The organism is Mesorhizobium sp. M0923 (assembly GCF_040319365.1).
GTDB lineage: Bacteria > Pseudomonadota > Alphaproteobacteria > Rhizobiales > Rhizobiaceae > Mesorhizobium.
Window position 1 is genome coordinate 1 of the sequence record NZ_JAMYNW010000011.1, and the last position, 57,671, is coordinate 57,671.

Sequence of the window (57,671 nt, forward strand, 5' to 3'; positions counted from 1 at the left end):
TCGACGGCCTCAGGATTTCCGAAACCGGCCTCGCCGCACTCGATCTGAAGAGCCATCATTCAATCCGCGTCCGTATCGGCGTCAAGGACGACGCCAAGCGCCCCGGCGGGATCAACATTTTCGGCAAGGGCTTTGGAAATTACGATCAGGACATCCTGCTCCGGATCAAAACTGGTTGATATCATGAAACCGGGTTCTGAAGATAACGCAGCAATTTCAATGAACTGGCTTTCTGCTGAGCCAAAACCTTCGTCTAATTGTCCTACTTGTGGCTATTTTGGCTTGACGAAGAGCTGCCAATTCCTCTTTGATATCGGGCAAGATGATTTAAATCATCGTTTGTGATATCGATGGGAGGAATGCATGAAGGCAGCCGTTACGGCACATCCGCATTATGTTGTCTCGGAAATCGATCCGAGGCTCTACGGATCCTTCATCGAGCATCTCGGGCGGGCAGTTTATACCGGCATCTACGAGCCAGGCCATCCGACGGCGGATGCCAATGGCATGCGTCAGGACGTCATCGATCTCGTCAGAGAACTTAATGTTCCGATCGTCCGCTATCCCGGCGGCAATTTCGTCTCCGCCTACAATTGGGAAGACGGCATCGGCCCCAAGGAAGAGCGCCCGGTGCGGCTCGACCTCGCCTGGCATACGTCGGAAAGCAACGAAGTCGGCCTGCACGAATTTGCCGATTGGTGCACCTCCGCCAACACCGAGATGATGCTTGCCGTCAATCTCGGCTCGCGCGGCCTTGACGAAGCCCGCAACCTTCTGGAGTACGCCAACCATCCCGGCGGCAGTAAATGGAGCGACAAGCGCATCGCCAATGGCCGCAAGGAGCCCTTCGACGTCAAGCTCTGGTGCCTCGGCAATGAAATGGACGGCCCCTGGCAGATCGGCCACAAGACCGCGGACGAGTATGGCCGCTTAGCGCATGAGACGGCCAAGGCAATGCGCGCCTTCTCCAAGTCGCTCGAGTTGGTGGTCTGCGGCTCTTCGAATGCCAAGATGCCGACCTACCCTGAATGGGAAGCGACGGTTCTCGACCATACCTACAACGAGGTCGACTACATCTCGCTGCACATGTATTTCGACAACGAAGCCAACGACGCTTCGAACTATCTCGCCATGAGCGAAAAGCTCGACGACTACATTGTCTCGGTCGCCGGCGTCATCGACTATATCAAGGCCAAGAAGCGCTCCAACAAGCAGGTCTACATCTCGTTCGACGAATGGAACGTCTGGTACCATTCCAAGGAGCAGGACAAGAAAATCCTCGGCGGCAGCGACGGCTGGCCATTCGCCCCGCCGTTGCTCGAAGACATCTATAATTTCGAGGATGTGCTGCAGGTCGGCCTGATCCTCAACACCTTCATCCGCCGTTCCGATGTCGTCAAGATCGCCTGCCTGGCACAACTGGTCAACGTCATCGCGCCGATCATGACCGTTCCGAATGGCCCGGCATGGCGGCAGACGATTTTTTATCCCTATCTGTTTGCTTCTAACTACGGCCGCGGCAATGCGCTGGATCTCAAGGTGGAAAGCCCGACCTATAAATCCACCGTTGCGGGCGACGTCGCCTACGTCGACATTGCCGGCGTGCACGACACGAAGACCGGCCACGTCACCTTCTTCGCCGTCAACCGCCATTCGAGCGAGGCAATCGAAACAGTGGTCGACCTCACCGGCTTCGGCGAAGCGGAAATCGTCGATCACCGGGTCGTGGCGCACGCCGATCTGAAAGCCGTCAATTCGGCCGAGAACCCAGGCAATGTCGGCCCAAGGAAGGGTGAGGGCGCCTCACTCGCCGGCGGCAAGCTGAGCCTGTCGCTGCCGGCCTATTCCTACCAGGTCATTCGCCTGAGGCTCTGAGTTCAGGCGGATCATCGAGACAAGCGCAAGCGCTGAGGAGGAGCGTCGACGTGACGGCCGATATCGAGATCAGAAACGTGAGCAAGCAGTTCGGTGCCATGACGGTGCTGGATCATCTGTCGCTCTCCATAAGGGCACGCGAATTCATCGTGTTCCTGGGGCCGTCCGGTTGCGGAAAATCGACGCTTCTTCGAATGATTGCCGGTCTCGAAGCTGTCGATAGCGGCGAGATTGCCATCAACAATGAGCGCATCGATCATCTGCCGCCGGGCAAGCGCGGCATTGCCATGGTGTTCCAGTCCTATGCGCTTTATCCGCATATGACGGTGCGCGCCAACATGGCCTTCGGGCTTGCGAATATCGGCGTTCCAGGCAAGGTCATCGAGGCGCGCATCAACGAAGCCGCCCGCATCCTCGAAATGCCGCATTTGCTCGATCGCAAGCCGGGCCAGCTCTCCGGCGGTCAGCGCCAGCGCGTCGCCATCGGCCGTGCGATCGTCAAGGAGCCGAAGGCGTTCCTGTTCGACGAGCCGCTCTCCAATCTCGATGCGGCGTTGCGCACCCGCACCCGCATCGAACTTGCCCAGCTTCATCAGCGCCTGCAGTCGACGATGATCTTCGTCACCCACGACCAGGTCGAGGCAATGACGCTCGCCGACCGCATCGTCGTCATGAACAATCGCAAGATCGATCAGATCGGCACTCCGATGGAGATCTACGAGCGTCCGGCGACCAAATTCGTCGCAGGGTTCGTCGGTGCGCCGGCGATGAACTTCGTTCATGCGACGCTCAACAAATCCGGCGAGAACGCCACGGCCAGGTTTGCGGACGGCATCTCGGTGCAGACCGAGATCGCCTCCAGCCAATTGACCGATGGCAAGTACACTTTCGGCATCCGTTCGGAAGACGTCCGTATCGTTGCCGCCGGACAGGGCAATGCCGATGGCGTGGTCGATGTGCTCGAGCGGCTCGGCGAACGCACCCTGATCTACGCGCGGCTGGGCGATGGCCAGCAGATAGTCGGTTCCGATGCCGGCAACAGTCGCGTCGCCGTCGGCGACAGGATCGGGCTCGCCTTCGACGGCCAGAAATCGCATCTGTTCAATGAGACCGGCCGCGCCTGGCATGCGAGGGAGGCCTGAGATGGTTGACCGGCTGGCGATGTCCCCGACCGCGACGCTTGCTGTCGGCGCCAGAACGCCGACCGCCGACATCTATGCGCCGCAATGGCGAAACTTCATTTTCGTTGCGCCATTCTTGTTCTTCTTCACGACGCTGCTGCTCTTCCCGCTGCTCTGGGGGATGTGGCTGAGTTTCCACAAGGCCGACACGTTCTCGTCCGGAAATTTTGTCGGTTTCGGCAATTACGTCAGGCTGTATCACGACAAGGTCTTCCTGCAATCGATCTGGAACACCTTCTACTTCGTGCTGCTGACGGTGCCGACGCTGGCGCTGATCGGTCTTTTCCTGGCGCTTTGCCTCAATCGCCGGACGCGCACTGCTGCGGTTTTGCGCACGCTGTTCTTTTCCTCGTCGGTGCTGTCGGTCACCATCGTCACGCTGATCTGGCGCATCGTCTTCATTCCGAATGTCGGCCTGTTGTCGACGATCTACGGATGGTTCGGCGCGACCGCGCCGGCTTTCATTTCCGATCCCAACCTGGCGATGGTCGGCATCGCCATTGCCACCATCTGGTGGTGCATCGGCCTGCCGATGATGCTCTTTCTCTCGGCGCTCCAGCAGATTCCGCAGGATATCTACGAGGCGGCGGCGCTGGACAATGCCAATCGCTGGCAGACGCTACGCTCGATCACGCTGCCGTCGATCAAGCGGACCTTCATCCTGGTGATCATTATCCAGATCGTGCTGCAATTCCAGCTGTTCGGCCAGGCTTGGCTGATGACGCGGGGCGGTCCGAACAACCTGACCAAGCCGATCGTGCTCTACATCTACGACACCGCATTCCGCCGCTGGGATCTCGGCCTGGGCGCCGCTGCATCGGAAATCCTGTTCATCCTCATCCTGATCGCGGCCATGGCCCAGTACCTGGTGACACGCAGCAGGGGAGACCAGGCATGAGCGCTGCAGCCGCTTCCATCAAGGGACGGGCATTTGGCGACCATTTGTTATTGGCCCTGGTCCTCCTGCTTTCGATCGTCATGATCGCGCCGGTTCTGTGGGTCATCGGCCTGTCACTCAAGGACAATGCGGAGCTGATGGCAGATCCGAATTCGGTGTTTCACGCGCCCTATACGCTGAAGAACTACATCAACACCGTCGGCACCTCGTCGGTGTTCATCTGGGTGCGCAACAGCATCATCGTCTCGGGCGGATTGACGCTCGGCACCTTGATCCTGTCGTCGCTCGCCGGCTACGGCTTTGCACGGCTGAATTTCCCCGGCCGAGACGTGCTGTTCGTGATCGTGCTGTTCGGCCTGGCGGTCCCGGAGCAGGCCGTGCTCGTCGCCCGTCACCAGATCTTCAGCATGCTGAAGTTCCACAACACCTATCAAGGGCTCATTCTGCCGGGCCTTTCGGCTCCGTTCGGCGTCTTCCTGATGACCCAGTATTTCAAAGCCATCCCGAAGGAGTTGGACGAAGCCGCCATGCTCGATAACGCCAGCCGGCTCAGGATTTTCTGGAAGGTGCTTCTGCCGCTCACGCTGCCTGCGCAGGCAACGCTCGGCATCTTTACCTTTCTCGGCGCGTGGAACGATTATTTCTGGCCGCTGATTTCGGCAACGAGGAAGGACATGTTCACGCTGACGGTCGGCATGGCCTCGACGCAGACCAACTTCGCCCAGTCCGAAGGCATCGGCTTCCTGATGGCGCAGGCGGTGTTTGCCGGTGCACCGATCCTGATCGTCTACCTGTTTTTCCAGAAATACATCGTCACGGCGGTCTCCGGCGCTGCGGTGAGATAACGAAGATTGCCTGACGGCCGGGGGGAATGCGCAGCGATTGAAGCACGAAGGCCAATCCAGGGTGGAGCGGCGGAAACTCAGTAGGAGGAACTGATATGAAACTGAAGAAAATGCTGTTTGCCGCAGTCTCTGCGGGCGCAATGATGCTCGCAAATCCAAGCTTCGCGGCCACGGAACTGAGCGTGCAGCGCTTTTTCGGCGCCTGCGATGCCGATTTCGGCACCAACACCGATCCCACCAAAGCCGTTGGCGAATGCGGAATCATCACCTCGCTGATCAACAAGTTCAACGCCGACAATCCCGATGTCCACGTCAACGTCACCACCGTGGAATGGCCCGGCTACGATCAGCTGACCGCGCAGTTCGCTTCAGGCGACGCTCCGGACATCGTCACGATCCATGAATCCGTACTGTCGGATTATCAGTCGAAGGGCCTGTTGATGCCGCTCGACGATCTCTTGAAGTCAGTCGGCGTGACACCCGACGCCTTCACCGACGCGGCGCGCAATGGCGCCACCAAAGACAGCAAGATCTATGGCCTGCCGATCGACAGCTGGACGATGCTCTATCATGTCAACATGGATCTTTTCAAACAAGCCGGCCTCGTCAGTGCCGACGGCACGCCGATTTTTCCAAAGTCGCCCGAGGAACTGCTCGCCCAGTCCGAACAGTTCAAGCAGAAGACGGGCAAGCCTTATTTCGTCCAGAACCTGACCAATGAGACTGCGCTCTACACACGCAATCTCTACACTTATCTTTTCCAGCAGGATTCCGATTTCTTTGCCGATCCGAAGCATGTGAAGTTGAATACGCCGGAAGCCAAGAAGGTCGTCGAGATGTACAAGGCGATCTTCGAGAAGGGCTACACCACCAAGGACCTCGATTATGGCGGCTCGATCAATGCCTTCCTTGCCGGCGAGGGTGGCGTCCACCTCAACGGCACCTGGGTGGTCGGCGATTACAACGCCCAGTCCGAAACCAAGGGTACGGCGCTCAACAAGGGCGGCTATGCGGTTTATCCGTATCCGCAGCTGTTTGGCGGCACCCACGCGCAATATGCCGACGGCCACACCTGGGCCGTGTCGCAGAAAGACCGCACGCCCGAACAGATCGCGGCCATCGGCAAATTCCTGAAGTTCTTCGCCGACAACGACTTTGAGTGGTCGCGCACCGGTCACCTGCCCGCCTACAAGGCCGTCATCACCTCGGACGCCTTCAAGGTCCTGCCGCATCGCAACACGATCTCTGCGGTCGCCGACCTCGGCAAGCCGCTGCCGTCGGCCGTACAGCGCCAGTTTGCGATCCAGGACATTATCGGCGAAGAGATGAGTGCAGCAATCAGTGGCCAGAAGGACGTCGACACCGCCCTTGCCGACATGGAAAGCCGCGTCAACGAATTGCTCGCCAACATTTGACCACGGGTTTCGAAAGGCCCTCCCAAGGCGCCCCCGCGGCTGGAAACGGCCGCGGGGTTTTGGTGAGGCGGTGGTTGCAGTGGTTATTGCGTGACTTGCCCGTGGCGACCGGGTCGAACACGCCAATCACGGCGCCGCAACCTCGGCAGCAGCCGACGCGAGCCCTGACTGGAGGATTCCGCTAGAACGCCGCGGCCATGGGCATTGCGATCTTGTTGGGGATCTGGATGTCGATCTCCAATCTCGACGTCGTTTCGCCGTGATCCATGCTCACCTGCAGGAAATCCTGGTCGACCTGAACATGCCGGGCGATCACCGCCATGATCTCCTCGCGCAACACGGAGACGAGATCGGGCTGGTTGCGGCTTCGACGCTCGTAAGCCAACAGCAGTTGCAAGCGCTCGCGCGCCACGGGCGCGCTGCCGCGGCGCTTGAAGATATCGAGCAGGTTCATGCTGCCCTCCTTCCCAACAGCCGGTCGAGGAGGCCCCTCCGCTCGAAAGGCAGAACGACCGGCAGGTCCTCGCCCTCGAGTCTTCTTGCCGCGTCGATATAGGCGCGTGCGGCGGGGTTGGTGTTTTCGCTGAGCGTAACCGGCGCGCCCACATTGGATGCGCGCAGCACGTCCTGGCTCTCGGGAATTATTCCCAGCAGAGGCGTGGACAGGATCTCGAGAACGTCATCAATGCTGAGCATCTCGCCGCGGGCAGCGCGGGCAGCGTCATAGCGCGTGACGAGGACGTGTTTGGCAATCGATTCACCTTGCTCGGCTTTCATCGTCCTGGAGTCGAGCAGGCCGATAATGCGATCGGAATCGCGGACCGAGCTCACTTCCGGGTTGGTCACGATTACCGCCTCGTCGGCAAAGCGCATGGCAAGTTGCGCGCCGCGCTCTATGCCGGCGGGGCTGTCGCAGAAGACGTAGTCGAAAACCGATCGCAGCTTGTCGATGACATCGGCGACGCCTTCCTCGGTGAGGGCATCCTTGTCGCGCGTTTGCGAGGCCGGCAGCAGGAACAGCGTGTCGAGCCGCTTGTCACGGATCAGCGCCTGCGAAAGCTTGGCAGTTCCCTGAATGACGTTGACGATATCGAAAACCACGCGCCGCTCGGCGCCCATGATCAGATCGAGATTGCGCAGGCCGACATCGAAGTCGACGAGGGCCACCCGCTTGCCGGTTTTCGCGACCGCCGCGCCGAGAGCGGCCGTCGAGGTCGTCTTGCCGACACCCCCTTTGCCGGATGTGACAACCACTACCTTGCCCATATTTGTGCCTCCAATGTTGTTAGTTGAGCGGTGCGACGCAAAGTGCGCCGTCCTCGAGAAAGGCCTGTACCGGCCTTCCTCGCGAGGAGGCGTCCATCTCCTCGGCGGTGCGGTACCAGCCGTCTACCGCCAGAAGTTCGGCTTCATTTTTCCGGCAAAAGATACGAGCCGCAGAATTTCCCGTGGCGCCGGCGAACGCACGCCCACGCAGCGTGCCGTAGACGTGGATCGACCCCCCGGCGATGATTTCGGAACCGGAACTGACGGAGCCGACAATGACCACATCGCCATCGGGGTGAAAGATCGACTGGCCGGAGCGGATCGGTGCCTTGATCATCAATGAGTTCGGCGCCTCCGGCTCTTCCGTCTTGGCCTCAGCGGCGGCTTTTGGGTCCGGCTGCACGTAAAGCGCGTCAGCGGTGGCCTCCTTGGCGCCAACGAGGAGCGGCGGCAGATCAGCATCGAGACCAACATTGCCGTCCGCCTCGATCGCGTAGATGCGAATCCCGCGCTCCGCGAGCTGTGAGACCAGATCTTCGATCTCGCCCGCCTCGGGCTTGAGCATATTCAGGTCGAGCACGACCGGGCGACCGGCAAAGAAGCCGGGAGAGTTTTCGGTCCAGTGATCCAGGCTTTGCAGCCATTCCCCCAACGGGGCCTCAGGGGTGAGGGTGAAGGCTACAAACGAGCGCGCTCGAAAGCGTATGGACTTGTTTTGGATGGGAGCGACGCAGGTCACAGAGGCGACTCCTTACTGATTGGTTAAGGCTAGCCCGGCATGGTTAACGAACAGTTAATGGCGGCCTTCCGAGGCTTCCATTCTTGCTGTTTCGGAGCGCACCGACGGTCGATCTGATTGGACCCTGGAGACCCTCGCCGTTGCCGAAGACCGGCCGATGGGCGGAAATGAGGCGTTGCGACGGTGCGGAGGTGCCATTCGACCTCCGCACCGCAATCGCCATGGCACTTTTGTCAGTTACCCATCATCTGCTTGGCGTTTTCCGGCGTGATCGCCGTCGTTGCAACTGTGACCGTCGGCTCGACGGATGTGGCGCAATCGAGAAGAACCGACTTTGCCATATCGATCGCCTCCTTGGCGCCCGTCGGATAAGTGAAGGTTGCAGCCCATTCGCCTTCGGCAACGGCCCGGATGCCGCCGGCAGGACCTGGCAATCCGTCGGTGCCGATGATCTTGATCTGCCCTTCCTTGCCGGCGCCCTTGGCGGCAAGGCGCGCTCCGGCGGCCATCATGTCGTTGCTGGCGTAGACCATCTTGATATCGGGATTGGCCTGCAGCATGGCTGCGAACGCCGTCTGTGCCTTGTCCGGCAGCCAGTCCGCCGCCTGCTCAGCGACGACCTTGATCTTGTCGTTCTCCTTGACGCCGTCCTTGAAGCCGTTGAGCCGTTCCACGGCAGGGGTCGAACTGGGCAGCCCTTCCAGAACGGCAACTTCACCGCCGTCAGGAAGCAGTTTCGTGGCGGTGTATTTGCCGGCTTCGAAGGCGATCTTGTAATTGTCGCCGCCAATAAAAGCCGTGTAGTCCTTGCCCGGATCGCCAACCGTCTTGCGGTCGAGCTCGATGACGGGGATGCCGGCCTCCATGGCCCGCTTCACCGCCGGCGTCAGCGGCGATGCTTCGAAGGGCGATATCAGCAGCAGGTCGACCTTCTGGGTGATGAAATTGTCGACCTGTGAGGTCTGGGTGTTCACGCTGCCGGCGCCATCGGCGATCTGCAAGGTGAACTGGGACACTGCCTTGGCGGCGGCGGTGAGTTCGTCATTGACGTGCTGGCGATACGGCTCGGCATTGTTGGCCTGAGAAAAGCCGATTACGAATTCGCCGGTCTTGGAGCAAGCCTTGACCAATGGTTCCGCAGCTTGAGCCCCTCCGGCGGCTGCGAGAAAGGTCCCGGCAAGCAGACACGTTTGCCAGGCCCTTTGTCTGCTATTGCGTGTGCTCCTGATAACCATGGTTGTTTCCTTCCTGTCGATGCCCTTGGCTCGACTGTTGGTTTGCTGAGCTTCACTCTCCCGACGCCGGGTAAGCTGGCGTTCAGGGGTCTTCCAATGTCGCCCACTTAACGGACCAGACCTTCGCGGCGACGGACGAGGGACTGAAGAACCGCCGCCAGGATGATGATCGCGGCTGTCGCGAGCAATTGCAGGGCGGGTGTGATGTTGTTGAGTTGCAGGACGTTGGCGAGCGCGCCGAGCATGATCGTGCCGGCGACCGTGCCGACCATCGATCCGGCTCCACCGAACAGGCTGGTACCGCCGATGACGACCGCGGCGATGGCGGTAAGTTCGTACCCGGCGCCGTCATTGGCACTGCCGAAGTTGAACTGCCCTGCATGGACGATGCCGGCGAGAGCGGCCGCGAAGCCGGTGATCGCATAGACGGTGATCTTGACGGCGGACACCGGAACGCCCGAGAGGCGCGCCGCCCGCTCATTGCCGCCGACGGCAAAGACATAGCGGCCAAAGCGGGTCGTGTTGAGAACCACTGTGGCGATCGCCGCAAAAGCGATGAAGACGATGGTTGCCACCGGCACCACATTGTTGAACAAGCGCTCGCCCAGAATGGCAAATACCGGAGGGGCAAGCCCGGGTCCGTCGCCATAGGAGATGTTGATGTACTCGTTGCCCGAGACGACCAGGGCCAGACCGCGCGCGGCCTGAAGGCCCGCGAGGGTGACGATGAAGGGCTCAAGGCGGAAGCGCGTCGAGATCGAGCCCTGAACGGCACCGAAGACCACGCCGGCAAGAAGCACGGCAAGAATCGTCGGCACGAGGCCAACACCGCCATTGATCATCATCGTAGCCGTGACGACACTGGCCAGGCCAAGCAAAGCGCCAACCGAGAGGTCGATCCCCGCAGTGATGATGACGAAAGTCATGCCGATCGCGATGATGCCGGTCTCGGACACGGCGCGTACGATGTTGGCGATGTTGTCCGGGGCGATGAACAGTATCTGTCCGTGCCGGCGCGGCGAGAAGATGATGCCGCCGATCACGACGACCACCAAGCCGATCAGGCTCTGGAAGCGGACGATGAGTGCAAGCGGATCGCGCCGCTTCTGAGCTGTCTTGCCGCTCGGCAGTTCGGTATCCGCCGTGCTGGTGTCGGACATCAGGAGGCCTTTCCGGTTGCGGCGGCAAGCACCGTGTGTTCATCGACGCCGCGCTCGAATTCCGCCACGTTGCGGCCCTCCCGAAGAACCACGATGCGATCGCATAGGCCAATCAGCTCAGGCATTTCGCTCGAGGCGACGAGTATGCCGAGGCCTTGCGATGCCAGATCGCGAAGCCTGGCATAGATTTCCGCCTTGGCGCCGACGTCGACGCCACGCGTCGGTTCATCCAGCAACAGCAGCCGCGGATTGCCGAGGATCTCCTTGGCGAGCACCACCTTCTGCTGGTTGCCGCCCGACAGCGCGCCGACCGGGATGGCCGCATTGCGCGGTCGTATGTCGAATTGGCCGAACGAGCGCGCCACAGCGGCTGCTTCGCGTGCAATCGACATGAAGCCGCGCGGTGAGATTCGTCGCAGCACCGACATGACCAGGTTGCGGCCGACCGTCGTACGCAGCATCAGTCCGCTTCCTCGCCTGTCGTCGGTGACGAAGGCGACGCCGGCCCTGCGCGCAGCTCTGATGGACTCGAGGCGCACCGGGCGATCGTCGACCTCGACGGTGCCGGCCCAACGGCCTGCCAGGCCGGTGCCATAGAGCGCGCTGAGCAACTCGGTACGGCCGGCACCCATGACGCCCGCCAGCCCGACAATTTCGCCCTCATGCACGTCGAGCGAAACGTTTTGGGGAACCTGCCAGCCGGCGCTGGCTCGAGCGGGATGGAAACGGGCGTCCTTGAGATGAAGGAGCCGGCGACCTGCGGTGCGTGTGCGTTTCGGGTAAAGGTCCTCCAGAGGCCGGCCGACGAGAAGGCTGACCAGTTCGGCCTGTGGTGCGTCCGGGGCTGTCGTCCCGGCCACGCGGCCATCGCGCATCACCGTTACCCGGTCCGCAACTTGGGGAACCTCCTCAAGCCGATGCGAGATGTAGATGATGCCCACGCCGGTGGCACTGAGCTTGCGCATGATGGTGAAGAGCCTGTCCACCTCGCTGACCGTCAGGGCCGCCGTCGGCTCGTCCATGATCAGGACACGCGATGCATAGGACAGTGCCTTGACGATCGCCACGACCTGACGATGCCCGATCGACAGTTCGCCGACGGGCCGTTCGACATCGATGTCCAACTCGATGGCGGTCAGCCGGGTGCGGGCTTCTTCGCGCATCCTTGCGACATCGAGAAAACCGCCGGGCTTCACCAACTCGCGACCGAGGAAAAGATTGGCCGCGACATCGAGGCCAGGCACGAGATCGAGTTCCTGGAAGATCGTGGCGATGCCGGCGGCCTGCGCTTCGCGCGGATTGGCAAAATGCACCGGTGCGCCATCGATCGTGATCGTTCCTTCGTCAGGGGCGTGCACACCGGACAGGATGTTCATCAATGTCGACTTGCCAGCGCCGTTCTCGCCCAGCAGGGCATGGATCTCGCCCACGCGCAGTTCGAAATCGACGCCGCGCAAAGCGTGAACGCCACCGAAACGTTTAACGACGCCATTCATGGTCAGAAGCGGCGAAGTCATGCCGGTCTTCCGCAGGATGCGCGCAGGCGCAGCGTTGGCTCAAGGCGAACCGTGCGTCGTTGGCCATCTGGAAGTCCAATCCGCTCAATCAGCAACGCGGCTGCCTGCCGGCCCAAATCCTCGCAGGGCTGTTCGACCAGCGTCAGTCGCGGCTCGAAGTAATCGGCCCATTCGAAATCGTCGAAGCCGACCACCGATATGTCCCTGGGGACAGCGAGCCCTCGCTCACGGACCGCGCGCATCACGCCTATCGTCGACAGATTGTTGCCGGTCACCAGGGCAGTCGGAGGCACCAGCAGCGACAACAGCGCATGGGCGGCGGTGCTCGCACTGGCGGTGGTCGCGTTTCCCGTCACGACGTAGTCCGGCACAAACTCCAGGCCGTTGGCCTCCAGTGCCGCGCGAAATCCGTTCATGCGCTCCAGCGTGGTGGCAAATCCCCGCTGTCCGGCAACAAAACCGATGCGGCGATGTCCGAAGGACACGACGTGGTCGATCAGCGCGCGGATGGCCTCGAAATTCTCGACACCGACCTGATCAAAGCGATCGTCAGGTAGTCGGTCGATCAAGACGCAGGGCAGGGACCGTTCCGAGAGATATCGCAATGCAGCTTGCGGCGCGGCAGAGGGCGCCAGGATGATCCCGTCGACGCGTCGCTGGTGCAGTGCCTGGACGACAGCCAGTTCCTTGTCGGGATCGTCCTGCGTATCCGACAGGAACACCATGAGGCCAAGGCGCGCGCACTCGGTCTCGACGGCGCAGATGATGTCGCTGAAATAGGGGTTTGAGATCGCCGAAATCGCCAGGCCGACACTGCTCGTCGAGGCCAGCTTTAGCGAGCGTGCGACACTGTTGGGCATATAGCCGAGAGCAGCGATCGCCTCGCTCACCGATCTGGCAGTGGCCGGGGAGACATAGCGGGTTTGATTGACGACGTGTGAAACGGTCGACACCGACACGCCTGCCCTGCGAGCGACCTCGACGATCGTCGTCATCGCGGAGCTGTCGCGCTCGACGTGGTGACGGGCAAGCGCACGCACGCTCCTCCTCGAATCTTGCGTTTCCCAGTCTCACAATCTGTGAATCCGCCTGGGCGGCCGTTGTGACTTTCCGAAAGCTAGCGCCATCGAAACGTTTGCGCAACCGGTTTTCTGGCTTGATGTGACTTGCTTGCGCCGAAATCAGCCAGGACTTCCGTGCCGGCCATCAGCTGCGGCTGGATGCCACCGCGATCTGTTGGCCGGGCGCGACAACTAGAGCAAGGCTTCGTACCGATCGCCAATCTTGTCGACTGCGAAATCCGCCGCCCGGCTTTTCAGGACGGCAGCAGGGGTGGGGTGGTCCAGCATCTCGGCCATCGCCTTCGCCAGGGCTGCGGCGTCACCGACCGGCACCAAGGTGCCGAAACGGCCGTCACCGAGTATCTCGCGCGGGCCATGCGGAGCATCGGTGGAGATTACCGGGACACCGGCAGCCATGGCCTCGACCAACACGTTGCCAAAGCCTTCGCTGGTGGATGTAAGGACGAACAGATCGGCTGCGGCATAACAGGCTGCCGGATCGTTGACGTAGCCGGCAAAGAGCACTTCCCCGCCTATGCCGGTCTCTTCGGCATAGGCGTGCAATTCGGCAGCCAGCGGACCTTCGCCGAAGATGACAAGCCGGGCAGGGCGGCCGGCGCGCAGGGCAGCGAAGGCCCGCAGCAAAGTCCGGTGGTCCTTGACCGGCACCAGGCGCCCGGCGGTGGCGATGACCGGGCCATATCCCATCGCTGCCAATTTTGCCTGCCAGGCATAGGAAGTCCCCTGCGGTGCTTCAGCCGGCGGCAGCGGGTTGCTGATGACCACGACCTTGGATTCGGGGAAGCCGCGGGCGATGATGTCACGGCCGACACCCGCCGAAACGGCGATGGCTTTGGTCGCGCGCGCTGCAACCAGCGCGGAAAGCCAGATCGCCAGCCTCGCGCCGAGGCCGCTCGCAGGCAGCGAGGCGGCGGCGTGGAAGCTTGGAAAGAATTTTGCGCGGCTTCTGGCCAACATGAGTGACAGCGCCATGACCAGATTGGCGAATTCCGGGGCACTATAGACCGCATCAGGATCAAGGCGGCGGAACAAATTTGCGCTTCGCACGATGCCTTTTAGCGTCGCCGACTTGGCGTAACCCTCGCCGCGCAAGAGAAGGCCGAAGTCGACCAGATGCACGGCGGCGGAGCGCAGCGCCGCGTTAGGCCCTTGCGCGTTCCAGGTAAAAAGCGTGACCTCGTGGCCACGCGACGCCATTTCATTTGCCATCAGGACGAAGACACGCTCGGCGCCGCCGCCTCGCAGGCTGGCGATGTGGAAAACGATGCGCTTCGCCATGCCTTGCTTCAGGCTCGGCTGGCAGCAAGGTCTGATCTGTTCGGCGGCCGGCGCATGTCGCGGATAATGCCCATGCCAATGGCCAGCAGCATGCCCAGGGCAAAGCCTGCGAACGCTCCTGCGCCTGCCACCAGGGCAGTGCGCGGGGGCCATGAGCGCCCTGGCGGGGGCACCGCGGTCGAAATCACCTGTACGTTTGTGGTGTCGATCTGCTCGCGCTCACTGATTTGGCGCGCACGTGACAGAAAGCTCTCATAGACCGCTCTCTTCGAGGCCGCATCGCGTTCAAGCTCACGCAGGGCGACTTCGGACTCGCTGTCGGTGAAAACGTTGCTCTTCAGATCGTTCATCCTGGCGTTGAGAGAGGCCAACGAGGCCCTGGCCTTGTCCAGGCTGGACTTTGCCGTTCCGACGGTGCGGGAGAACTCGGCTCGGAGTTGCGAGTTGACGGTCTCGAGCTCCGTCCTCAGCCTGACAATCGTCGGGTGGCGCGGACCGAAGGTCATCGACTGTGAGTCGATCTGCTGTCGCAGGCTGTTTGACCTGTCGCGCAGCGCCGCGAGCGCTTCCGAAACCGTGGGGTCGGGATTGGCCCCATTTATACCGGAGGCAACCAGGGCGTCGTAGCTTGCCTGCGCGGCGATCACGCGCGATTGCGCATCGACGATTTCGCCGTTGAGCTGCGTCATCGTCTGCGAACTGACGAGCTGGCCATTGCTGGAGGACAGGTTGTGGCTGCGCCTGTAGCTCTCGACCTTCTCTTCGGCTGCCTGGACGTCGCTCTTGAGTTGGCCAAGCCGGCTGTCGAGGGCAGCCGCGGCACGGCCGGCACCGGCAGCTTCGGCCTTGGCCAGTTCTTCCTGGAAGTTTTTGACTATGGCCTGCGAGATCAGGATCGCTTTGGCAGTGGTTTCCGCGGATACCGAGAGGGTTGTGACAAACGAGGTTGGGTCCGCAGCGGCGTTTACCCGGTCCGCCAGGTTCTTCAAGGCGATAAGCTTCGGGTCGGGCTTCGCCACCGCGCCAGACGTAGACGTGCTCCGGTCTGGATCGAAAAACTCTGGATCGTGAGTCAGATTCAGTTCGTCCACCACACGGGAAAGCACGTTGCCCGAGGTCAAGATGCGCTGCTTGCTGCGTGTGTTGAGCAGCTGGCTATCGACCTGGCCCGGTTGTGAGTAGAGGTCGTTTTCCACAACCTGCAAATTGGAGGGGTTGATGAGTACCTCTGTCGTGACGGTGTAACGCTGCTTGCTCAGCAATGCATAGGCGCCGCCGACAATGCCGCCGATTACCGCCAGCATGAACGCCAGGGCGAGACCGGCCCGCAGCCAGACGAACAGGCGTCGAAAATCGAGCTCGAGGAAATCGCCGATCTTGTCCAGGGTCACCGTCGCGACAGGCTCGGATGGTTGCGGCGTCACCGGTGCGGAGCTGCGCGCCGCGACTGGGTCATGCTGTTGCAGCATCGCCCTGCGCCGCGCATTGGCGATACGCTCGAACGCACTGTTATTGGAAGCCGTCGCGGAGATCGGGGGTGTGCCGGAACCGGCAGACATGGTGACAACCCTTGTTAAATCGTTACGCTTGGCCTGCTCTACAGAAACATCGTTAATATCTTATTTTCCAAGCTGGCCCATTTTGCCGTTCATCCCCCCTTCCGTCCGGCGGACGTTGAAGGGATTCGTTGCCCAGAATTTGGCGCGCATTCTTGCCGTCGCCCGATTTGCGTCCGCAACCGGTGAGTGATTTTCATGAAATCGGTAACGCGCACTTAACGGCGCGGTTGTATTGAAAAGATGGCAATGCCTTTTGAATGACATCTGAAGCACTGACCGCGACCTGCAGGATGGCGTCAGTCGCCTGCAATTGCAGGAGAGGAACGTGACGAAATTCTATTCGGTCCAGTATCTTCGCGCCTGCGCCGCTTTGTTGGTTCTGTTCGCGCACGCTTTTTCCTACCAAATCGGCATAGATAATCCGATTATCGTGACTGCGGGCCGCCTTGGTGTCATTCTGTTCTTCGTCATTAGCGGATTCATAATGGTCTATATTACGGGGAGCGGTCCCTTCTCTGCTCCAACCTTCCTGAAACGCCGAGCGATCCGGATCATCCCCCTCTACTGGCTTTTCACAAGCGTCGCCGCACTTCTGGCAGCTCTTGCACCAAGTCTCTTCCAGAAGACCGTCTTTACGTGGCCCCATTATCTCCAGTCGCTGTTCTTCGTTGTCCACCAAGCGCCCGAACGAGATGGCGTCAGCCCAATTTTGTCACTCGGCTGGACGCTCAATTATGAGGCCTATTTCTATATCGCATTCGCGGTGCTCGCATTCCTATCGGTGACCGCGCGCGCATTTGTGTTGACGGTCTTTTTCATTGCGATGTGGCTGGCCGGGCTGTTGATAGCTCCCACCAACCCTGTTCTCCAGTTCTATCTGAACGCTTCGCCGGTGGCCTTCGTCGTCGGCATGTGGATAGGCCGGCGCTATCTGGACGGCGGCTTTGCTTCCGACACACGCCATGTCTGGCTACTCGGCCCTATGGCCGCTGCAGGCGTGTTGCTTGCATTCGTCGATGACGGCACGCCGCTGATGAGCCAGATCAGCTTCGCGGGGCAGGTAATGTGGGCCGCCAGCCTGCTTCACCTTGGCCTCATTCTGGAACCGAAACTGAAGCACTGGAGCCTGCTCGAAGAGCTCGGCAACGCCTCCTACGCGCTTTACCTGTCGCATATCTTCGTGATCGGCGCCGTAGCCTACCTGGCCAGGCGCACCATCGGCTACGACCATCCGGCAACAGTGTTGCTGGTCTCGGTGGTCAGCATCGTGACTGCCTGCATAGCCAGCCTGGTGATCCACCAGATGATCGAGAAGCCGATTCTTCTCATTCTGAACGGCAGAAGGAAGGTTAGAGCCACATCGCTTCCTTACGCTGCCACGGAGAACAAATAAGGAGACCGTGCAAACGTCCGGGCATCGAACTTAACGGTTGTGGCAAACGCATGGCCCGGCATATTTTGACAACACACACGCCGCATCCGTTCGGCAGTCTCTTGAATGGATCTCGTGGCCGGAATGCCGTTTGAATACCTTCACTTGGAGGGGCCATGAGCTATCCTGCTGCCGCATCGGAACGATTGTTGTCCAGCCAGGCGCGCCGTCAAAACGCGTTGTCGCTGCTGTTTTTCCTATGCGCCGCATTCGCGTTCCTGCTGCGCTTTACGGTGTCGCCGCAGGTGATGAACATGGTCGTCGACTATACGGCCCAGGGAGGCTCGTTCTACGAGAAGCTGCATTTCGGCACTTACGCGATCTTCCTGCTGCTTGCTGTCGTTCTTTTCAGCCGACCGTTTCTGCTGCAGGGCGACGAAATTGGAATATTCAAGGCGTTGATGCGCTATTCGGTGCTGATGTTCGCGCTGGTGCCTTATCTGTTCATTACCGGCCGTGCGGGCTCCTCCGGGTTCATCATCGATACCTATCTGGTGGCCGGCGCCACAGGCCTGTTGATGCTGGCATTAAACGCGGAGTCGCGGCGGGCGCTGGGCGACGTAGTGCTTGGAATGGCCATCCTGAGCGCCGTGATCGGCACTATCGAAGCGGTGACTCAACATCGATTCCTGCCTTACGGCATCAACGAACTGCAGTTCAGGCCGATCGGCCTAGCGGCCCATCCGCTGTCACTAGGCGCGCTCTGCGCCACAGTCATCGGATTCGTACCGCTGACGCGCTGGCGCATATGGGTGCGGGTGGTGGCGATTTTCGTATTGGTCGTCGGTTGTGCTGCATCGGGCGCTCGCGCCGCGCTTCTGCTCGCTGCCGGAGAAATCCTCATTCTGCTGCTGTTCGTGCCTTGGCCGGGCATGTCGCTCAAGTATGAGCGGCAGGCCAAATTTGTCGTGCTGATGTTCACTATGACAGGCGGCGCGGTGCTTGTTGCGATGCTGTTTGCTGGCGGTCTGCTGAACCGGTTCAGCAACACCATTTTCGACCAAAATTTTATGGCGCGGGTGACGATCTACCAGGTGTTCGGACTTGTCAGCTGGAAAGACATCCTGTTTGGCATGAACGGCGACGAACTCCTGGCGATCGTCAACGAGAAGCTGCATCTGCCGTTCATCGAGAGCGCGCCGGTGGTCATCGTCATGCTCTTCGGCCTGCCCATAGCCGTGCTCTTTACGGTGCTGATATTCTGGTTCGTTTTTCGGCTGCTGCGCGGGGCGCCGCTGCCCGCATGGATAGGCATCATCACCTTCCTGCTTGCTGCGCTGTCGAACAACGCGCTCTCATCAAAATCGCCTGAAATCGCGATTATTGTGGTGTTGCTGCTTGCCTATAGGAAGCAGCCCGATAGAGGCCAGCTCGAGAGCATGCCTTCGGCCGCTGCATCCCACCCAAACCCGGCCGGGTCTCGTTAAGCACGGACCTCGGATCCGGTCAGCCGGCGCTATCCACGACCTCGACATCGCCGGCGCGATTGAGCGTGTGGATACCCGCCCGCGCCCATGCCGGCCCCGGATCGATTGGGCGGGGCAGTTCAAAACGGACGTCGAAATCATTAAGCCGATCCAGCCGCATCAACCCCAGGCCACCGCCATAGGCTCTCGAGCCGTTTTGCACCGGCAGCAGCAAGGCGTCGCCCTGACGGATGAAAGCGCCGCCCGGCCGAGTGGCCGAGTGATCGACGGCGACGGGATTGAGCGCATGCGCTACCCAAGGCCCACGCAGCGCCGTGGCGGAATAGACGGTCATCGTGTCCGACGCGCTGCCGTGACCGAACCGCTCCGTCCCCAGCAACCAGAAGCGGCCGTCGGATTCTAGCAGCGTGGCGTCGTTGAAATCCCTGTCCGCGATCAGCACCGTATCGCGTACCCAGCGATCCGGAAACTGCACGGCACGGTAGAGCACCAGTTCGCGTGCCGTAGCGCTTTCAGGAATCATGAAAATTTCGCCGGAGTGGGCGAACACCTGCGGATATGACAGGTGATGCGCTTCCTCCAGCACCAACCTCGGCACGCCGAAAACGCCGTCGTCGCCAAGTTCAGCGACGGAAATCACGCCGCGGCCGGTGGCGTAGGGGAACTCCTCGACAAAAAGATAGTGGCGGCCGTCGCGTTTGAGAACGAACGGATCGGCGTAGAATCGCTGCCCGTCATCGGCAAGCACGGTGAACGGCTTGCCACCCAGCTGTCCGGTTTCGGCGACGCCTGGACCGTCGATCAGCCGGTAAGCAACCTGCCAATAGAAGGGGCGCCGGCCACGTCGCAGTTTTTGCACGGCACGGTCGACCAATCCCCTGCCGAAAAAGGGCAGATAGTGCCGGATAAATCCGCCTTTCTGCAGGGGTGGCGCCGGGCTCTCGGCAATCGGCGCAAGTTTGCCCGTGGAAAAGCGGGCGACACATTGGGCAATCAGGGAGATGGCGCCGGCGAGTAGCTCGTTGCTGCTGCGGGACAGCCAGAGCCGATCGCTGATCATCGGCCGCGCCCTGGCGATGGCAACGCCGTCGAGGCGGGCGGTGAGTTCGGGTAGCCGCCCGCTCGCCAGTATCTCGGTCATGCCTGCGGCAAAGCTGCTGCGGCCACAAAATTCGAGCGTCAGGACAGGCGTGCCCCGTCGTGCGGCGGTAGCGGTGAGATCGACTATAAGGTCGGCGGGGCCGGTATCGCCGGACGGCAACGGCTCGGAACGGCTTGCCAGTGAGGGGCCGAAGCGCCGGCCCTCGAGCGCCAGCACATTATCCATCCCGCGCGCGTTGGCTTCAGGCGTCGGCGCGCGGCAACTCGAGACAACGTGTCCAGCCGCGCTCAACCGCACCAGAAGCTCATTTTCCCAGCGCCGGGATGCGTCGGCGTGGCCGATGATTAAAATATTAGTCAATCCAATATATTCTTTTTCAAGACTACTACCATAGACTATTTGTCAGCCCGACCTTTCACAAGAGTTAACCCGGGAGAACGCGGCCTTGGTTGTTAATCATATATTAAGAATTGAGATCACGAAGGCGTTTTCCGGCGCTATTATGGCTGTTGCGGACAATAGTCGGCATGTTTCGAGTGCTGCAGGCGGCCAGGATCAGCAATGAACGTCCTTTCACGTCCAAAACTGCCGTCCAGGCGGAAACTGCTGATCGTGTTCGGCACGAGGCCGGAGGCGCTCAAATGCTTTCCGGTGGCGCGCGCCGCCCTTGCTCATCCAGGCTTCATCACCGAAATATGCATCACCGCCCAGCATCGCGAGATGGTCGACCAGGTTGTCGAACTGACCGGCCTGCCGGTGCATCACGATCTCAACATCATGCAACCCGGCCAGTCGCTGTTCGACGTGACCTCGCGCGTGCTCTTGGGCATGGCCGAGGTGCTGGACAAGGCGAAGCCCGATATCGTCATGGTACAGGGCGACACCACCACGGCGATGGCCGCGGCTCTGGCTGCCTTCTACAAGCGCATCCCGGTCGCTCATGTCGAAGCAGGATTGCGCAGCCACAACATCAACTCGCCGTTTCCTGAAGAACTGAATCGCAAGATTGCCGGCGACATCGCCACCTGGCATTTTGCGCCGACCGTTCAGGCGCGCGACAACCTCATCGCCGAAGGAAAAGCCGAAAGCACTATCTTCGTGACCGGTAACACCGTGATCGACACGCTGTTGCATTTTTCAAGCGCGATCGATGCCGACAGGTTGATGAACGCGAAGCTCGCCGCCCGTTTCCCCTTCCTCGACCCTACGAAGAAAATGATCCTCGTCACCGGCCATCGCCGCGAGAATTTCGACGGCGGCATCCAGCGCATCTGTACGGCGTTGAAAGGATTGGCGGCGCGCGGAGACGTGCAGATCGTCTACCCTGTCCATCCAAACCCCAATGTGCGCTCGGTGGTCAACGCAGAGCTGGAAGGCGTGCCGAACATCCATCTGGTCGAGCCGCAGGACTATCTGCCGTTCCTGTATCTGCAGAAGCAGAGCTATCTGGTGCTTACCGATAGCGGCGGCGTGCAGGAAGAAGCGCCTTCGCTCGGCAAGCCGGTGCTGGTGATGCGCGAGAATACCGAGCGACCCGAGGGGATCGTGGCCGGCACCGCCCGCCTCGTCGGCACCGATGTCGAGAAAATCCTGTTCAACGCCAATCGCCTGCTCGACGATCAGGCTGCCTATCGCGGCATGGCGGAACGACACAACCCATATGGCGATGGCCGGGCCAGTAACCGGATTGTTGAGGAACTGCTGCATCATGGCTGAAATCAAAACCGTTTCCGTAATCGGCATGGGCTATATCGGCCTGCCGACCTGCGCCATTTTCGCCAGCCGAGGGCTCGACGTCATTGGCGTCGATGTGAACGGAGCGGTCGTCGAGAAAGTCAATCGCGGCGAAATCCACATCGTCGAGCCGGACCTTGACGGCCTGATCCAGAAGGTTGTGGCGAACGGCAAGCTCAAGGCCTACAGCACGCCGCAGCCGGCGGATGCGTATATCATCGCCGTGCCGACCCCGATGACCCACGACCATAGGCCGGACGTGACCTACGTACTGGCGGCGGCACGAAGCATCGCCCCGGTGCTGAAGCGGGGAGACCTTGTGGTGTTGGAATCGACATCGCCGGTCGGCACGACACGCATCATGAACGGGCTGCTTGCCGAGTTGCGGCCTGACCTCAAATTTCCTGTCCTGCATGACGAAGACGCCGATGTGCTGGTCGCCTATTCGCCCGAGCGCGTGCTGCCGGGAAAGGTGCTGACCGAGCTGATCAATAACGATCGCTCGATCGGCGGATTGTCCCGCAAATCGTCGGAACGGACCGCGGCACTCTATTCAACCTTCGTCACCGGCGACCTGTTCATGACGACGGCCGAAAGCGCTGAGCTGGTGAAACTTACCGAGAACGCGTTCCGCGACGTCAACATCGCCTTCGCCAATGAGCTTGCCGCAGTGTGTCAGGACCTGTCGCTCAATGTCTGGGAAGTGATCGATCTCGCCAATCGGCACCCTCGCGTGAACATCCTCCAGCCGAGCCCGGGCGTTGGCGGTCACTGCATTGCGGTCGATCCATATTTTATCATCGACGCCGCACCCAACAGCACGCGGCTGATGGCTTCCGCACGCCGGATCAATTCCGAGCGGCCCATGTCGGTGGTCAGGGATATCGAGGCTTTGCTCGACCCCTCCCGCAAGCAAACGATCGCCTGTCTTGGCCTCAGCTTCAAAGCCAATATCGACGATTTGCGCGAGAGCCCGGCCGTCGAGGTGGTGAAGCTTCTGTCCGATAACCCCAATGTGAAGATCATTGCGGCTGAACCCAACACAAATGCGCTGCCGCAGGAACTCGAGGGCAGGGGCATCGTGTTCACCGACGCACTTTCGGCCATCGACAAGTCCGATATCGTCGTCCTCCTGGTCGACCATCGGCAGTTCAATCTGGTCGACCCCGAAGCGCTCAAGGACAAGAAGCTCGTCGATACAAGGGGCCTATGGACCTGGCGCAAGGCACGCAAGCCCGACGCCCGTATCGAAGGCAAGAAACCAGAAGTCGCACAAGTGACGCTCGCAAGGGAGCAGGCTGCATGAACGCGCACGACCCGGCTTGGGCGCAGCATTCCCTGTTGGCATCACGGCGCCGGGAGTTCCTTGGCGCACCGATCCATGCGCTGACCATGGCCGAGACGCTGGCCATCGCCGACGAGGCGATGACCGTGCGGCGGCCGCTGCATCATGTGGTCGTGAATGTCGCCAAGCTGGTGACCATGCGCCAGAATGCCGAACTGCGCGAGGATGTTGCAGGGGCGGACGTGGTCAATGTCGACGGGATCGGCGTGCTTTGGGGCGCACGTCTGTGTGGCGTCGCGCTGCCCGAGCGGGTGGCGGGCGTCGACATCATGATCAATCTGCTGAGCCTCTGCGCGAAGCGTGGGTTCAGGCCCTATCTGCTGGGGGCCGAACAGCACGTTCTCGACGCGGTTGTAGCGAGACTTGCCAAGGACCATCCGAGCCTGGTCATAGCGGGGATGCGCAACGGCTATTTCAAGCCGGAGGATGAGGCCGGGATCGTCGCGGCGATCAACGCGTCGGGCGCCGACTGCCTGCTGGTGGCCATGCCGACACCGCGTAAGGAGCGATTTCTCAAGCGCTACCGCGACGAACTCGCCGCAAGCTTCGTGATGGGCGTGGGCGGCAGTTTCGATGTCTATGGCGGCAAGGTTGCCCGTGCGCCGAGGCTGATACAAGCAGCCGGCCTGGAGTGGCTGTTCCGCGTGGTCCAGGAGCCGCGACGCTTGTGGCGCCGCTACTACGACACCAACACTGCCTATGCCGGGCTGCTGTGCCGGGAGTTCTGGGAGCGTCGCTGGCGCCGAAACGCCGGTTTATAGGTTCGCGTTCACCCATAAAACAGGCGTTGGCCGTGGGAGCGACGTTCGAACTCCCGAGACTAAGGCCGTGACTTGGAAAACGGCGCTTAACATTGGGTTATCTGAGTGTCACGATCGTAGATGCCGGTCTCCGAATCATGGCCTCTCAAATATCAAGGTAAGCGCCCGCCTTGCGGCATGTTGCAGCCGGGGGCGCGTCACCCTTTCGGACTTAGATTACGGGTTTAGGATCGCGAAGGCTGTTCCAGGCCGGAGCGCTTTCCAACGCCGCATAGTTCCCCATTGCGATCTCCTGGACTATTTTCATTAGTGCTCCGCCAGCCGCGCGCGCAAGTGACCCGCCCACGCTTATCCGCCGTACGCCCGCCCCGGCAATCTGCTCAAACGTGAGACCGGAAACACCTTGGCCGAGGACATGATTGACCGGCACGCTGACAGAGCTGCAAATCTGCTCGAGAGACGCCAGATCCGGGACACCCGGCGCATACAGCACCTCAGCGCCAAGAGCTTCGAAGGCCTTTAGGCGGCGAATCGCCTCGTCGAGACCATACACGCCTTTACCCACCCCATCGGCGCGGGCGGTGAGCACGATGTCGTATTTTCGAGCAGCTGCAACCGCCGCCGCTACACGTGCCACCGCAGCATCAAAATCGCGTATTGGCTGGCCAGGCTTTGGTTGTCGATCTTCGATCGAAAGTCCAGCCAATCCCGCTTCGGCGGCAAGCCGGACGGTTTCAGCCACGCCTTCTGGTGTGTCTTCATAACAATCTTCCAAATCGGCAGTGACCCGCACGGTCGTCGAGGCGGCGATCTCGGCGGCATATGCCAAGCTTTCGTCGCGGCCGACTTCCTTTGCTCCGTCCTTCTTTCCCTTCAAGAAGGCGTAACCCGAAGATGTTGTCGCAAGCGCCCTAAAACCCAGACCAGCCATCATTCGCGCGCCGGCTACGTCCCATGGGTTTGGGATCAGGAAGCAGCCGGATTTATGAAGAACGCGAAATTGTTCAACCTTCTTGGATCGGGAAATCACGCTGCCCCCTCAGACTTGGAAAAAAAGCCGGGTTCGACTAAATGCCATGATTGCAGCTTTTCAATCGTCCGTTTTTCCGCCGAGCGCGACGTGCGGACCACTATGGCGCCTCCTCTCATGACCCGAACACCCGGAGATTGAATGTCCGGTATGCAAGAGCCCGTCTCCGGCAAGGTACACCATGTGTTGTAAGCCTCGGAAATACCCGCTTACAGATCGCTTGCGAAATTACGCGATCCGTAGCCGCGCCCGCAGCTGGGCGAGGAATTGCGTCGCTGCCACAGGGTGGAATAGCGAGGTCAGCCCGAAGAAAACCGCAGCTCCGGCGGTGCCGCCGGCGATAAGCGAGAAGATTGCCGGCACATCGCCGGCCACCATGCTGGCAAGCTTGGCGGCCACCCCTGTGCTGAGCGAGATGATTGCCGAAACGCCAATGTCGCGCCACGGCACCGGCACCGGCGTGAGCCGTTCGCTGATGATGATGCAGGTTATGGAGCCCACCACCGAGCCGCCCGCCAGCGCCAAAGCGGCGCCGATCTCCGCCATCGAAGGGATCAATAGCAGAGACAATGCGATTGTTGCCGCCGAGCCGAAGAGATTGGCGATGATCAGCAGCCACGGCCGTTTGTGCGCGTGCACCACGACGCCATAGACGAAGCTGGTGAGGTTGGCACACAGCACGCTGAAGGCGATGATCGGAAACAGCAGGCCGAAGCGGCCGTGATATTGCGAGGGCAGCATGAGCTCAGTGATATCGCTGCTGAGCGCGACCAGCATAGCTGCAATCGGCAGGCAAAGCCGCATCATCAAGGCCATCAACTGCGATAGCAACCGACCCGATGCGGCGGGCCCGTCCTCGTCGAACCGGCTGACCACCTCGGGAAAGGCGCCCATGTTGATGGCGTTAGCGACCATGTCGATCGGTTGGCGGGCCAGCGCATAGGCTGCGGCGAAGATCGCCACAGCGCTGGCATCGTAATAGAACTTGAGGAACAGACGCTCCGCGCTGTTGAGCCCGAAGCCAACCAGCGCCATGATGATCAGCGGCACACCGAGCGCAAAGAAGTCTCTGTGGGTGAAGCGCGGCGGACCGGTAACGACGCGTCGGGATGCCATGATGCCCGCCACGATGCCGGCAATCAAGGCGCCGAGGCTCGAGCCGAGCGATACCGTCAGAAAGCTATCCTGGAAGATAAGGATGGCGCCGATCGGCAGCGCGAGTTGCAGCAGGGCACGCAGGGCTTCGAGCATCGAATAGACCGAGTGGCGCTGCTGCATCTGCAGCACCGTCAACGCGAAGCGGCTGATGGATCCGGCGACGAGATAGCCGCAGACCGCGATCGCGAACTCGACCCAGCGTTCCGGCACGACCACCGCCGACGCGCCTACCGATATGACCAGCGCCAGTGCCGTGGTGGCAAGCAACACCTGCCCGGCCAGCATCAGGCTGCCGCGGCTGACTTCGCCCTTGCCGCCAAGCCTGAGCAACGCGATGCGCAGCCAGTTGGTGACGGCAATGTCGGTCATTTCGCCGACGGTCACCACCAGAGTGAGCAGGCCATACTCGGTCTGGTCGATCAAACGCGTCACGACGACCAGCAGGAGCAACGCCGAGATTCGCGTCAGCAGGATCGCCGGAGCATAAATGAGCGTGGAACGGAGCAGCAAAGGCGTGTCCCTGGAAAATTCACCTTCGACTAGCCGCCGATTGGCGGAAAATCCAGCGCGATGACGGCGAAGGGTGAACAGATTCAGTTTGAACTAAAAGATTTGCCGTAAACCTTATCGGGAACGTTTGCTTTGCAGTTACCCGGTCTGTGTTATTTAGAGTACCATCATGTTGCAGCGCCTCATATCCGATCGAAAAATACATGTCCTGGTCGCGACGCCGTCGGGCGTTTCGGGCCAGGGCGGCATCGACCGCATCATGGGGGCGCTGAAGCAGGAGTTCGAACGGCAAGAAGTCACCGACATCGATGTGCGCTTCCTTGCCAGTCGTGGCTCGGGGCATGTCGGACTTTCGATCTTCTATATGCTCGGCTTTTGCTTGCGGATGCTTAAAGCGCGTCTGGCTGGACGCGCCGATGTCGTTCATATCAACATCTCAGTCTCCGGCAGCACCTATCGCAAGATGGTGATCGCCGCCTGCGCACGGCTGCTGTCGATACCCTATGTCCTGCATTTGCACGGGGCGCAGTATCAGACATTCTGGAAAGACGATCACGGGTTCATAAGCCGCCGTATCAAAGCTCTGTTCGAGCATGCCGATCGGGTGATCGTTTTGGGCAGGCTTTGGCGCGATTTCGTCGCCAGCCGGGCGCCAGGCGCTGCCGGCAATATCGTGATCGTGCCCAATGCGACCGAAGTCCCGTCGCTGGCGCACGTCGGTGGCGGCGGCCACGTGCATATCCTGTTCCTGGGTCGTATCGGCGACCGCAAGGGCGTACCGCAATTGTTGGACGCGCTGCATCGCATGAACCCCGTCAAGAACTGGCGCGCCACGATTGCCGGCGATGGCGAAATCGATGCGGCACGGGCAAAATCGGCCGGGCTGGGGATCGCAGACCGGATCGCCTTTCCGGGTTGGGTGGGACCCGACGATGTCGCGTCGCTGATCTCTTTCGCGGATATTCTGGTTCTTCCCTCCTTCGCCGAAAACCTGCCTATGTCGGTGATCGAAGGCATGGCAGCCGGTTTGGCGGTGGTGGCAACCCCGGTTGGCGCGGTCGAAGACATAATTACCGACGGGCAATCCGGGCTGCTGGTGCCGCCAGGCGATGTTACTGCGTTGACCGACGCGCTGGGCCGCCTCGTGGAGAGCCCAGCACTGAGGGCGAGGCTTGGTGCCGGTGCCATGGCCGTGCATCGGGAACGGCTTGAACTCGCCCCGTTTGTCGGCGCAATCTGCGATGTCTGGCGGTCGGCGGCGTCAAGCCGTCAACCGGTCAAGCGCTGAGGCTGATGATCGCGGCGGCGCCTCAAGCCCGAATTCGCGGTGGAATATCTCCAAATTCAACAGCGCCCATATCAGCTTTTCGTGGTCTGCGGCACCCGTGGTGTGTTCCGAGACGATTTGATCAAGCTGTTTCGGGCTCAAATAGCTGCGAATGACGGAGTTAGGCGAGCAAAGGTGGTCGTGCACGTAGTTCCTCATCGACCCCCGAAACCAATCGGCGACGGGCACCTTGAATCCGATCTTGCGGCGGTTGAGAATTTCCTCCGGAAGTATGTTGGCCATGCTGCTGCGCAAGATCAGCTTACCCTTCCGCCAACCCACCTTGTAGCGATCGGGCAATTTGCTGACGAACGCAACCAGATCGCGATCGAGGAACGGCATTCTTCCTTCGATTGAACCGGCCATCATCATCCGGTCGCCTCGTTCCAGGAGATTGTCGGGCAACCACGATGTCTGATCGAAAAATAGCGCGCGGCGAAGATGGGATGCTGTCGCGCTTGAGGAAAACGGTAAGTTGTTGCGTCCATTGCGGCAATTGGCCGGCGCACCGATGAGGCGACTGTGTTCCTGCTCTGTCATGGCTCCAAACCAGGAGATCATCCGGGTGGCAAAGTCCCTTTCACCCGCGCTTCGGGCAAATGTATCGAACTTGGCCGATGCGCCAGGCATGGCACGTATCAAAGGGGCGAGGAGGTTGTTGTGGAGCAAGGCTGGAACGAGCGACCGGTAGATTCCAGCCAGTGACTCTGCGCGATGTTTGGGATACCCGCCGAGAACCTCGTCTGCCCCTTCACCTGTGAGCACCATCTTGACGTCCTGTGAGGCTCGCTCCGACATCAGGTAAATCGGAATGTCCGAACTTTGTGAAACGGGCGCCCCCAGATGGCGAATCAACTTCGGCAGGTGGTCAATCAGGTCGTCCGCTTCTATGACCAGTTCGCAATGATCGGTCTTGAAATGATCGGCGACGCGTCGGGCGAATGGAAGTTCACTATAGGCCGGTTCGCTGAAACCGACCGAAAATGTGCGAATGGGCTTGTCGCTGTGCTTGGTCATCAGGGCGACGATTGCTGACGAGTCGAGGCCTCCGGAGAGAAAGGCGCCGAAAGGTGCATCGCTGCGCATTCTGATCTCGACGGAATGGTCGAGCAGTTCCAGAAATCGTCGCTTGGCGGTTTCGTGGTCGATGTCCTCGGTCAGGTCCGTTTGATCTGGAGGCGTATAATAGCGCGTTTCCGTCACAGTCCCTTGCGACCAAACGGCATAGCTTCCGGGGTTGAGCTTGCGGATTTGTTTAAAAAGCGTGCGCGGTCCAGGCACGTAACGCCAGCGCAGGTACTCGTGCACAGCGTCCAAATCGAGTTGCTGCGCATTTGGCTGCGATGACAACAACGCGTTGATCTCTGAGGCAAAGGACAGCAGTTTTTCGCTCTGCATGAGGTAAAGGGGCTTTTTGCCGAACGGATCACGGGCGAGGATCAATTCGTGCCTCTGAGCATCCCAGAGCGCAAAAGCGAACATGCCGCTCAACCGTTCGAACATGGACAAGTGCCACTGATCATAAGCTCTGAGCAGCACCTCGGTATCGGAGCGCGTTCGAAAATGATGACCGAGGCCGATCAGTTCCTGGCGCAGCTCGATATAGTTGTATATTTCGCCGTTGAAAATTATTCTGAGATAGCCGTCCTCGATATGCATCGGCTGATTTGACTCTGGCGCTAAGTCAATAATCGCCAGGCGGCGATGGACCAATGCCAATTGTTCCTCGCCAGTATTCAAGTCCAAGAACTCGATGCCTTCGGCATCGGGACCGCGATGCCGCAATGCATTTGACATTCTGGCGGCCCGCTCTTGTGGGTTCTCGGCCCTTCGGCCGATCCACCCGGCAATTCCACACATTGTTTCCCCCTAGGCGCGCGTATTCCTCACTCCAGTACAACAAATGTATTAAACACTTCGTGGCTAACAGATCGAGCCGCGAGGGAAAAACTGCCACAGGCCGTTCTCGATCCAACCTGGCGTTGAGAGGATCGAAGTTGACGGCTGCTCATCCGCGACGAGAACTGACGGCAATTAGGGCAGGCCCAGTGCCTGCAGCATCTCCGGGTCGGGCACCGGGGGGCCATCGGGCCGGATGAGGCTCATCCCATAGCGATTGGAGAACTCCCAGACAGACCATGGGATCGCGAAGCGTTCGGCCTCTCGGCGCACCGCCTTGAGATAGCGCGAACGGTCGGCCTCGAAGGCGCCCATGCGGCCGTCCGCTGACATGAGAATAGCGCCGAATTCGCCCATGAAGAGCCGCCGGCTTGGAATGCCATGGCCTTCAGCCCAGTCGACGGCCTGACGAAAGCTCGTCTCGAGTTGGCTCTGCCCCCAGTTCTGCTCGAAATATTTCGCTACTGCTTCGCGCGCGGTGGCCATGTTCATCATCTGCTCGACCCTGCTCAAGCCGGCAGCTTCCATCCGCGCCCTAAGGGTTTCGGTCACCACTTCGGGTGTACTGCTGTCGGCAGGCCAGGGAAGTCCCGAAACAAAGCTGTTTGTGTCGTCGGGCCGCTGGTGGGTGAAGCTGTGCGGCTCATACATATGGAAGCTGTAATAGAGGTTTGGGTCATCAAAGCCGGGGCTGAGGTTGACCAGTCCGGCAATGCTGCCGCCGCAGGCGCCGGTCGCAACGATGGTGAGTTCGCTGCTGACCGCTCGAATGTCGTGGACGGTCCCCGCCATGATCCGCTGCCAGTCATCGCTGCCGCTTGGATCGCAAGGGTAATATGCTGGCTCGTTGTAAGGTTCGAGGGCGACTTTGTCGGTGCCTATCTTGACCAGCATGGCGGCGACCGCCACAACCATCTGGCGGTAGCCGGCAACGCCCTCGCTGTCGGCGCCGCCGTAGATCATCTCCATGCTGTAGTCCGGAACCTGAGTGACGCCATGCAGGTCGAAAACCACCTTGAGGCCGGTCGACGTGATCCGCTCGACGGCGGCGGCAAGTATGTCCAGCGCCTGCTGCCGCCTGGCGCCCTCGCTGGCAAGCAGAGGGCCGGGATCGACGCTCAGCCGGACGAAGTCGAAGCCCATCGATCGGATGTGGGCAAACACCTCCCCGGCCGGCCAATCGGTGAACGGCCTGCTTCCCGCAAGCCACTCCTTTTCGCTGCGATAGGGCGGCCAAACGTAGGTTCCGTCTTTCTCCACCGGCGACCAGTTGAGCCACTCATGCACGCCAACGCCGCGCTTGAGAGGGATGGGCGCTGCCTCGGCCGCCATAACCAAGGCGAGCACCCAGGCAACAACACACACCGCTTTTCTCATCGCTCTCTCCGCATGGTGCCGGAGATATTAACCGCAACGAACGGGAAAGAAGATTGCCGGCGCGCAGCTTTTCGACGGCATGGTATACAAGGACCGAAACGTTGACGGGGCGTGCATGAGAATCGGCTGGTACATCAACCGATTGCGCAGCATGGGACCGGCCGAGGTGTTGCACCGGCTGAGCGAGCAACGTCGAAGGATCGCGTCGCGCCGCCGCGATGATGGGTGGGAGCGCTATCCATCGCTGCAGTTGCACCCGGTGCTGCCGGGATTTCGCCACGCTGTGCTGGCAGCGACCGACGCTCAACGGCAAGCCATAGCGGCGGCCGCGCAAGAGACGCTTCAGGGCCGGTTTTCGGCACTCGGGCGGACATGGCCAAAGCGCGAGCCCGATGTTTTGTTTCCTGCTGAGCTTTGGCGTCTTGATCCGGTGACCGGCAGGCTTTGGCCTGGCTCCGAGGCTCATACTTTCGACATCGATTTTCGCCATGGCGGCGACCTTGGCGATATAAAATATGTCTGGGAAATCAACCGGCTGCAGCAATTGCCGCCACTGGCTGCACACCTGCTCCTCAGCGAGGACAATCGGTCCCGGAGGGCCATTGAGGTGGCAATCGGCAGTTGGCATTCCGCCAATCCGCCGTTCCGAGGCATTGGCTGGGCGTCCGGCATCGAGGTAGCGCTGCGAGCCATCAGCCTGATCGTCACCCTGGACCTCGTTGGCGACCGGCTTGACCCGACGACCCTGCGGAAAGCCGGTGAGATACTCGCGGCAAGCGCCTATTGGCTGCCGCGGTTTCCATCGCGATATTCCTCCGCCAACAACCATCTCGTCGCAGAATTGGCTGGCGAATATCTGGTCGGCCTGGCGCTCGGGGCCGAATCCGAAATCGCCCACGGCGCCCTCCTGAATGAGACGCACAAGCAGATACTCGCCGACGGCGCCGGTGCCGAGCAAACGCCGACCTACGCAGCCTTCAGCGCCGAACTCATCTTGCTGTGCGCCGCCGCGGCACGCCAGGCGGGAACGCCGTTTCCCCACGCTGTCGAAGCGCGTCTGGGTGCCTTCGCCAATTTCGTCGGCTGGCTGCCACTGAAAGCCGCCCGCTTCGGCGACGACGATGAGGGCCGCGTGCTGAAGCTGGGGGACGAGCCGAACTATATCCGATCCGTCGCGGCCGCCATCCAAAGCTTACTGGGGACGCCGGGCAACGCGCCGGGGCCCGACGACTTTCGTTCGCTTTTCTTTGGTGCGCCGTCGGGCCCGGCACCGGCGGTGCATGGCTTGCAGACATTCGCGCGAGGTGGGCTCTCCGTCTGGCGCGGAGCAATGAATGGCCGCGATGTCGAACTGACGTTCGACCATGGGCCGCTCGGCTATCTCTCGATAGCGGCGCACGGCCATGCCGACGCGCTGTCGCTCACCCTGTGCATCGACGGTGAGCCGGTGCTGGTCGATCCGGGCACCTGGCTCTACGGTTCGGGAGGCGCATGGCGCGACTGGTTCCGCTCCACGCCGGCGCACAACACGCTGAACATCGAGGGTAAAAACCAAAGCACCATCGCTGGGAATTTCAACTGGTCGCACAAGGCAGTTGCGACGCTGGTGGACAGCGAGCCTGGAACGCACTGGAGGCTGTGTGGCCGGCACGACGGCTATAGAAGCCGCTTCGGCGTCATGCATCAGCGCACTTTGGCGCGCCAGGCCGATGGCATCCTCATCACCGACCAACTGCTCAGCGGCAAGCATCAGTCCGAGATCGTCTTCCAACTGGCCGCCGGCCTCCATACCGACCGGCATGAAAACACGGTCACGGTGTTGCGCGGCGACGAGGCGCTATTGGCCATCCGCTTTCCTGATGCCGCGCTCGATATCCGCGCCGGCGGTGACATGCCGGGGCAGGGCGGTTGGGTTTCACTGCGTTTTGGTACCAGGCAGCAAGCCGAACGCCTCGCCTGGCACGGTGAAGTGGGCGAAGCCGGAATCCATATCCATCTTGCTCCAATTCACCCGCCGCAACGGCAAAAACCGGCGCCAACGTAGAGTTGCCGGGCGAGTTCCAGCCGTATTCGACATTAATTACGTTTGGACATTTAGCGGTTTCGTTACTGTTGATCTGCTAGTCTCGCACCATCCAGCCTGCTTTGCCCGCTGCGCCCGCAACAGCCACTGGTTGCAGGCGGCGTAGCGGGTTTGGCGGGAATTTCGTGCTTTGCAATTCGCCCCAGGAGCCGCTGCAACGATGTTTTCCGAATTTGCCAGAGCGATTGTGGAAAAGCTTTCGAACGTCAATCTGACCACGCTCGGCCTGCTTCTCCTCACCGCACTGGGCAGCGCGGTGATCGCCTACTGGCGAACTGCCGAACATAAATCCCTCAGGGATTTTTTCGATTTCGCCTTCCCGGCGGAAGTCATCCTGCATCCGTCGGCGCGAGCCGACGCCCTGTTCTGGATCACGAAACGGGCGATGATGCCCTTCCTGCTCATTCCTGCCGGCGTCACCTTCGTCGTCGCGGTGGGCTACGGCACACGCGAGGCAATCGGCTGGCTCCTTAACACCCACGCGCCGCTTCTCGGCGGCCCGGCGGGACCGATGACGATCGTCATCTTCACCGCAACCATGCTGGTCGCCTATGATATTTCATACTACCTCTACCACGTCGCCCAGCACCGCTTCCCGTTCCTGTGGGAATTGCACAAGGTGCATCATTCGGCCGAGGTGATGGTGGGGATCACCAAGGACCGGGTTCATCCGCTGGACGATCTGATGAACCGTATGTGGGATGGCGTCATCCCGGGCATCTGCTTCGGCATCTGGAGCCTCATTGCACTCGATCCGGTAGAGGTCGCTATCTTCGGCATCAACGTCTACGTCATCCGCAACATCCTGATGATGGATTTTGTTCGCCATACGCATCTCAAGATCTCGTTCGGCCCGTTGAACAACATCATCTTGTGTCCGCACTGGCACCAGGTGCATCACAGCATCGACCCACGTCATTATGACAAGAATTTCGGCCTGCTTTTTTCGTTCTGGGATCGTCTGTTCGGAACGCAATTTGTCCCGGAACCGGATGAAGACCTGAAATTTGGCCTGATCGATCGCGATGTGCGCGATTATCAGTCGCTCTTTGGGCTCTACATCCTGCCGCTCAAGAAGATGGCAAGGCATGTCATGCGACTGTTTCACAGGCGGCCCAATGTGGTCGCGCAGCCACAGGACAGTTCTCCTTCATGAACACCGCTGTTTCCATCGACGTCTTAGGCGCGGAGCGCCTGGAAATCGTCCGTTCGGCGGATCGCCTGGCTGCGGTCGAAGCCGCTTGGATGGACCTTTGGCATCGTACCGACGGGCTGATCTTTCAAAGCCATGCCTGGATTTCGGCATGGTGGAGTACCGTACAACGCCGTGACCAGCGCGCGTTGCGGATCGGCCTGGTGTGGAAGGGCGAGAAACTCGTTGCCGTCGTTCCGCTGGCGATCGGCAGGCGCAGGGGGCTGCGGTTTCTCGAATGGGCGGCCGGCAGCTATACCGACTATGGAGATATTCTCGTTGCCCCGGACTGCTCGTTGTCGGCGCTGCAGGAGCTATGGAGCCAACTCTGCGATGCCGGTGGCTTCGATCTTGCCCTGATCAATCGTCTCTCACCGGATGCGGCGGCCCGCAAAATTTTCACGCCGGGAGCTTCCAGCGGCATCAGGCTTCGTCCGTTTCACCGAACGGAAGTCAGCTATCGCGTTGCCGGACAATGGGAAAGCGGAGCGGCATGGTTCGCGGATCAGTCGAAAAAGACGCGCCAGAACTATCGGCGCGGCATCAAAGCGCTGGAAGAAACCGGAGAGGTGAGATTTCGCCTGCTTGCCCCCGACGAGCCGCTGCAACCGGTACTGGAGCGCCTCGCGGCCTTGAAGCGGAAATGGCTGACCGAGCGCATGCGTGAGTCCGACCTGTTCGAAGAGGGCGTGCCGGTACTCGCCGCGCTCGTCGACGCGCTGGCGCACGCCGGCGTGCTGCATATCTTCGTCCTGGAATGCAATGGCATAATGGTCGCGGTGTCGATCAACTTCGTCCAGCACGACGTGATGATGGCCTTCGTAACGACCTTCGATCCGGATTTCGGCCGGGCGTCGCCGGGTGTGATCCTGTTGATGGATTACGTACAGTGGTCGATCGATCACGGCTTGAGCGTGGTCGATTTCCTCTGTGGTGCAGAGTCGTTCAAACACAAATTCTCAACGCAGGCGGTTACGCTGGAATCCGTCATCGGAACGCGCACGGCACAGGGCGCGCTTGCATCCCTTGCCGATCGTGTCCTTCAGACCGTCAGGCACATGCGCGAGCGTTCATTGGCACCACCAGAGGGGCGCGATATCCCCGCCCAAGCCGAAGCAGCCTTGGACTAGCGGGATGCTGGCAAAAAAGCTCAAATGAAGCGCGGTATTAGACCGTTTTGCGGCGTGGTGCGGTCGCCGAGGTCGAGGAAGATTTCGTCGATGTAGCACCATCCCCAGCTTTCCGGCGGATCGTAGCCTTCGATGACGGGATGGCCGGTTGCCCGAAAATGCTTGGTGGCATGACGGTTGGGCGAGTCGTCGCAGCAGCCGACATGGCCGCATGTGCGGCAGAGCCGCAGATGCACCCACTGCGAACCGCTCTTCAGGCATTCCTCGCAGCCGAGCGCGCTCGGCGTCACGTCGCGAATGTCCCCGGCATGCCTGCATTCGTCCGCCATCATGCGCTCCTGGCCAGTTGAGGCGCCATGGCGAGACTGCCGCCTTGCGCGAGATATGCATGCAGCGCCGCAACCACCTGGGCACCTTCACCGACGGCAGCGGCGACGCGCTTGATCGAGCCAGCGCGCACGTCGCCGATGGCGAACACGCCGCTGCGGTTCGTCTCCAGCGCACCCGCTTGGCCAATGTCCGGCCCAGTGCGCACGAAGCCCTTCGCGTCCAACGCCAAGCCGCATTGCGCCAGCCAATCGGTGTTCGGATCGGCGCCGATGAACAGGAAGAGATGGTGGATCGGACGTGCTGTCTCCGTGTCGCGGTTGCGCCAGCGTACATTGCCAAGATTGCCGTCGTCGCCTTCCAGCGCCGTGATCTGGGTCTCAGCCAGCACCTCGATGTTCGGCTGTGCCCTGACGCGCTCCACCAGATAGCGCGACATGCTCGCATCCAGGCTGCTGCCGCGCGCCAGCAGCCATACCTTCTTCACATGCGCCGCCAGATAGACAGCAGCCTGGCCAGCCGAATTGCCGGCGCCGACCAGGGCCACCTCTTGCCCGGCGCAAAGCCGGGCTTCGATCGGCGAAGCCCAATAGTGCACGGAGGTTCCCTCGAATTGCGCCAGGTTTGCCATATCAAGGCGGCGATAGCGCGCTCCGCTGGCGATCACCACCGACCGTGCCCGCACGGTCTCCCCGCCGCCGACGGCGAGCGTGTAATGGGCGCCCGGCGTGTCGCTTGCACTGCCCAGCCGCTTCGCCTCGTCCGGTATCACCATTTCGACGCCGAATTTCTGCGCCTGATTGTAAGCGCGCGCCATCAGCGCCATTCCCGAAATGCCGGTCGGGAAGCCGAGATAGTTCTCGATGCGCGAGGAGGCGCCCGCCTGTCCACCAAAGGCACGGCAATCGAGCACGATCGTCGACAGCCCTTCGGAAGCCGCATAGACGGCCGCCGCGAGGCCGGCTGGTCCGGCGCCGACAATGGCCACGTCGTACAGCTTGTCGGCGTCGATCGGCCTCACCAGGCCGATGCAGCGGGCGAGCTCGTTCTCTCCGGGATTGAGCAGCAGCTTGCCGTTCGGGCAGAGCACGATCGGCAAATGGTGGATATCGACATGGAAGCGTTCGATCAGCGTCTTGGCGCAGGGATCGGTAGCGGAATCGAGAACCCGATGCGGCTGACCGCTGCGGGCTAGGAAACCTTGCAGCCGCAATACGTCACCGCTGTCGACCGGTCCGACAATGATCGGTCCGGCTGTGCCGCTCTCGAGCAGGCCGACACGGCGCAGGATCAGCGCCCGCATGATGCGCTCGCCGAGGTTTGCTTCCTGTACCATCAGGTCCCGCAGCCTTTGCGAGGCGATGACGAGCGCCTCGACCGGCTCGACCGCCTCCACATCCACCAGTGAGGGCCGGGCTGAAAGCTGCGCCAGCTCGCCGACGAAATTGCCCGCACCGTGCGTGACGATCGTTTCGCGCCGGCCGAAGCTGCCGCCCTGGATTATATCCACTTTGCCGGACAGGACCACGATCAGACCGGGCGCCAGCTCACCGGCTTTGACGATCTGTTCGCCTGCAGCATAGGACACGGCTTCGCCGAAACGGCCCATGCGGTCCAGGTCAGGTTCAGCCAGCGCGGGAAACATCTGATCGCGACGGGCAATGGAGATCGGATTGGCAGATTGAGACATGGTTCGAGCCTATCGCCGCTGTCCGACAGATTGAAGCGGTTTTTTGCGGCTTGCGGGCCGTAGGAACCTAACCCGCCTGTCGGTAAACGCTGCGCCCCTTCGCTTCGCATTTCACTGACAGCGGGCCGTGCGCCGGTGCCGTCGCGAGGTGCCTCACATTCCGTTGCATCTCCCTGATTTGTTTGATTTGCGTATTCCGGCAAACCCGACGCATGCTGCTTCGGCCGGCGCCTGTCTAAGCCGGCCAGGCCCGGCGCGCCGTCCTGTGTCAAACTCTCGGCCGCCGGGCTTCTGAACAGGAGAAACGGCCTGCGTCCGCTAGGCGGCTACCTGAAGCACGATCTTGCCGCGCGTATGCTGCTTCTCGAGCCGTTCCTCGGCTTTGGCGACGTCCTCGAGAGGATAGATTGCCTGCACGAACGGCCTGACCTTCCCGGCGTCGATGAGGCGGCTGATTTCGGCAAGCTGTGCTGCGTTCGGCTTGGTCAGATAGGAGACGCCGCGAGCCCGATGCTGGCGGGCCTTTTCCGCCGACGGTTCGGAAAGCGTTGAGACGAGCGTGCCGCCGGGTTTGAGCACGTCCCACGAGCGGTCCTGTGTTTCACCTGCTACTAGGTCGAAGACAAGGTTGACGTCCTCGACAACCTCCTCGAAGCGCTGGTTCTTGTAGTCGACCGCCTGGTCGGCGCCAAGCGCGCGGACGAAATTGAAATCCTGCGCGGAAACGGTCGTCGCGACGAAGGCGCCCGCAACCTTTGCAAACTGCACCGCCAGATGACCGACGCCGCCGGCGCCACCATGGATGAGGACCCGCTGCCCGGATTTGAGGCCGCCGTGATCGAAAAGGCCTTGCCACGCGGTAAGGCCCGCAAGCGGCACGGCGGCGGCTTCGGCGTGGTTTAAGCGTTGCGGCTTCGCCGCCGCCTCCGTTGCCTTGACGACGACATATTCGGCGTTGCCGCCGCGGTCGTTGCCGAGCATGGCATATAGCGGATCGCCCTTCTTCAGCGTATGGGCCCGCGTGCCGCACAGTTCCACCACGCCGGATACGTCACGGCCGAGCGTGACGGGCAGATCCGCGCCCGAAGAGCCCTCGCGAACCTTGTAGTCGACGGGATTGACGCTTGCCGCGTAGACCTTGAGCGTGACCTCGTCGTCATGCGGCTGAGGCAACGGAACCGCGTCCAGCGAAAGAGCCTCCGGTCCACCAAAATCGTGGATACGGACGGCCTTCATGGTAATCATGGCTTGCTCCTCGTCGGTTTGCGGTCCAGTTCGCCTCTGAACAGTTTCACCGGCAGGCTGGCGTCTATCCGGCCGGCGGTTCGGTCGTGGCAAGGCCGGTCGACGGTGCGCCGTCAGTGTATCGTTTGCGAATGCTCGCCGCCGGGTTGCGAGATGCCGCTTAGCGCTTCACCGGCTCTCGCCGTCTCGCTGTTGGTGGCGAGGTCGCCCAGCGAAACGATGCCGACCAGGCGCTTGTCGCGATTAAGCACCGGCAACCGGCGCACTTTCAGATCAGCCATGTTGCGCAGAACATCCTCCGCGTCTTCGTCGTCGAAGCAATACCTGACCTCGGTGCTCATCACTTCCCGTACCTTGGCGTCAGGTGTCTTGCCTTGGGCGACGCCGCGGATTGCGATGTCGCGATCGGTTATCATGCCGACGAGCCGGTCGTTCTCGCCCACCGGCATCGCGCCGGCGTCGAGGCGACCCATCATTTCTGCCGCATCACGTAGGGTTTGCTGCGGACTGGCGATCTCGACGTCCTTTGTCATGCAGTTGCCAACTTTCATTTTAACCTCCGTTGGTTGCAGGCCCTGCCGCCGAATTCCGTGATGGAAGGGTGAATGAGCGCCAGCGCAAAACGTTCCATGGCAAGACCCGTTTCGAGCGCTCCGCCAAATCACCCTTGCCATCCTCCACTCCGACCGCCCTTCAGGCGGTCGGCCCGGGAAAAGTCGGTTCCGAAGGAATTTCGGAAGGGGTGCCAGGAGGAATCCCGATTGGCTCCTGGTCCGGCATTGGAATTGGATCCGGCGAGGGTGGGGGTACGCCTGGAGGTTCTCCCGGCGGAGTCTCCGGCGGGGCAGGCGGCCGGGCCGGCTCGGGATTGGGATTGTCCGGCAGTGGATTCGGGTTGTTCGGATCGGGATTGTCCATCGATCACTCCCCTGACATCTGTGGCCTGATCTCCGCTCAGAGTGGGTTGTCGCAGCGGCAATCAGGCTCTCTTGTCCTAAACCAAGGGGAAGCAAAAGCGTTCCCGATTCCGAGGCCAAGCGCGGTGCGAATCTATCGGGCGGTTCCCAGGCTGGCATACATTCCGTTGGTGCGGAATTGCGTCGGGTTGATGCCGTAGAGGCGGCGGAAGACCTTCGAAAAATAATTGGCATCCTCGAAGCCGCACATGATGGCGACTTCCTTGACCGGCAGGAAATCGGCCTTCGTCAGCAACTTCGCCGCGCGCTGCAGTCGCTGCTGCAGCACGAATTCGGCGGGCGGAAGACCTTCACTCTCGGCGAAGCAGCGCGAGAAATGCGCGCGGCTCAGGCCGCTGATCTCGGCGAGATCGGCAACGCGGAGCGGCCTGTCGAGATTGGCCTTGATGTGATCGATGACCGGTTGCATGGCGCTCTTGTCGTCGGTGACGGCATGCGAGCCGAAGACATCGTCGTAGAGCGCCATGGCGGCTTCATAGGCGACAGCCGAGGCGGCTCCGGGCGAGACCGCGCCTGTGATCAGGCGTACGCTGCAATCCGCGAGATGATCGATCGTCGAGGGCTTCAGCCGAAGCACCGGACCGACGGCGGCAAGGATCGACTTGTGAATGCGCAGTGCCTCCTCGCCGTTCATCGATATCCAGAAGAATTCCCAGCGTTCGCCCCTGGCCAGCCAGTAACGGTGGTTGTGCGGCACGAGAACCAGCAACGTATCGCCCCTTTGCAGACGGTAGTTCCGGTTCTCGTAGCGCAATCGGCCGATGCCGCTGATCGTGTGCTGGAGCACGGTAAACGGCGTCTGGCCGCGCCTGCGCCCATCCCAGTCGTAGACCTCGTTCTCGCGCACTTCATAGCCCGTGCTTGTCGGCATGGTGTGCAGGCGCTGGCGGCCGCGCGGCAGCGATACCGTCCTGCCCGCCGGCCCGGCGTCGATCAAGTTCCGCAGCACAAAATTACCCCTAAAAGCATAATCCTTCTCTGGTCGCGTGCTGAATTAGGCGCATAATCCCTCGAGGAAAGCAAAAGAAACCGCGGTCAAAGAGCGGACGGGAGGAAGCGCCGGAGTCCAGCCTGCACGCCATGGCAGGCGGGCCAGGCCTGTTTTCGCCGCCTTTGCCCTAACATTCGATCAGGTCGAGGTGAGACTGATGAGTTTCAAGATCGCTATCATCGGTGCGGGAAGCGTCGGCTTCACCAAGAAGCTCTTCACCGACATTTTGTGCGTTCCTGAATTCAGGGATGTCGAATTCGCGCTGACCGATCTCAGCGAGCGCAATCTCCAGATGATCAAGTCGATCCTCGACAGGGTCGTCGAATTCAACAGGCTGCCGACCAAGGTTACAGCAACGACCGACCGCCGTGCTGCCCTCGAGGGTGCCCGCTACGTCATCAGCTGCGTTCGCGTCGGCGGTCTCGAAGCCTATGCCGACGACATCCGCATTCCGCTGAAGTATGGCATCGACCAATGCGTCGGCGACACGATTTGCGCCGGCGGCATCCTCTACGGCCAGCGCAACATTCCGGTGATCCTCGATTTCTGCAAGGATATCCTCGAAGTCGCCGAGCCTGGGGCGAAATTCCTGAACTACGCCAACCCGATGGCCATGAACACCTGGGCGGCGATCGAATATGGCAAGGTCGATACCGTCGGCCTCTGCCACGGCGTCCAGCACGGCGCCGACCAGATCGCCGAAGTGCTCGGCGCCAAGTCGCGCACCGAACTCGATTACATCTGCTCCGGCATCAATCACCAGACCTGGTTCATCGACCTGCGTCTCAACGGCCGCAAGATCGGTAAGGACGAGCTGGTTGCCGCCTTCGAGGCGCATCCGGTCTATTCGCAACAGGAAAAGCTGCGCATCGACGTCCTGAAGCGGTTCGGCGTCTATTCGACCGAAAGCAACGGCCATCTTTCCGAATACCTGCCCTGGTACCGCAAGCGGCCGGACGAAATCACCCGCTGGATCGACATGTCCGACTGGATCCACGGCGAGACCGGCGGCTACCTTCGTTATTCGACCGAAACGCGCAACTGGTTCGAAACCGAATTCCCGCAATTTCTGGAATCCGCCGCGAGGCCGATCGATCCTGCCAAGCGCTCCAACGAGCATGCCAGCCATATTCTCGAGGCGCTGGAGACGAACCGCGTTTATCGCGGTCATTTCAACGTCAAGAACAATGGCATCATCGCCAACCTGCCGCAGGATGCGATCGTCGAGTCGCCCGGCTTCGTCGATCGCTTCGGTATCAACATGGTGGCCGGCATCACGCTGCCGGAGGGCTGCGCCGCCACTTGCATTTCCTCGATCAACGTCCAGCGCATGTCGGTTCATGCGGCAATCTCCGGCGATATCGACCTGCTGAAGCTCGCGGTCCTGCACGACCCACTGGTCGGCGCGGTTTCGACCCCGGAAGAGGTTTGGCAAATGGTGGACGAGATGGTCGTCGCCCAGGCCCGCTGGCTGCCGCAATATGCCGATGCGGTGCCGGCCGCGAAGGAACGGCTTTCGAAATCCAGGGTCAAGACCCGAGAATGGGCCGGTGCGGCACGGCGCGACGTCCGTTCGATCGAGGAATTGCGTGCGGAAAAAACGGCTCTCAAGCAGGCCGTCTGAATTTCATCGGGACGGATTGCGGTAAAGTTTCGGAGGGATTTTCGGCGCCGCACCGTCTGCATAGCGTTCGAGGAGAAATGGAGCGGCGTCAACGCGCTCCTGAACAACAGGGAGGAGAGACGATGAGGAATTTTCGAAACATTGGCATTCTCGCAGGGCTGGCGCTTGGCGTCTCGGCCTCGGCGCTGAGCGCATATGCATCCGAGCCGACCGTGCCGCCGGTGCCCGCGCAATTTCCCGCCGAGGGAAAGATCAAATATGTCGCGCGCGACTCCATCCTGGAGTTCAAGGCACTTCCAGAATACCACGAACCCGATTGGGTCACCGACAAATACGTCAAGCCAGGCAAGCTGCCGCCGGTCAAGGACCGGCTCCCGAAGGAGCCGCTGGTCTTCAAGACCGGCAACATGCCGGACGGCGTCGGCGTCTACGGTGACACGATGCGCCATGTCATCGGCGGCCGGCCGGAGGGCTGGAACTACGGCGCGGGGCAGACGCAAGGCTGGGGCGGCATCGACATCGGCCTCTCCGAATGCCTTACGCGAACGGCCCCGCTTTTCCAGGTCGAAGCCAAGGACACCGAGCCGCTGCCGAACCTCGCCAGGGGCTGGGACTGGTCGAAGGACGGCCACACGCTGACGATGCATCTGGTCGAGGGCGCGAAATGGTCGGACGGCGTTCCGTTCAACGCCGACGATGTGATGTTCTACTGGGACGACGAGGTGATCGACCCCAATGTCTCACCGCTGAACGGCGCCACGCAGGAGACCTTCGGCGTCGGCACGACGCTGAAGAAAATCGACGACTACACCGTCGAGTGGACCTTCAAGGACGCCTTTCCGAAGCAACACCTCTACGCCATGGCTTACGGCAAGTTCTGCCCCGGACCGTCGCACATCCTCAAGCCGCAGCATCCGAAATACTCGAAGAACACTTACGAGCAGTTCAAGAACGCGTTCCCGCCGGAATATATGAACATGCCCGTGATGGGTGCCTGGGTGCCGGTGGCATACCGCCCCGACGACATCATCGTCATGCGCCGTAATCCGTACTATTGGAAGGTCGACGAGAAGGGCAACCAACTGCCGTATCTCAATGAACTGCACTACAAATTATCGACCTGGGCCGACCGCGACGTTCAGGCGGTGTCGGGGGCGGCCGACATCTCCAATCTGGAGCAGCCGGAGAATTTCGTCGCCTCGCTGAAGCGGGCGGCGCAAAAGGACGCGCCGGCCCGGCTTGCCTTCGGTCCGCGGCTGATCGGCTATAATCTGCGGATGAACTTCTCCGCCAACGGCTGGGGCAATCCCGACGAGCGTGGGCAGGCGGTTCGCGAGCTGAACCGCAACGAGGATTTCCGCAAGGGCGTTACCATGGCGCTCGACCGCAAGGCGCTCGGCGACTCGCTGGTCAAGGGTCCGTTCACCGCCATCTATCCGGGCGGCTTCTCCTCGGGTACGAGCTTCTACGACCGGAAGTCGACGGTCTACTACCCCTTCGATCTCGAAGGCGCCAAGGCGGAACTCGCCAAGGCAGGCCTGAAGGACAGCGACGGCGACGGCTTCGTCAATTTTCCTGCCGGCACCGCCGGCGGAAAGAATGTCGAGATCGTGATGCTCGTCAACAATGACTACACCACCGACAAGAGCCTCGCGGAGGGCGTCGTCGGCCAGATGGAGAGGCTAGGTCTTCGCGTTGTCCTGAACGGGTTGAACGGCGTCCAGCGCGACGCGTCCATGTATTCTGGCCGTTTCGATTGGATGGTCAGGCGCAATGATGAGGAGCTCACCTCGGTCGTACAGAACACCGAGCAACTGGCGCCGATCGGCCCACGCACAAGCTGGAACCATCGCGCTCCGGAAAACGGCCAGGTCGATCTGATGCCGTTCGAGAAGGACCTCGTCGACATCGTCAACAAGTTCGTCTCGGCGCAGGACAACGACGAGCGCGCCAGCCTGATGAAGCAGTTCCAGAAGATCTCGACGCAACACGTCTATACCGTCGGGCTGACCGAATATCCCGGCGCGCTGATCATCAACAACCGCTTCTCCAATATCCCGCAGGGAACGCCGATCTTCATGTTCAACTGGGCCGAAGATTCGATCATTCGTGAAAGGGTCTGGGTCGCTGTCGACAAGCAGCAGAAATATGAACTGTTCCCCGAACAGCTTCCCGGAAAGCCCGGCGACAAGGGTCCGACGAACTGAGTTTCCTCCCCTGACTTGAAAATTCCCGGCCGCGCTGCTGGCGCGGCCGGGACAAAGCCAGCGGCAAGGGGATAACTGAAACCGAGCGAGGAGAGAAACGGCCGATGCTGCGATTTCTGCTTATGCGCATAGCATCCGCATTACCGGTTCTCGCCATTTTGAGCGTGGTTACCTTCGCGATCATCCAGGCCCCGCCGGGCAACTATGCCGACTACATCCGCTTGCAGCTCATCAACCAGGGTGGAGCCTCCTTTGCCGAGGCCGATGCGCAGGCGAAGGCTTATAGCGTGGAGCATGGCCTCGATAAGCCGGTTCCGCTCCAATACCTGAACTGGATCGCCGGCATCGTCACCCGCGGCGACTTCGGCTACAGCCTGTATTACAACAAGCCCGTCGCCGACGTGGTGGGCGAGCGGCTGCCGCGCACGCTGCTGCTTGCGCTTGTCTGCCATCTCTTGGCTTCGGTGCTGGGCATCGGCTTTGGCATCTGGGCGGCGACCAGACAGTACAGCTGGATCGACAGTACGCTGTCAGCGATTTCCTTCCTCGGCATGACGGTGCCGCGCTTCCTGATGGCCCTGATCATCGTCTACCTGCTGGTCTTCCAGTTCAATGTGTCCGAGATCGGCAGCTTCTTTTCGCCGCAATTTGGCGGGGCGCCGTGGTCCTGGGCGAAGTTCGTCGATCTCGTCCGGCATGTCTGGCCGGTTGTCGCCATCGCCACCTTTGGCGGGCTCGCCTACAACATGCGGGTGATGCGCGGCAATTTGCTCGACACGCTGAACGCGCAATATGTCGAAACCGCTCGCGCCAAGGGTCTCAGCGGTGGTGCGGTCGTGATGCGCCATGCGGTGCCCAATGCGCTGCATCCGCTGGTCATGTATCAGGGCGTGGTGCTGCCCTATATGCTGACCGGCGAGATCGAGACTGCGATCATCTTTGCCCTGCCGACCGTCGGCCCGGCGATCGTCGGTTCGATGGCGGTTGGCGACGTCTATGTCACGGCGACCTTCATGATGGTGCTGTCGGCGACGCTGATCGTCGGCAACATCATCGCCGACATGCTGCTCGTCATGCTCGATCCGCGTGTGCGCCAATATGCAGGGTCCTGAGATGCTTGTGTTCGAGCCCTCGCTGCCGCCACTTGCCGAGGAGCCGGCCAAGATCAAGCCGCGCGGCAATGAGAGCTACATCGCACTCGTCTGGCGCCGCCTGAAACGGTCCTGGACCGGCATGGCCGGGCTCATCCTGGTCGCGTTTCTGGTGCTGCTGGCGGTGTTTGCCGACTTCTTCGCACCGATGGATCCCAAGGTGACCGATGTCGGCTTCGCCCCGCCGCAGATGATGAGCTTCCATGACAAGGACGGCAACTTCGTCTTCCAGCCACGCGTCTATGCCCTGGCGGATTCGGAAGACCTCGACCCGGTTACCTTCCAACCCGTCGTCGGGCCGGACTACGACCATCCGCGGCTGCTCGGCTTCTTCGTCAAGGGAGCGGAGTACAGACTGCTCGGCCTGCTTCCCGCGAACCGGCACTTCTTCGGCTCGACCGACGGCCAGCCGGTGCACTTCCTTGGCACCGACAAATTCGGCCGCGATGTGCTGGCTCGTGCGATTTATGGTTCGCGCATCTCGTTGATGATCGCATTGACCGTGGTTTTCATCGTCACCGTGATCGGCACGACGGTCGGCATGGTGTCGGGTTATTTCGGCGGCACATTCGATGTCTGGGTCCAGCGCTTCGTCGAACTGGTGCTCGCATTTCCGCAATTGCCGCTTTATCTGGCGCTAACGTCGCTGGTTCCGGTGACGGCGCCGACAAATGTCTTCCTGGCCTTCGTGATCGTCGTCATGTCGGCGCTTGGCTGGGCGCAGATGTCGCGCGAGGTGCGCGGCAAGACCCTGGCGCTGGCGCGAATCGACTACGTCCGTGCGGCGATGGCGGTCGGCGCCACGGATGGCCGCATCATCATGCAGCACATTTTCCCAAACGTGATGAGCCACGTGATCGTTGCCGTCACATTGGCGATCCCCAGTGTCGTCCTGCTCGAATCCTTCCTCGGTTTTCTCGGCTTCGCGGTGAAGCCGCCACTGATCTCCTGGGGGCTGATGCTGCAAGACACCGCCACCTATTCGGTCATTGGCACCTATCCCTGGATACTCTCGCCGGTCGGCTTCGTGCTTGTCACCGTCTTCGCGTTCAACGCGCTTGGCGACGGACTGCGCGATGCAGTCGATCCTTATTGACGTGACATGATGCAACACGCGCTCGTCAAATCTTTCGCACCGCCTGTCCGGCTCGACCATGATGGACGTTCGGAAAACCCGGTCATCGATGCCCGCAACATCGCCGTCGATTTCAAGGTCGAGCACGGCATGGTGGAAGCGGTCAAGGACATCTCCTTCCAGCTCTATCGCGGCGAGACGATCGCCATTGTCGGCGAGTCCGGATCGGGCAAGTCGGTGACGGCGCGCACCGTCATGGGACTGTTGTCGAAGCGTGCGGTCGTGTCGCCGAAATCGACCGTCGAATACAATGGGGCGAACATCCTGAAATTTTCCGAGCGTGCCCGGCGCAAACTGCGCGGCGACCGCATCTCGATGATCTTCCAGGAACCGATGAGTTCGCTCAACCCGATCTACACGATCGGCAGCCAGATCGTCGAGGCGATACGGGTGCATCGCAAGATGAGCCGCAGGCAGGCCGAGGCAAGGGCGCTCGAGCTGCTGCAGCAGGTGCAAATTCCTGAGCCCCAGGCGCGGCTGAAGCAGTATCCGCACCAGCTTTCCGGCGGTCAGCGCCAGCGTGTGATGATCGCCATGGCGCTGGCCAACGATCCGGACGTGCTGATCGCCGATGAGCCGACGACGGCGCTCGACGTGACGGTTCAGGCGCAAATCCTCAATCTCATCCGCAACCTGCAGAAGAAACTGCGCATGGCGGTGATCCTGATCACGCACGACCTGACCGTGGTGCGGCAGTTCTCCGACTATGTCTACGTCATGCAGCATGGGGAGATGCGCGAGCACAATGTGACGGAGAAGCTGTTCGCCAATCCGCAGCATCCCTACACATGCCACCTGCTTGCCTCCGAGCCGCGCGGCCAGGCAAATCCGTTGCCGGAAGGCGCCGACGTCATTCTTGAGGCCAAGGGTGTGCGCGTCTCCTTCATGCTGCGGCACGGCACGTTCATGAAGCCGGATCTGCGCGAACTTGTCGCCGTCGACAGCCTCAGCCTGACCCTCCGGCGGCACGAGACGCTGGGCCTCGTCGGCGAATCCGGATCGGGCAAGACCACGTTCGGCGAGGCGTTGCTCAGGCTCAACACCACGGACAGCGGCGAGATCTATTTCGATGGCCAGCCGATCCATGGCTGTTCGCGGGCGCAGATGCGGCCGCTGCGGTCGCGCATGCAGGTCGTCTTCCAGGACCCGTTCTCGTCGCTCAACCCGCGCATGACGATCGGCCAGATCATCGAGGAAGGGCTTGTCGTCAACCGCATCGGCGCCACGAGGAACGATCGGATCGAGCGGGTGCGCGAGGCACTGATCAGCGCCGGCATGCCGGGCGATATCCTGTCGCGCTTCCCGCACGAGTTTTCCGGCGGCCAGCGCCAGCGTATTGCGATTGCCCGCGCCGTCGCGCTCGAACCGGAATTCATCGTACTCGACGAGCCGACATCGGCGCTGGATCTCTCGGTCCAGGCGCAGATCATCGAACTGCTGCGCAAGCTGCAGCGCGAACGGGGCCTGAGCTACATCTTCATCTCGCACGATCTCAAAGTCGTGCGGGCGCTGTGCCATCGCGTCATCGTCATGCAGCACGGCCGGATCGTCGAAGAGGGGCCTGTCGACGAAGTCCTGTCCCATCCCAAAACCGCTTACACCGAACGGCTGGTCAAAGCCGCTTTCGAGGTAGCCTGATTGTTATGCCGGAGGTTATTGTGGCAAGAAATCCCAAGGTCGCTTTCATCGGAGCTGGCTCGACGGTGTTCATGAGGAACATCGTTGGTGACATATTGCAGCGTCCGGCTTTATCCGGCGCGACGATCGCACTGATGGACATCAATCCGCAAAGACTTGAAGAAAGTGCAATCGTCGTTGGCAAGTTGATCTCGACGCTTGGCGTAAAGGCCAAAGCCGAAACCTATTCGGACCAGCGCAAGGCGCTGGCGGGCGCCGATTTCGTCGTCGTCGCCTTCCAGATCGGCGGCTACGAGCCCTGCACGGTCACCGACTTCGAAGTTCCGAAGAAATACGGGCTGCGCCAGACCATCGCCGATACGCTCGGCGTCGGCGGCATCATGCGAGGCTTGAGAACCGTGCCGCATCTGTGGAAGATCTGCGAAGACATGCTCGCGGTCTGCCCGCAGGCTATCATGCTGCAATATGTCAACCCGATGGCGATCAACACCTGGGCGATCGCGGAGAAATACCCCGACATCAAGCAGGTCGGCCTCTGCCATTCGGTGCAAGGCACGGCAATGGAGCTGGCGCATGATCTCGACATTCCCTACGAGGAGATTCGCTATCGCTCGGCCGGCATCAATCACATGGCCTTCTACCTGAAGTTCGAGCATCGCCAGCCGGACGGCACCTATCGCAACCTCTATCCGGATCTGCTGCGCGCCTATAGCGAAGGGCGGGCGCCGAAGCCGGGGTGGAACCCGCGCTGCCCGAACAAGGTGCGCTACGAGATGCTGAAGCGCCTCGGTTACTTCGTCACTGAAAGCTCCGAACATTTCGCGGAATACACGCCCTATTTCATCAAGGACGGGCGCGAAGATCTGATCGAGAAATTCGGTATCCCGCTCGACGAGTATCCGAAGCGCTGCATCGAGCAGATCGAACGCTGGAAGGGGCAAGCGGAAGCCTATCGCTCGGCTGACAAGATCGAAGTGGAGCAGTCGAAGGAATATGCGTCCTCGATCATGAATTCGGTCTGGACCGGCGAGCCGTCGGTGATCTACGGCAATGTCCGCAACAATGGCTGCATCACGTCATTGCCATATAATTGCACGGCCGAGGTGCCGTGCCTCGTCGACGCCTCCGGCATTCAACCCACCTTCATCGGCGACCTGCCGGTGCAGCTTACTGCGCTAATCCGCACCAATATCAACGTCCAGGAGCTGACGGTCCAGGCGCTGATGACCGAGAACCGCGAGCACATCTATCACGCGGCGATGATGGACCCGCACACGGCGGCTGAGCTCGACCTCGACCAGATATGGTCGCTGGTCGATGATTTGCTGGTTGCGCATGGCGATTGGCTGCCGGCCTGGGCGCGCGGAGTGCGCAGCGTTCGGGCGGCCTGAGGCGCAGGGCTGTCTATTTCACTCGCCTATGCCGACCATAAAGCCCGCTTTGAAAGCGGCGCGGCGTTGCCGGCCGATGTCTCGAAATCGAAGAGCTTCTGCGTCACCAGTGCAGCCGCCCCTCTTGCCCAGGAATTGTCCTCCCAGTCCAGCAGCATTGGCGGTGCTTGTCGAAAGGTGTTTTGCCCGAGCATCACCCGCATCGGGCCAAACAGCGCGTCGCCAAACGATACCGCTTCACCGCCGACAACAATGACCTCCGGGTCGGTGATGTTGACAAGATTGGCGAGATGCCGGCCGATGCCACGTCCGGCTTCTTCGAGAATGGCGACGGCTCGCGGTTCGCGGTCTGCCAAGGCTTCCATAAGGGTCGCTTTGCAATCCGCTTCGTCGTGCCCGGTGGCTTCGCGCCATGTGCGCAGGATCGCCGGCTCGGCGTAATAGGCCATCAGGCAGCCGCGTTTTCCGCACTCGCAAAGGCGGCCGTTCTCCTCATAGGAGGTGTGACCGAATTTGCCGGCAGCACCGTTCGCACCGCGATAGAGTTTGCCTTCGAAGACGAGCGCACAGCCGATCCCGACGCCGATCGCCAGCACCGCCATATTGCGGTGCTGGCGTCCGAGGCCGAAGAGTTGCTGGGCAATGGCGTAGGCATTGGTGTCGTCCTCAAGCCACACGGGGACGTCCACCCGTTCCGCCAGCATCGGGCCAAGGGGAACGTTGTCCCAGTTATAGCGATTGCTGCGGATACACACGGCCTTCTGGTTGTCTATAACGCCAGGCATTGAAACGCCGATCCCGGCAAGCTTGGCGCCGGGCCGATCGACAATCGCAATCAGCTCCGGCACCGCCTTGGCCAACGCCTTTGTAATACGGTCGGGATCGCTGTCCGAGAGCTTGACGCGCATGGAACCCAGCGGATTGGTCGCAAGATCGGTGACCACGCATTCGACCGACCCGACCATCAGCTTGAAACCTATGGCGAGGCCGTTTGCGTAGTTGATATCCACCGGGATAGGGCGGCGCCCGGCCGAGCCCACAACTGTCTTGCCCTCGATCAGCAGGCCATCCTCGATGAGGTCCGCCACGACGAAGGTGACGGCCGCCGGACTGAGGCCGGTAACGGACGCTATGTCGGCCCGGCTGCGCGGACCCTCCTGCCGCAAGAGATTGAGGATCAGTCTCCGGTTCATCGCCCGGGTCGTGCTCGGGTCACCCTTGAGCTTCACGGATTTATTCCTTAATTTTGTAAATTAATTATTGCCTCTCGATCAAACATATGCGTAAGTTTGCCCAACTGTTCAACACCCGAACCGGGGTTAACGAAAATAATCCGGTTCATACCGGCAGCCACCGCGCTCTGAAGGAGCGGGCAAGCATGTTGTCTTGCCCGGGAGATGCGTTGTCGGGTTCGCACAGCGCCGGGTGAGGGGGACGACCGCGTCGGCCGCGATGCCGGGCAGAATTAACAACAAGGGAGGAGTGACAATGACGTTCAAGTGGATCGAAAAGCCGTCGACGCGGCGCAATTTCCTTAAGGGAGCCGGTGGCGTTTCCGCCGCGGTGCTCACGGGCTTTCCAATGCCGGCACTCAGCCAGTCGAGCGAAGTCACCATCATTTCAGATGAAAACAATGCCGATGCCCTGCAGATTTTGCGGCGCATCGCGGCCGATTTCGAGAAGCAGTCAGGCACCAAAGTTGTGATCAACAACATGGATCACGAGGCCCACAAGACCGCGATCCGCAACTACCTTGTGGCCGGCGCGCCGGATGTCTGCTTCTGGTTCTCCGGAAACCGCATGCGTGCCTTCGTCAACCGCGGCCTGTTCGACGACATTTCGGATCTGTTCGAGAAGGAAAAATACAAGGACGTGCTGGGTGCTACGACCGGTGCCGTCACGGTCGACGGCAAGCAGTATGGACTGCCGACCGGCGGCACGATGTGGGGCATGTTCTATCGCAAGGACGTCTTTGCCGAGCACGGACTTACGGTACCGGCGACCTGGGACGAATTCCTCGCTTACGGCCAGAAATCCAAGGCCGCCGGCCTAATCCCCGTCAGCATCGGCACCAAGGAACTCTGGCCGGCGGCCGGATGGTTCGATCAGATGAACCTGCGCATCAATGGTCTCGACAAGCACTTCGCCTTGATGAACGGCAAGATGGCCTATACCGACCCGGCGCTGAAGCCTGTTTTCGACCACTGGGAGGAGCTGATCAGGCAGGGTTTCTTCACGCCGGATCAAACCTCGTTCGGCTGGCAGGAGGCCGGCGCCTTCCTCGCCCAGAAGAAGGCCGGCATGATGAACCTCGGTGCCTTCGTGAAGGCTACTTTCCCTGAGCAGGATCTCGAGCAGCTGACATTCGCGCCTTTCCCGAAGATTGACGCCGCCCTCGACCGCTACGAAGAATTCTCGGTCAATTCGGTCCACATCCCGGCCAACGCCAAGAACAAGGCGGGTGCCCGCGAGTTCCTCGCCTTCTTTTACCAGCCGGAAAATTTCGGCCCCTATCTGGAACCTGGCGGCAACGTTCCGCCGCGCAACGACCTTCCAGCCAGCAAGGACCCGCTGGTCAACGCGGCTGTGGAAAGCCTCAAGACGGTGGCCGGCACGTCGCAATATTACGACCGCGACACCGATCCCGACATGGCCCAGGCGGGTCTGGTCGGTTTCCAGGAATTCATGGCCAAGCCGGAGCGCCGGGATGCCATTCTTCAGCGACTCGAGGGAACCCGTCGCCGGATCTTCAAGATCTAGCGCCTCCCAGCCGAGGGGAGCGGGGTCTTGCCCGCTCCCCGATGCGTTCCGGTGAATGAGGTCTCCCAAAATGACGAAGCTTTGGCGCCGCCATCGCTGGTGGCTGACACCGACACTTCTGATCCTGCCCGCTGCTGTGCTGTTTTCCGTCGTCATTCTGGCCTCTGCGGTCGAGAGCCTATGGATCAGCCTGCACGAATGGGACGGCTTCAGCCCGATGGTCTGGATCGGCCTTGGCAACTACCGCGAATTGTTCGCCGACCCGCAGTTCTATGTTTCGCTGAAGAACAATCTGATCTGGCTGGTGATGTTCATGCTGGCGCCGCCGCTCGGCCTCGCCATCGCGCTGCTCGTCAGCCAGAAAATCCGCGGCATGCGCCTGCTCAAGTCGCTGTTCTTCATTCCGCTGGTGCTGGCTTCGGTTGCCGTCGGCGTTGTCTTCACCTGGGTCTATACGCCGGAATTCGGACTTCTCGCCCTGATCTTCCGCACCTTCGGCGCGACCGCCCCGGCAGTGCTGTCGGATGAAAACTTCGTCACCTTCGCCGTCGTGATCGCAGCGTTGTGGCCGCAGATCGCCTTCTGCATGGTGCTCTATCTCGCCGGCCTCAACAATCTCAGCGAGGACCTGATCGGCGCCGGGCGGGTCGACGGCGCCAGGGGCTGGAACATGCTGCGCCACATCGTGTTGCCGCAGCTGACACAGGTCACCTTTATCGCCATCGCTGTCACCGTCGTCGGCGCACTGCGTTCCTTCGACATGGTCTCGGTGATGACCAGCGGCGGCCCCTTCGGTTCGTCCGAGGTGCTTGCCTATCAGATGTTCGAGCAGTCCATCTTTTCCTACCGCTTCGGCTATGGCGCGGCCATTGCCTCGGTGCTGTTCGTGATCATGGCGGTCTTCATCGCCTGGTACCTGACGCGGATGATCCGCGCCGATGAAAGGGGCGGCTGATGTTTCCCCGCCCGATTCCCGAAACTGCTATTTGGCAGCGTCGCCTCTATGTCGTGCTGGTGGTCGGCATCCTGATTGTCTGGCTGGCGCCGCTCTTTGCCATCATTCTTACCTCGTTCCGCTCTACGCAGGATGTCATGGGCGGCAATCTGTGGGGCTGGCCGACCCAATTCGGCCTGGTCGACAACTACACGGCAGTCTTCACCCAGACGCCGATGGCCCGCTACTTCCTCAACAGCCTGACGATCACCATCCCCTCGGTGATCGGCGTTCTCATCTTGAGCACGCTCGCCGGGTTCGTGCTCGCCCGTTACCGATTTCGCGGCAACATGCTCGTCTTCGCCCTGTTCGTCGGCGGAAACTTCCTGCCGCACCAGATCATGATGATCCCGGTCCGCGATCTCATGGTGCGGCTCAACCTCTACGACACGATGTCGGCCCTGATCATCTTCCACATCGCCTTCCAGACCGGGTTTGCAACACTGTTCATGCGCAACTTCATCGCCGCCTTGCCGGGAGAGCTGTTTCAGGCAGCCAGGGCCGAGGGCGCGACACCGTTTCAGACATTGGTACACGTCGTCGTCCCACTGGTACGGCCGGCTCTCGCGGCGCTTGCCATCCTGCTCTTCACCTTCATCTGGAACGATTATTTCTGGGCGGTCGTGCTCACCATCAGCGATACCGTAAAACCGGTCACCGCCGGCCTTGCCAATCTGCGCGGCGAATGGGTCTCGGCCTGGAACTTGATCTCGGCTGGAACCATCGTCGTGGCTTTGCCACCAGTCGCCATGTTCTTCCTTATGCAGAAGCACTTCATCACCGGCCTCACAATGGGAGCGGTCAAGGGATGAACGACCATGGCTTCAAGGCGTCGCCCATCCGATTCGAAACCGATTTTGCAAGCAGGGCTCCATGACCAGTCTTGAACTCCGGCAGATACAAAAGAATTATGGCACCTATCATGCACTGCGCGGCATTGATCTCAGCGTCGAACAGGGCGAGTTCATTGTCACCGTCGGGCCGTCCGGTTGCGGCAAGTCAACGCTGTTGAAGATCATTGCCGGGCTTGAAACCGTTTCGACCGGTGAAATTCTCATCAACAACCGTGATGTCACCACCACCGAGCCGGGTGAGCGCGGCATTGCCATGGTTTTTCAGTCTTATGCGCTTTACCCGCATATGACCGTCGCCGAGAACATGGGTTTCGGCCTGCGCATGGCGCATCGCCCCAAGGCCGAGATCGATGCCGCCGTGCTGCGAGCCGCCAAGATCCTTCGCATTACCGACCAGCTCGACAAGCGGCCGAAACAGCTTTCCGGCGGCCAGCGTCAGCGTGTGGCGATTGGCCGTGCCATAACCCGCTCGCCCGACGTGTTCCTGTTCGACGAACCGCTATCCAACCTTGACGCAGCGCTGCGCACGCAGATGCGCGTCGAGCTTTCCGATCTGCACGCCAGGCTCGGCGCCACCATGGTCTATGTCACGCACGACCAGACCGAGGCGATGACAATGGCGAGCCGTATCGTCGTGCTCAATCGCGGCTCGGTCGAGCAGGTGGGCGCTCCGCTCGAACTCTACCGCAATCCGGCCAATCTCTTCGTCGCGGGCTTCCTCGGCGCACCCCGAATGAATTTTTTCGAAGTGACCGTCGCCGCTGTCTCCGGCGGCGCCGCCACGCTGTCGACCGCCGGTCTTTCTCCTTTGGCTGTCGAACTGACGGAAGCGGCATCCGTACAGGTCGGCGATAGGGTGACAATGGGGATTCGGCCGGAGAGCATCAGCCTGGCCGCGGAAGGGACAGCGAGTTTTGCAGGACGGGTGCGGCTGGTCGAGCATCTCGGCCGCGAGACCATCCTCTATGCCGACGCCGGCCCGCTGCAATGCGTCAGTTCTGAAAGCGGCAGCGGCAACGTCACCGTCCAGATCGGCCATGCGAGCGCTGTCTCTGCCGACGCGACCGTCGGCTTAAAGGTCGAGCCGCGTGACGTCTATCTCTTTTCCTCTGTCGATGAGCGGACCATCAGTGCCCGTAAACCCACCATCACCGACTGACCTGCAGGAGTATCCTTCGTGAACAAGACTTCAAACGGCCGCGCCCTGTCGGTCTGGCGGACGATCCAGACCGACCGCTTTCTGGTCGGCGCGCCGCATTACCCCGAGCATGTGGACGAGAGTTACTGGGACAATGACGCCAGGCGCATGGCCGAGGCCGGCTTCAACGTCGCCCGCCTCGGCGAATTCGCCTGGCACATTTTCGAACCGCGTGAAGGCACCTTCGATTTCGACCTGTTCGACCGGGCAATCGAGGGCCTCGCGCGTCGCGGCGTCAACACGATCCTGTGCACGCCGACCGCCACCCCGCCGCGCTGGCTGACCGCAAAGCATCCGGAAATCCTGCGGCTTGATGGAAATGGCCGGTCGATGGGCCACGGCTCGCGCCAGTATGCCGACACCAGCAGCCCGGTGTTTCGCGACTATAGCCGCAAGATTACCAGGGCGATGGCGGACCACTACCGCGACAATGCAAATGTCATAGGCTGGCAGACCGACAACGAACTCAACACCAGCATGCCGGAATCCTATTCGCCGTCGGCATTGAAGGAATTCCAGGCTTATCTCCAGGAAACCTACAAGACGATAGACAGGCTGAACTTCGCCTGGGGTGGCGATTTCTGGGCGACGGCTTACGGCGATTTCAGGGAAATTGTCTTCCCGCTGGATTTTTCCCCGTCCTTTCCCGGTCCCGGTCACCTCCAGGACTACCACCGTTTTCTCGCGTTTTCGACAGCACGGTTCCAGCACGACCAGGTCGAGATCCTGAGAGCCACGAATGCCGGTTGGTTCATCTTCCACAATCTCGGCGGATTGCGCGATATCGATTTTCGAGGCCAGTTCTCCACCGATCTCGACTTTGTCGGCTACGATATCTACCCGTTCCTCTATGACGAGTTCTTTCGCCTCGGCAACCACGCCAAGATCCAGGCACTGCATCTCGACATCTGCAGGGGATTTTCCGGCAACTACATAGTGCCGGAACAACAGTCGGGTTTTGGCGCCCAGCCGGGCTTCTGCACGCTGACGCCGGAGCCGGGCGAAATGCGACGCATGGCGATGTCGTCGGTTGCGCGTGGCGCCGATGGCATCATGTTCTTCCGCTGGCGTCCCGCGCATTTCGGCGCCGAGATATACTGGATGGGCATCATCGATCACGATGATGTCGCTCGCCGCCGCTATGACGAAGCGAGGCAGTTCGCCACCGAGATGATGGCGCTTAAAGACAAGATCCTAGGCACCCATGTGCGGATGGATGTCGGCATCGCCGGCTCGGACTTCGACAATCAGGAAGCCCACAAAACCTTCCCGATCGGCTTGCCAAGCCCGCAGGACGACGCAACCTTGCTGCATCAGTATTGCTATGACCGCGGCATCGCCTGCGGCTTCATCCACCCGGAAGACGATCTGTCGAAGCTCAAGGTGTTCTACGTGCCGCATTGGGTGATCTGGAAGGACAGCTGGACCGAGCGGCTGCAAGTCTTTGCCGAAAATGGCGGTACCGTCATCGTTGGCGCGCGCACGGGAACCCGCGACGAAAACAACCACGTCATCCGCGAGACAGCGCCGGGCCGGTCGCTGTCGAAGCTGACCGGTGTTCGCGTCGAGGATTTCGGGCGGCTGGCGGCACCTGGGGCCAATGGCCTGTTCAACACCATGTCGCGCTCCGGCGGGCTCGTCATTCCCCCTGACAGACCGGCCGAATCCAGCCGCCGCATCCGTCGTTATACCTTCGGCAACCACGAGTTCGATGCCGGTTATTTCTATGAGAACCTCGCAGTCGAACCGGAAGTCGAAATTATCGGGGTTTGGTCGAACCGCTACGCGGTGGGAGCGCCTGCAATCACTTCCCGCGCCGTCGGCAAGGGCCGTGTGCTCTATGTCGGCACCTACCTGACTCCGGAACTGACGGCTCAGCTCGCAACCCGCACTTTCGCCGACGCGAACGTGGAGCCTCTGGTTCCGGATCTG

The 57,671-nt window shown here is 61.1% G+C and carries 45 protein-coding genes and 1 pseudogene (1 of these 46 running past the window's edge); 26 read left to right on the plus strand and 20 right to left on the minus strand.

Annotated features, from left to right (window positions below; all coding sequences use genetic code 11):
- The 6 genes and pseudogenes from NKH89_RS19265 to NKH89_RS19290 all read left to right on the plus strand — a co-directional run.
- Nucleotides 1-179: pseudogene (locus NKH89_RS19265) on the plus strand (transcriptional regulator); the annotation flags it as partial.
- 184 nt (nucleotides 180-363) lie between these two features.
- Nucleotides 364-1,875 carry an arabinosylfuranosidase ArfA gene (arfA, locus tag NKH89_RS19270; RefSeq protein ID WP_352815154.1) on the plus strand — a complete coding sequence of 504 codons (1,512 nt, stop codon included), beginning with the start codon at nucleotides 364-366 and terminating at the stop codon, nucleotides 1,873-1,875.
- 50 nt (nucleotides 1,876-1,925) lie between these two features.
- A complete protein-coding gene (locus tag NKH89_RS19275; protein WP_352484060.1) occupies nucleotides 1,926-3,017 on the plus strand; it encodes an ABC transporter ATP-binding protein in 1,092 nt (363 codons plus the stop codon).
- Nucleotides 3,018-3,036: 19 nt separating this feature from the next.
- On the plus strand, nucleotides 3,037-3,954 hold the full coding sequence (locus tag NKH89_RS19280; RefSeq protein ID WP_051409714.1) for a carbohydrate ABC transporter permease: 918 nt from the start codon (nucleotides 3,037-3,039) through the stop codon (nucleotides 3,952-3,954).
- Entirely contained in the window at nucleotides 3,951-4,799 is an 849-nt protein-coding gene (locus NKH89_RS19285; protein ID WP_352909571.1) for a carbohydrate ABC transporter permease, read from the plus strand. Before NKH89_RS19280 ends, NKH89_RS19285 begins: the two co-directional genes overlap by 4 nt.
- A 95-nt stretch (nucleotides 4,800-4,894) precedes the next feature.
- Entirely contained in the window at nucleotides 4,895-6,214 is a 1,320-nt protein-coding gene (locus tag NKH89_RS19290) for an ABC transporter substrate-binding protein (RefSeq protein WP_352909572.1), read from the plus strand.
- A 181-nt stretch (nucleotides 6,215-6,395) separates the two neighbouring features.
- Here the strand turns inward: NKH89_RS19290 and minE are convergent, their stop codons facing one another.
- The 9 genes from minE to NKH89_RS19335 form a co-directional block, all read right to left on the minus strand.
- Nucleotides 6,396-6,668: a cell division topological specificity factor MinE gene (gene minE, locus NKH89_RS19295; RefSeq protein WP_023720709.1), complete on the minus strand. Its 273-nt coding sequence runs from the start codon at nucleotides 6,666-6,668 to the stop codon at nucleotides 6,396-6,398.
- Nucleotides 6,665-7,480 (minus strand): septum site-determining protein MinD, encoded by an 816-nt coding sequence (gene minD / locus NKH89_RS19300; RefSeq protein ID WP_023720708.1) that lies wholly within the window; start codon nucleotides 7,478-7,480, stop codon nucleotides 6,665-6,667. Before minD ends, minE begins: the two co-directional genes overlap by 4 nt.
- A gap of 19 nt (nucleotides 7,481-7,499) precedes the next feature.
- Nucleotides 7,500-8,219, minus strand: a complete 720-nt coding sequence (minC, locus tag NKH89_RS19305) for a septum site-determining protein MinC (RefSeq protein ID WP_031194495.1) — start codon at nucleotides 8,217-8,219, stop codon at nucleotides 7,500-7,502.
- A gap of 233 nt (nucleotides 8,220-8,452) precedes the next feature.
- Nucleotides 8,453-9,454: a substrate-binding domain-containing protein gene (locus tag NKH89_RS19310; RefSeq protein ID WP_031194494.1), complete on the minus strand. Its 1,002-nt coding sequence runs from the start codon at nucleotides 9,452-9,454 to the stop codon at nucleotides 8,453-8,455.
- Between the two features lie 107 nt (nucleotides 9,455-9,561).
- A complete protein-coding gene (locus NKH89_RS19315) occupies nucleotides 9,562-10,614 on the minus strand; it encodes an ABC transporter permease (protein ID WP_352484056.1) in 1,053 nt (350 codons plus the stop codon).
- A complete protein-coding gene (locus NKH89_RS19320; protein WP_352909574.1) occupies nucleotides 10,614-12,131 on the minus strand; it encodes a sugar ABC transporter ATP-binding protein in 1,518 nt (505 codons plus the stop codon). The genes NKH89_RS19315 and NKH89_RS19320 overlap by 1 nt, the downstream gene beginning before the upstream one ends.
- A complete protein-coding gene (locus tag NKH89_RS19325; protein WP_352484067.1) occupies nucleotides 12,128-13,126 on the minus strand; it encodes a LacI family DNA-binding transcriptional regulator in 999 nt (332 codons plus the stop codon). Before NKH89_RS19325 ends, NKH89_RS19320 begins: the two co-directional genes overlap by 4 nt.
- A gap of 258 nt (nucleotides 13,127-13,384) precedes the next feature.
- Complete coding sequence (locus tag NKH89_RS19330; protein WP_352494488.1) at nucleotides 13,385-14,491, minus strand: glycosyltransferase; 1,107 nt, start codon at nucleotides 14,489-14,491, stop codon at nucleotides 13,385-13,387.
- 8 nt (nucleotides 14,492-14,499) lie between these two features.
- Nucleotides 14,500-16,050, minus strand: a complete 1,551-nt coding sequence (locus NKH89_RS19335) for a GumC family protein (protein ID WP_352484053.1) — start codon at nucleotides 16,048-16,050, stop codon at nucleotides 14,500-14,502.
- Nucleotides 16,051-16,375: 325 nt separating this feature from the next.
- Here NKH89_RS19335 and NKH89_RS19340 point away from each other — a divergent pair, with 325 nt between their 5' ends.
- Both NKH89_RS19340 and NKH89_RS19345 read left to right on the plus strand, forming a co-directional pair.
- The gene (locus NKH89_RS19340) at nucleotides 16,376-17,443 is read left to right on the plus strand and encodes an acyltransferase family protein (RefSeq protein WP_352788062.1); all 1,068 of its coding nucleotides are present in this window, start codon (nucleotides 16,376-16,378) and stop codon (nucleotides 17,441-17,443) included.
- A 218-nt stretch (nucleotides 17,444-17,661) separates the two neighbouring features.
- Nucleotides 17,662-18,909, plus strand: a complete 1,248-nt coding sequence (locus NKH89_RS19345) for a VpsF family polysaccharide biosynthesis protein (protein ID WP_352909575.1) — start codon at nucleotides 17,662-17,664, stop codon at nucleotides 18,907-18,909.
- A gap of 19 nt (nucleotides 18,910-18,928) precedes the next feature.
- Here the strand turns inward: NKH89_RS19345 and NKH89_RS19350 are convergent, their stop codons facing one another.
- Nucleotides 18,929-20,236, minus strand: coding sequence for a glucosamine inositolphosphorylceramide transferase family protein (locus tag NKH89_RS19350; RefSeq protein WP_352909577.1), 1,308 nt, complete (start codon nucleotides 20,234-20,236; stop codon nucleotides 18,929-18,931).
- 336 nt (nucleotides 20,237-20,572) lie between these two features.
- Here NKH89_RS19350 and wecB point away from each other — a divergent pair, with 336 nt between their 5' ends.
- The 3 genes from wecB to NKH89_RS19365 are packed head-to-tail and all read left to right on the plus strand — an operon-like array spanning nucleotide 20,573 to nucleotide 23,851.
- Nucleotides 20,573-21,727: a non-hydrolyzing UDP-N-acetylglucosamine 2-epimerase gene (wecB, locus tag NKH89_RS19355; RefSeq protein ID WP_352484050.1), complete on the plus strand. Its 1,155-nt coding sequence runs from the start codon at nucleotides 20,573-20,575 to the stop codon at nucleotides 21,725-21,727.
- The gene (gene wecC, locus NKH89_RS19360; protein WP_352484049.1) at nucleotides 21,720-23,051 is read left to right on the plus strand and encodes a UDP-N-acetyl-D-mannosamine dehydrogenase; all 1,332 of its coding nucleotides are present in this window, start codon (nucleotides 21,720-21,722) and stop codon (nucleotides 23,049-23,051) included. The genes wecB and wecC overlap by 8 nt, the downstream gene beginning before the upstream one ends.
- A complete protein-coding gene (locus NKH89_RS19365) occupies nucleotides 23,048-23,851 on the plus strand; it encodes a WecB/TagA/CpsF family glycosyltransferase (protein WP_023720694.1) in 804 nt (267 codons plus the stop codon). Before wecC ends, NKH89_RS19365 begins: the two co-directional genes overlap by 4 nt.
- A 211-nt stretch (nucleotides 23,852-24,062) precedes the next feature.
- Here the strand turns inward: NKH89_RS19365 and NKH89_RS19370 are convergent, their stop codons facing one another.
- Together NKH89_RS19370 and NKH89_RS19375 are read right to left on the minus strand one after the other, a co-directional pair.
- Nucleotides 24,063-24,881: an isocitrate lyase/PEP mutase family protein gene (locus tag NKH89_RS19370; RefSeq protein ID WP_352909578.1), complete on the minus strand. Its 819-nt coding sequence runs from the start codon at nucleotides 24,879-24,881 to the stop codon at nucleotides 24,063-24,065.
- Between the two features lie 228 nt (nucleotides 24,882-25,109).
- Nucleotides 25,110-26,549, minus strand: a complete 1,440-nt coding sequence (locus tag NKH89_RS19375; protein WP_023720692.1) for a lipopolysaccharide biosynthesis protein — start codon at nucleotides 26,547-26,549, stop codon at nucleotides 25,110-25,112.
- Between the two features lie 169 nt (nucleotides 26,550-26,718).
- Between NKH89_RS19375 and NKH89_RS19380 the strand changes: the two genes are divergently transcribed.
- Nucleotides 26,719-27,837, plus strand: coding sequence for a glycosyltransferase family 4 protein (locus tag NKH89_RS19380; protein WP_023720691.1), 1,119 nt, complete (start codon nucleotides 26,719-26,721; stop codon nucleotides 27,835-27,837).
- Here the strand turns inward: NKH89_RS19380 and asnB are convergent.
- On the minus strand, nucleotides 27,811-29,736 hold the full coding sequence (gene asnB / locus NKH89_RS19385; RefSeq protein WP_352494482.1) for an asparagine synthase (glutamine-hydrolyzing): 1,926 nt from the start codon (nucleotides 29,734-29,736) through the stop codon (nucleotides 27,811-27,813). The genes NKH89_RS19380 and asnB overlap by 27 nt on opposite strands.
- A 174-nt stretch (nucleotides 29,737-29,910) precedes the next feature.
- A complete protein-coding gene (locus NKH89_RS19390) occupies nucleotides 29,911-31,152 on the minus strand; it encodes a glycoside hydrolase family 5 protein (protein WP_023720689.1) in 1,242 nt (413 codons plus the stop codon).
- 115 nt (nucleotides 31,153-31,267) lie between these two features.
- Here NKH89_RS19390 and NKH89_RS19395 point away from each other — a divergent pair, with 115 nt between their 5' ends.
- From NKH89_RS19395 to NKH89_RS19405, 3 genes are all read left to right on the plus strand, one after another.
- Nucleotides 31,268-33,196 (plus strand): heparinase II/III family protein, encoded by a 1,929-nt coding sequence (locus NKH89_RS19395; RefSeq protein ID WP_352909580.1) that lies wholly within the window; start codon nucleotides 31,268-31,270, stop codon nucleotides 33,194-33,196.
- A 199-nt stretch (nucleotides 33,197-33,395) separates the two neighbouring features.
- Nucleotides 33,396-34,391 carry a sterol desaturase family protein gene (locus NKH89_RS19400; protein WP_352909582.1) on the plus strand — a complete coding sequence of 332 codons (996 nt, stop codon included), beginning with the start codon at nucleotides 33,396-33,398 and terminating at the stop codon, nucleotides 34,389-34,391.
- A 332-nt stretch (nucleotides 34,392-34,723) separates the two neighbouring features.
- Nucleotides 34,724-35,557, plus strand: a complete 834-nt coding sequence (locus NKH89_RS19405; RefSeq protein WP_352909584.1) for a GNAT family N-acetyltransferase — start codon at nucleotides 34,724-34,726, stop codon at nucleotides 35,555-35,557.
- 20 nt (nucleotides 35,558-35,577) lie between these two features.
- On the opposite strand, the gene NKH89_RS19410 is transcribed toward NKH89_RS19405, so the two are convergent.
- The 5 genes from NKH89_RS19410 to NKH89_RS19430 form a co-directional block, all read right to left on the minus strand.
- Nucleotides 35,578-35,889, minus strand: coding sequence for a UBP-type zinc finger domain-containing protein (locus NKH89_RS19410; RefSeq protein WP_352494477.1), 312 nt, complete (start codon nucleotides 35,887-35,889; stop codon nucleotides 35,578-35,580).
- Complete coding sequence (locus tag NKH89_RS19415) at nucleotides 35,886-37,574, minus strand: FAD-dependent oxidoreductase (protein WP_352494476.1); 1,689 nt, start codon at nucleotides 37,572-37,574, stop codon at nucleotides 35,886-35,888. The genes NKH89_RS19410 and NKH89_RS19415 overlap by 4 nt, the downstream gene beginning before the upstream one ends.
- A gap of 318 nt (nucleotides 37,575-37,892) precedes the next feature.
- Nucleotides 37,893-38,819, minus strand: a complete 927-nt coding sequence (locus NKH89_RS19420; RefSeq protein ID WP_245278648.1) for an NADP-dependent oxidoreductase — start codon at nucleotides 38,817-38,819, stop codon at nucleotides 37,893-37,895.
- Nucleotides 38,820-38,932: 113 nt separating this feature from the next.
- Nucleotides 38,933-39,370 carry a CBS domain-containing protein gene (locus NKH89_RS19425; RefSeq protein WP_352494474.1) on the minus strand — a complete coding sequence of 146 codons (438 nt, stop codon included), beginning with the start codon at nucleotides 39,368-39,370 and terminating at the stop codon, nucleotides 38,933-38,935.
- Nucleotides 39,371-39,869: 499 nt separating this feature from the next.
- Complete coding sequence (locus NKH89_RS19430; RefSeq protein WP_084642854.1) at nucleotides 39,870-40,667, minus strand: helix-turn-helix domain-containing protein; 798 nt, start codon at nucleotides 40,665-40,667, stop codon at nucleotides 39,870-39,872.
- A 277-nt stretch (nucleotides 40,668-40,944) separates the two neighbouring features.
- On the opposite strand from NKH89_RS19430, the gene NKH89_RS19435 reads away from it, so the two are divergent.
- The 6 genes from NKH89_RS19435 (at nucleotide 40,945) to NKH89_RS19460 (ending at nucleotide 49,933) form a co-directional block, all read left to right on the plus strand.
- The gene (locus NKH89_RS19435; RefSeq protein ID WP_352494473.1) at nucleotides 40,945-42,411 is read left to right on the plus strand and encodes an alpha-glucosidase/alpha-galactosidase; all 1,467 of its coding nucleotides are present in this window, start codon (nucleotides 40,945-40,947) and stop codon (nucleotides 42,409-42,411) included.
- Between the two features lie 122 nt (nucleotides 42,412-42,533).
- The gene (locus tag NKH89_RS19440; protein WP_023720678.1) at nucleotides 42,534-44,618 is read left to right on the plus strand and encodes an ABC transporter substrate-binding protein; all 2,085 of its coding nucleotides are present in this window, start codon (nucleotides 42,534-42,536) and stop codon (nucleotides 44,616-44,618) included.
- A 104-nt stretch (nucleotides 44,619-44,722) separates the two neighbouring features.
- A complete protein-coding gene (locus tag NKH89_RS19445; RefSeq protein ID WP_031194486.1) occupies nucleotides 44,723-45,730 on the plus strand; it encodes an ABC transporter permease in 1,008 nt (335 codons plus the stop codon).
- Nucleotide 45,731: 1 nt separating this feature from the next.
- Nucleotides 45,732-46,865: an ABC transporter permease gene (locus NKH89_RS19450; protein WP_031194485.1), complete on the plus strand. Its 1,134-nt coding sequence runs from the start codon at nucleotides 45,732-45,734 to the stop codon at nucleotides 46,863-46,865.
- Nucleotides 46,866-46,874: 9 nt separating this feature from the next.
- On the plus strand, nucleotides 46,875-48,542 hold the full coding sequence (locus tag NKH89_RS19455) for an ABC transporter ATP-binding protein (protein ID WP_352639489.1): 1,668 nt from the start codon (nucleotides 46,875-46,877) through the stop codon (nucleotides 48,540-48,542).
- 20 nt (nucleotides 48,543-48,562) lie between these two features.
- Nucleotides 48,563-49,933 carry an alpha-glucosidase/alpha-galactosidase gene (locus tag NKH89_RS19460; protein WP_352909587.1) on the plus strand — a complete coding sequence of 457 codons (1,371 nt, stop codon included), beginning with the start codon at nucleotides 48,563-48,565 and terminating at the stop codon, nucleotides 49,931-49,933.
- 26 nt (nucleotides 49,934-49,959) lie between these two features.
- Here NKH89_RS19460 and NKH89_RS19465 read toward each other — a convergent pair whose 3' ends face one another.
- Complete coding sequence (locus NKH89_RS19465; RefSeq protein ID WP_023720673.1) at nucleotides 49,960-51,162, minus strand: ROK family transcriptional regulator; 1,203 nt, start codon at nucleotides 51,160-51,162, stop codon at nucleotides 49,960-49,962.
- Nucleotides 51,163-51,421: 259 nt separating this feature from the next.
- Here NKH89_RS19465 and NKH89_RS19470 point away from each other — a divergent pair, with 259 nt between their 5' ends.
- The 5 genes from NKH89_RS19470 to NKH89_RS19490 form a co-directional block, all read left to right on the plus strand.
- Nucleotides 51,422-52,693 (plus strand): ABC transporter substrate-binding protein, encoded by a 1,272-nt coding sequence (locus tag NKH89_RS19470; RefSeq protein WP_023720672.1) that lies wholly within the window; start codon nucleotides 51,422-51,424, stop codon nucleotides 52,691-52,693.
- A gap of 70 nt (nucleotides 52,694-52,763) precedes the next feature.
- Nucleotides 52,764-53,648 (plus strand): carbohydrate ABC transporter permease, encoded by an 885-nt coding sequence (locus NKH89_RS19475; RefSeq protein WP_023720671.1) that lies wholly within the window; start codon nucleotides 52,764-52,766, stop codon nucleotides 53,646-53,648.
- A complete protein-coding gene (locus tag NKH89_RS19480; protein ID WP_352484037.1) occupies nucleotides 53,648-54,499 on the plus strand; it encodes a carbohydrate ABC transporter permease in 852 nt (283 codons plus the stop codon). Before NKH89_RS19475 ends, NKH89_RS19480 begins: the two co-directional genes overlap by 1 nt.
- A 61-nt stretch (nucleotides 54,500-54,560) precedes the next feature.
- Nucleotides 54,561-55,700, plus strand: a complete 1,140-nt coding sequence (locus NKH89_RS19485) for an ABC transporter ATP-binding protein (RefSeq protein WP_023720669.1) — start codon at nucleotides 54,561-54,563, stop codon at nucleotides 55,698-55,700.
- Between the two features lie 18 nt (nucleotides 55,701-55,718).
- Nucleotides 55,719-57,671 carry the 5' portion of a beta-galactosidase gene (locus NKH89_RS19490; protein ID WP_352484035.1) on the plus strand. The gene runs 189 nt beyond the window's last position, so the window shows 1,953 of its 2,142 coding nt (coding positions 1-1,953); its start codon is at nucleotides 55,719-55,721; its stop codon lies beyond the right edge, outside the window.

Bases quoted from the DNA above. Each gene is read 5' to 3' on its own strand.
- arfA (WP_352815154.1), top strand. From the start codon at position 364: ATGAAGGCAGCCGTTACGGCACATCCGCATTATGTTGTCTCGGAAATC.
- NKH89_RS19280 (WP_051409714.1), top strand. From the start codon at position 3,037: ATGTCCCCGACCGCGACGCTTGCTGTCGGCGCCAGAACGCCGACCGCC.
- NKH89_RS19285 (WP_352909571.1), top strand. From the start codon at position 3,951: ATGAGCGCTGCAGCCGCTTCCATCAAGGGACGGGCATTTGGCGACCAT.
- NKH89_RS19290 (WP_352909572.1), top strand. From the start codon at position 4,895: ATGAAACTGAAGAAAATGCTGTTTGCCGCAGTCTCTGCGGGCGCAATG.
- minE (WP_023720709.1), bottom strand. From the start codon at position 6,668: ATGAACCTGCTCGATATCTTCAAGCGCCGCGGCAGCGCGCCCGTGGCG.
- minD (WP_023720708.1), bottom strand. From the start codon at position 7,480: ATGGGCAAGGTAGTGGTTGTCACATCCGGCAAAGGGGGTGTCGGCAAG.
- NKH89_RS19310 (WP_031194494.1), bottom strand. From the start codon at position 9,454: ATGGTTATCAGGAGCACACGCAATAGCAGACAAAGGGCCTGGCAAACG.
- NKH89_RS19315 (WP_352484056.1), bottom strand. From the start codon at position 10,614: ATGTCCGACACCAGCACGGCGGATACCGAACTGCCGAGCGGCAAGACA.
- NKH89_RS19320 (WP_352909574.1), bottom strand. From the start codon at position 12,131: ATGACTTCGCCGCTTCTGACCATGAATGGCGTCGTTAAACGTTTCGGT.
- NKH89_RS19325 (WP_352484067.1), bottom strand. From the start codon at position 13,126: ATGACGACGATCGTCGAGGTCGCTCGCAGGGCAGGCGTGTCGGTGTCG.
- NKH89_RS19330 (WP_352494488.1), bottom strand. From the start codon at position 14,491: ATGGCGAAGCGCATCGTTTTCCACATCGCCAGCCTGCGAGGCGGCGGC.
- NKH89_RS19335 (WP_352484053.1), bottom strand. From the start codon at position 16,050: ATGTCTGCCGGTTCCGGCACACCCCCGATCTCCGCGACGGCTTCCAAT.
- NKH89_RS19350 (WP_352909577.1), bottom strand. From the start codon at position 20,236: ATGGATAATGTGCTGGCGCTCGAGGGCCGGCGCTTCGGCCCCTCACTG.
- wecB (WP_352484050.1), top strand. From the start codon at position 20,573: ATGAACGTCCTTTCACGTCCAAAACTGCCGTCCAGGCGGAAACTGCTG.
- wecC (WP_352484049.1), top strand. From the start codon at position 21,720: ATGGCTGAAATCAAAACCGTTTCCGTAATCGGCATGGGCTATATCGGC.
- NKH89_RS19365 (WP_023720694.1), top strand. From the start codon at position 23,048: ATGAACGCGCACGACCCGGCTTGGGCGCAGCATTCCCTGTTGGCATCA.
- NKH89_RS19380 (WP_023720691.1), top strand. From the start codon at position 26,719: ATGTTGCAGCGCCTCATATCCGATCGAAAAATACATGTCCTGGTCGCG.
- asnB (WP_352494482.1), bottom strand. From the start codon at position 29,736: ATGTGTGGAATTGCCGGGTGGATCGGCCGAAGGGCCGAGAACCCACAA.
- NKH89_RS19390 (WP_023720689.1), bottom strand. From the start codon at position 31,152: ATGAGAAAAGCGGTGTGTGTTGTTGCCTGGGTGCTCGCCTTGGTTATG.
- NKH89_RS19395 (WP_352909580.1), top strand. From the start codon at position 31,268: ATGAGAATCGGCTGGTACATCAACCGATTGCGCAGCATGGGACCGGCC.
- NKH89_RS19400 (WP_352909582.1), top strand. From the start codon at position 33,396: ATGTTTTCCGAATTTGCCAGAGCGATTGTGGAAAAGCTTTCGAACGTC.
- NKH89_RS19410 (WP_352494477.1), bottom strand. From the start codon at position 35,889: ATGATGGCGGACGAATGCAGGCATGCCGGGGACATTCGCGACGTGACG.
- NKH89_RS19415 (WP_352494476.1), bottom strand. From the start codon at position 37,574: ATGTCTCAATCTGCCAATCCGATCTCCATTGCCCGTCGCGATCAGATG.
- NKH89_RS19420 (WP_245278648.1), bottom strand. From the start codon at position 38,819: ATGATTACCATGAAGGCCGTCCGTATCCACGATTTTGGTGGACCGGAG.
- NKH89_RS19425 (WP_352494474.1), bottom strand. From the start codon at position 39,370: ATGAAAGTTGGCAACTGCATGACAAAGGACGTCGAGATCGCCAGTCCG.
- NKH89_RS19430 (WP_084642854.1), bottom strand. From the start codon at position 40,667: ATGCCGACAAGCACGGGCTATGAAGTGCGCGAGAACGAGGTCTACGAC.
- NKH89_RS19435 (WP_352494473.1), top strand. From the start codon at position 40,945: ATGAGTTTCAAGATCGCTATCATCGGTGCGGGAAGCGTCGGCTTCACC.
- NKH89_RS19440 (WP_023720678.1), top strand. From the start codon at position 42,534: ATGAGGAATTTTCGAAACATTGGCATTCTCGCAGGGCTGGCGCTTGGC.
- NKH89_RS19445 (WP_031194486.1), top strand. From the start codon at position 44,723: ATGCTGCGATTTCTGCTTATGCGCATAGCATCCGCATTACCGGTTCTC.
- NKH89_RS19450 (WP_031194485.1), top strand. From the start codon at position 45,732: ATGCTTGTGTTCGAGCCCTCGCTGCCGCCACTTGCCGAGGAGCCGGCC.
- NKH89_RS19455 (WP_352639489.1), top strand. From the start codon at position 46,875: ATGCAACACGCGCTCGTCAAATCTTTCGCACCGCCTGTCCGGCTCGAC.
- NKH89_RS19470 (WP_023720672.1), top strand. From the start codon at position 51,422: ATGACGTTCAAGTGGATCGAAAAGCCGTCGACGCGGCGCAATTTCCTT.
- NKH89_RS19475 (WP_023720671.1), top strand. From the start codon at position 52,764: ATGACGAAGCTTTGGCGCCGCCATCGCTGGTGGCTGACACCGACACTT.
- NKH89_RS19480 (WP_352484037.1), top strand. From the start codon at position 53,648: ATGTTTCCCCGCCCGATTCCCGAAACTGCTATTTGGCAGCGTCGCCTC.
- NKH89_RS19485 (WP_023720669.1), top strand. From the start codon at position 54,561: ATGACCAGTCTTGAACTCCGGCAGATACAAAAGAATTATGGCACCTAT.